The sequence below is a fragment of the Pedococcus sp. 2YAF34 genome, assembly GCF_052114585.1.
Taxonomy (GTDB): Bacteria; Actinomycetota; Actinomycetes; order Actinomycetales; family Dermatophilaceae; genus Pedococcus.
In genome coordinates, this window is sequence record NZ_JBFRFA010000017.1 from 1 (window position 1) to 55323 (window position 55323).

Genomic DNA, 55323 nt, shown 5'->3' on the forward strand with positions numbered 1-55323 from the left:
CTCCCCCGGCACCGCCCGCGGGTCGGCAGCCGCGTCCGCCCAAGCCGCCGCGGGCGCCTCGTCCGCCACGGCGACGCTCGGGAGGCTTCGGCGCGACGCTGCTCATCAGCGGCCTCGCCGTCGCCGCCTACGGGCTGACCACGTGGGCCCACCAGGCCAACGACTGGGCCGGCAGCGACCAGACGGTCGCCCTGTGCGCCGCCCTCGCCGTCGTCGGGCTCGGCGTCCTGGCCCTCGGGTTCGCCGGGCGGCGCACCGGGCTCACCGGCTTCGTCGCCGTCGTCCTGGTCATCGTCACCTGGACCGCGTCGGTCGTCCCGGACGTGACGTTCGGGGGCGGTGTCGGCGAGCGCGTCTGGCGCCCGTCGGTCACCGACACGACGAAGTCCTACCGGCTCAGCATCGGGTCGGCAGAGCTCGACCTCACCGCGCTGCCCGACAACCCGGGCACGGCCCGCGACGTCGAGGCGCGGGTGGGCGTCGGCGAGCTGCGCATCCGGGTCCCCGACAACCTGACCGTCGAGGTCCGCAGCTCGGTCGGGGCCGGCCAGATCACCAAGGCCGCCCCCGGCACCCTCGACTCGGTCGACACGAGCGGCAACGGTGACGGCCGCAACATCAGCACCGTCGAGACGTTCGGGACCGGAACCCCCGACGTCGTCGTCGACGCCCACGTGGGCCTCGGCCAGATCCTGATCGGCAAGGAGTGAACGCCATGACCAGCCCCCACGACGAGACCCGGAACGACCCGCAGGAGGAGCGCCCGGACGCCACGCAGGAACTGTGGGGCGACACCACCGCCGAGCACGCGACGGCCGAGCAGGCCACACCCGAGTTCGCGACGGCCGAGCAGCGGTCCGCCACCGACCCCACCCAGCAGCTCCCGGTCGACGACCACCGCGCCGCCACCGAGGCCACGCCGGCCGGACAACCGGTCCCCACCACGGCTCCGGCCGCCTGGGCGCCACCTGTGCCGCCGCGACCGACCGGGCCGCACATCCCGGCGGTCCTGCTGGGTCTGGTCTGCCTCGCGGTCGGGGGGATCGTGCTGGCCCAGGAGCTGGGCAACCTCACCATCGACTGGGGCGACGTGGGCCCGCTCGGGTTCGTCGCCATGGGCGCGGTCCTGGTGGTGCTGGGCATCGTCGGCCTGGCCGGCTCCAACCGGCGCAACGCCCGCTCCTGACCGCGGGGCCGAGCGTCACAGCCACAGGGCCTCAGGGCCTCAGGACCGGCCGAGCCACCGCGACATGTGGGGGCCGAACGACCGGCCGAGGTGGTAGCGGCCCAGCTCCTCGACCCGCACCCAGCGCACCGACTCCGTCGACCCACCGATGTCGTGGACGACGGGGTCGGTGGGCTGTGGGCACCACGCGGCATACACGATGCGCACGGCGTGGAAGTCCTCGAGCCGGCCGCTCGGCGCCCGGCCCACCCAGTGGGAGGTGTGCGCCTCGAGCAGGCGCACGCCCTGGACCTGCTGGCCGCTCTCCTCCCAGACCTCCCGGTGCAGCGCCGCGACCGGCTCCTCGCCGGGGTCGAGGCCGCCGCCGGGCAGGGTCCACCGCCCGGGCGCCGACGTCAGGGCGGAGAGCTCGGTGAGCAGGACGCCGCGCTCGCTGGTGACGACGCCGTAGGCCGCGGTGCGCTGGTGCACCTCCGGCACCTCCCCGGGCTCGAGCACCAGGCCGGGGTCCGTGGGCACCTGCGCGGAGGGCACCTCGACGGGCTCGACCGGTTGGACGGCGTAGTCGAGCGTGAGCGAGCCGTCGCCGTGGCGCAGCGCGTCCAGCAGGCGCGCGCCGCCCCACCCGCGACGGCCCAGCTCGCGGACCGGGTCGGCGCCGTGCTCGAGGACGAACGCGACCACCTCCCGGCCGTCGTGCCCGCGGCCGCGTACCTGCAGGGACGTCGCGGGGACGGGGGTCACGACGCACCCGCCCGGCGGTACTCGGACTCGGCGAGGTCGACGACGGCGGGCCACGCCTGCGCCGGCGGCACCTCCCGGTTGTGGGTGGCGATGCGCGTGCGGACCGCGTCGTCGCACACGAGGTCGACCAGGGCGCGGACCATCGCCTGGTCGTCGGAGCCGAGCAGGCCGTCCTCGCCGTCGGTGACGAAGTCGCCCACCCCGGTGTCGGCGCGGGCGACCACGGGCAGACCGGCCGTGCGGGCCTCGAGTGCCGCGATGCCGAACGCCTCGAGCCGGGCCGGCGTGAGGTAGACGTCGCTGCGCCAGTAGCTCCTGCGCAGCTCGTCCCGGTCGACGCGGCCGGGCAGCCGCACCCAGTCGCCCATCTGGTGGGCGGCGACGAACCGCTCGAGCCGCCCCCGCTCCGGCCCCTCCCCGAAGAGCGTCAGCCGCATGGCCCGGTCGGCGGGCAGGAGCCGTCGGGCAGCCTCGGCCACCTCGAGCGCGGCCATCGGGCGCTTGCGCGCGGCCAGGCGCATGGACGCCACGACCTCCACGGGGGCGCCCGGGTCGCGCACCGGCGTCGAGGGTGGCGCCCAGAGACCCACGTCGATGCCGTTGGGGAGGACACGGACCTCGCTGCCCTCCCCCACCACCGCCTGGACCGAGGCCGCGGCGACGCCCGACACGGCCGAGAGCGCGGCCCCACGCCCGCCCCACCGCCGGGCGTGCCCCAGCGCCCGGAACAGCGGTCGCGAGCGCTCCATCAGGCAGTGCCAGGTGGCGGCGGTCGGCAGGCCCAGCCCGAGGGCGACACGCGCGAGGTCGGTCGCGAACGGGCTGACCACGCCCATGTGCACGTGCGCCACGTCGAAGCCGCCGCCCTGCAGGCGGCGGCGCACCTCCGGCGGCGCGAACGGGTTGACCGGGAGCTCCCACGGGAGCCGGATCGCCATGCGGTGCACCGGGATCCCGTCGACGAGCTCGACGACCCCGTGGCGCTCGCCGCGTGCCCCGGGCGTGGCCGTGAAGACCTCCACCTCGTGCCCGCGGGCGACCAGCTGGGCCGCGAGGTCGTGCGTCTGGACCTCGATCCCACCCAGCCTGGGCAGGTAACAGTCCGTCAGCAGCGCCACCTTCACGGGCTAGAGCCTGCCATGCGACAGGATGGCTCGTGATGACCCGCACCCTGGTGGCGTTCCACGCGCACCCCGACGACGAGGCGCTCCTCACGTCGGGGACGATGGCGCGCGCCGCAGCGGAGGGCCACCGGGTGGTCACGGTCGTGGCGACCGACGGCGACCTCGGCCTCGCCTCGGACGAGTACGCCGCCGACGGCCGGCTCGGCGACCGTCGCCTGGACGAGCTGCGCCGGAGCGCGCAGGCGCTGGGCGTCGCACGCGTCGAGTGGCTCGGCTACGCCGACAGCGGGATGGTGGACGGCGCCCACCCCGACCCCCCGGGGCGCGAGCGCTTCGTCCGGGTCGACATCGACGAGGCGGCCCAGCGGCTGGCAGCGATCCTGCGCGAGGAGCAGGCCGACGTGCTGCTCACCTACGACCGCAACGGGGGCTACGGCCACCGCGACCACGTCAAGGTGCACGTCGTCGGCGCCAGGGCGGCCGAGCTCGCCGGGACACCCCGGGTGCTCGAGGCCACCGTGCCGCGGGACGCCATCAACCGGGGGCTCGACCTCGCCGCGAAGTTCCACCACTTCCCGCCGGAGTTCGACCGCGACAGCTTCCGCCGGGCCTTCAGCGCGCGGTCCGAGATCACCCACCGCATCTCCGTGCGCCGGTATGCCGCCGCGAAGCGCGCCTCCATGCGCGCCCACGCGTCGCAGGCGAGCGCGGAGGGGGGCGCCGACCGCACGCTGGCGGCGTTCCTGCGCATCCCCCGTCCCCTCTACGACCTCGTCTTCGGGCGCGAGTGGTTCATCGACCCTGCGAGCCCCCCGGGCCACCGGGTGGCGACCGACATCTTCGAGGGCCTGCCGTGAGCGCCGGGACCGCAACCACCGAGGGACCGGCCCAGCGCCCGGCACGCTCGCGCGGTCGCACCGTCCTGCAGGGAGTTCTGGGCCTCGGACTGGCGGCGGTCCTGCTGGTGTGGGGACTCCCCCGCGTCTCCCACGTCTCCTGGGGCGAGGTCTGGCAGGTGCTGGACCGCGTGCCGGTGGCCACCGCCCTGGTGCTGCTCGGGGGAGTCGTGGTCGGCCTCTACTGCTACACCTTCACGCTCACCGGGTCGCTGCACGGGCTGCGGCACTGGCAGGCCCTGATCGTCAACGTCGCCGGGTCGTCCGTGGGCAACCTGCTGCCCGGTGGCGGCGCGGCCGGCCTGGCCGCGACCTACACGATCTGCCGCTCGTGGGGGTTCTCCCGCCGTGACATCTCCACGTCGGCCATCGTCACCGGCGTGTGGAACGTGCTGGCCCGCATCGCCCTGCCCCTCGTTGCGATCGTCGCCCTGCTCGCCGGGGCGGACGCCGACGTCCCGAAGAAGCTGCAGGACGCCGCGATCGGCGGTGCGTTCAGCGGCGCGCTCCTCCTCGGCGCGTTCGTGGCGGTCCTCGTCTCCGAACGGGCCGCGGTGGCCATCGGCCAGGGCATCGACAAGGTGCTCGGCCGGCTGTGGCGCCGCCGCAGCATGAGCGTCAGGGACCTCGTCGTCGACCTCCGGGCGCGCATCAACGACGTGGTCCGGACCGGCTGGCTCAGCATGACCCTGGGCCTCGTCGGCTTCTTCGGCGTCTACTACCTGCTCTTCCTGGTGTGCATGGATGCCACGGGCGTGCACCTCTACTACGGGCAGCTCTTCGCGGCATACGCGATCGGGCGCCTGGCCACGGCGGTCGGGGTCACCCCCGGCGGGCTGGGGGTGACCGAGGCGGTCACCACGTCGGCGCTCATCGCCTGGGGTGCCGGGCCGGCGGAGGCGTTCGCCGGCGCCATCCTTTTCTCCGTCTACACCCACCTCATGGAGATCCCGCTGGGTGCCCTCGGGTGGCTCGCGTGGTCGTTCAGCCCCAAGAAGGAACCGGTCGAGGAGCACGCGCATGGGTGAGGACGAGGAGGAGCGCCGTCGCCGAGCCGCGGAGCGCGCAGAGGCCGCCGACTACCACGTGGCCGCCGACCAGCGGCGCCGTGAGCGGGAGTCGGTGCGGGCCCAGGTGCTCGTCGACGAGTTCGTCACCCGCGCGACCGAGGCCGGCTTCCCCACCGAGGAGCTCACGGCGCGCCCCTGGTCGGGCCGTGGCCGCTACCGCACGGGTGTCCGGGGCTGGTACCTGCGCCGCGACGAGTCGATCGGGATCGGGACCGACGGCTCCTACTACGTGCTCGTCGTGCCGCCGGAGCGGTTCGGCCGGTGGCGCACCGTCGCCATCGCGCCGACGCCCCCGCCGCTGCAGGTCGGCGCGGGCGGCCGCGACGGCGAGTCGGCGACGCTGGCCGCGCTCATCGCGCTGCGGCTGGACTGGGGCAGCGACCCCGACGCCTGAGGACCTGCCGCAGAAGCCCTAGAGGGCTCGTAGCCGGGCGGGGTCGACGGCCCGCGCCAGGTCGGGCGTCAGGAGGCTACCCGGCACCTCGCTGAGGAGCCGGAACAGCGCGGCCCGCAGCAGCACCGGACGCCGGACGGGGTCCTGCCACTGCACCAGTACCGCTGGGTCCGCACCGTGCCACAGGACGGCGTCGAGGACGCACACCGCCTCGGCCCACGACGGCGGCCACCAGTACGGCGCGAGGTCGATGACCACCGGGGTGCCCGTCGCGTCGAGCAGGACGTTGCCCGCGAGGTCACCGTGGACCAGCTGCGCCTGCCCGGGCCCCGTCGCTCCTCCCCCGGCCGCGTCGTCGAGCTCGCCCACCCACTGGTCGGCGAGGTCGGACCCGTATCGCGCGACCGCGTCACGCAGTGCGGCGCCGCCACCATGGACGAGGCGGTCGGCCTGCGCCCAGCAGTCGGTCCGCGCGTCGAGCCCGGCAGGGCGCTCGGGCACCGCGACGGCCAGGCGGGCGTGCAGCACCCGGCCGGTCGCCACGAGGACGTCGAGGTCGGTGCAGGCGGTCGTGTCGGGCTCGAACCGGCTCGCGGCCCAGCCGTCGACCACCCAGGAGCCGTCCCGGGCAGGGATCGGCATGGCGATCCGGACGGTCCCCGGCCGCTCCAGGTCGAGGGCCACCGCGAGGCGGGCCAGGACCGGGCTCAACCAGTCCTGGGTCGCCGCGTCCCGCCCCGGCGACAGCACCAGGTCGCCGGCGACGACACTGCCACCGCCGCCCCCGGGCAGGGGCCGGACGTCGTCCGGGGCGGCGAACAGGTCCAGGACTTTCGGGGGGACCCGTGCGGGCACGGGCGTGGAACGGTCGGTCAGGTGCTGCTGCGGCTGCATACCGGGCAGTGGTCAGCGCTTGACGAGCCGGCGCACCTGACGCGTGCGGGCCTCGTCGGCGAAACCGTCGTCCTGCGGGGCCGGCTCGAACGGCCGTCCGGTGGCGCGCTCGGCGGCAAGGGCGATGAGCGCGTCGGCGAGCGCCGGGTTGGCCGGGAGGATGGGGCCGTGCAGGTAGGAGCCGATGACGTTGGCCGTGCGGGCACCCTCGGTGCGGTCGGTGCCGTTGTTTCCGAACCCGGCGCGCACCGTCCCGAACGGCGCCTGGCCGTCTCCGAGCGTCGTCGAGCCGGAGTGGTTCTCGTAGCCGACGACGTCGCCGAACTCCGTGCTGAGGACGACCGGGCCGATCATGCGCTTGGCGTTGCCCTGGGTCGTGACGTCGAGGATGCCGAGGCCCGGGAGCCGCTTGCCCTCGACGGTGATGAAGGCGTTGCCGAACAGCTGGTACATCCCGCAGATCATGAGCATCGGCGTCCCGTCGCTGGCGAGCCTGCGCAGCCGGTCGGAGATCTGCTCGAGGTCGGCCTCGACCCGCACCTGCCCGGAGTCCTGGCCGCCGCCGCCGACCACGAGGTGCACGGTCTCGGGGAACGCGCTGCCCGGGTGGTGCTGGTGCACGACGGGGCTGTAGCCGTGCCGGCGGATGCGGGCGGCGAGCGCGCGGGTGTTGCCGAGGTCGCCGTAGATGCTCATCTCGCGCGGGTAGAGGTGCACCAGGTGGATGGCGCCCTTGCCCTCGCGCTCGGCGTCGGGGACGACCGCGGAGTCCTGCGGCTCCCCCGGGATGAACACGTCCTGGGGGTGGGCCGCCGTGGCACCGTGCTGGGCGGGCTCGGACTGCGCGGGGTTCGCGTGGGCTGGTGGCTGGATGGTCATGACGCCTCCTCGCCGATGTCGGGCAGGTCGTATCTGGCGGCGAGCACCCGGCGCAGCGCCATCATCGCGGTGTAGGTGCAGAAGATCCGCTTGGGCTCGTCGCGGTGCGCGGCAAGGAACGCGTCGAGCGCCGCCTCGAGGTCGGGCTCGACCCGCTCGACGGGCACGTCGTCGTACTGCAGGCGCAACGCCATGTCGTAGCCGCGGACGCCGCTGGTCACGGCGACGCCGCGCTGCCGCAGGCTCTCGAAGCTCACGTCGTAGAGCCAGGAGACGTCGCGGCCGTCGGCGTAGTTGTCGTTGATGGCGACCATCGTCGCGACCGGCGTGGAGCCGTAGGTGCCCAGGGCGACCGTGAACCCGGCCGGGTTCTTCACCAGGACCAGCTCGAGCGGCTGGCCGTCGACCATGACGACCTCGCCCCGGCCGAACGGCGGGGTCACCGCGCGCAGGGCCTCGGCGGCCCTGGCCGGGTCGAAGACGTCGCCGAGGAGCAGGCGCGCCGTGGCGGTGGCGGCCGTGGCGTTGATCATCGCGGCGAGGCCGCGCTGCTGGAGCTCGAGCGGGCCGACCGTGCCAGAGCCGGCGGAGCCGTCGCCGAACAGCACCTCGAACGACCGCTCATCGCTCGGCTTGAGCAGGCCGTCGTCGGGACCGGCGACCGGCGGCACGAAGTCGTCCTCGAACCGCACGTCCTGCTCCTGCAGCTCGGGCAGGCGGTCGGCGATGGAGGCGTCGACACCGAAGTAGCGGACCTGGACGCCGTCGGCGACGCGGTCGCGGATGCGGGAGACGAAGGAGTCGTCGAGGTTGAGCACGACGCCGGTGGTCGTCTGCTCGGCGAGGCTGGCCAGGAGCTGGGCGGTGTGGTCGATCTCAGCGAACCGGTCGAGCTGGTCGCGGGCGACGTTGAGCAGCAGCGCGTGGGTGGGCTTGACGGCCGCGGCGAACTTGAGGGCGTGCGCCTCGTCGAGCTCGAGCACCGCGAGGTCCGCGGCCAGGCGGCCGCTCACCGGCAGCTCGCCGAGCATCGAGGAGATGACGCCGCGGGTGAAGTTGCTGCCCGTGGGGTTGGTGAAGACGGTGCGGCCATGGGCTCGCAGCACGGCGACGAGCATCTTGGTGGTGGTCGTCTTGCCGTTGGTGCCGCTGACCACCACGATGCCGCCGCGGACGTCGGCGAGCGCGTGGGTGAGGAACCCCGGGTCTACCTTCTCGGCCACCAGCCCCGGCAGGGCGGAGCCACCGCCGCGGAGACGGGACGCCGCGCGCGCGGCCTTGCCTGCGACCACAGCCGCCGTCGTCCTCAGCACCCTGCAAACCCTAACGGTCGCGCCGGGCGCCGCTCGCACCTGCTCGGGCGCGGAGGCCCAGGACGACCGACGCGCCCCACAGGAGGAACAACGGGTCCCACAGCCAGGCGTGGCCGACCATCCCTGGGCGGTCGAAGCCCGAGGACGGGTGGATCGCGCCCACGAGCACGAGTTGGCCACCACCGTGTTGAGACCACCCCACAGGACCAGGACCGCCGCACCGAGCCAGCACGCGGACCGCGCGACCTGCCCGGCCGGCCAGCCGTTCGAGGCCAGGAGGAGGGGCGCCAGCGCTGCGACGAGCTTCAGTGCACCGATCGGAGCGAGCACCCATTCCCTCCCCCGGAACGTCGCCACGAGGTCGCTGCCCAGCGACCAGACGAGCGCCGTGCCGCCCACCGCCCAGTAGAGGCTGAAGGCAGCGTGGACGCAGCCCAGCAGACCGGCCACCACAAACGCTCGGGGCACGGTCCGTGCAGGTGCAGCGACACCGGTGCTCATCGGTTCAGGCGCGGGCGGCGACCAGGTGACGGCGCCCGGTGAGCAGCGCCAGCCCGTAGAGCAGGGCGACCACGATGAGCAGGGCGTTGAAGCCGAGGATGAGCGCGAGGTACTCCAGCGCGCCACCCACCATGGCGCCGAGCAGGTTGGCGCCGAACGCCACCGTGCTCGACCCCGACCCCTTGAACCGCACGGCGAAGAGCAGGTTGGCGACGAAGATCGGCAGGAACGCGATCGTCACGCCGGCGAGGAAGCGTGGGACGACGGAGAGGTCCAGCAGGCTGTCCTGGGGCGCGAGCCAGGCGAGCGCGAGCGCGGCGAGCAGCACCGGGTACAGCAGGACCGGTCGCCTGATGGTGACCCGGCGGGCGACCTCGATCGCCGCGAGGACGCTGAGCAGCACCCCGGCGAAGACCGCCGCGTTCACGGCCCAGGTCGTGCCGAAGAGCAGCGCGAACTGGACGACGTTCTTGGTCTCCAGCAGCAGGAAGGCGCCGCCCATGAAGAACAGGTCGGCATACGGGCGCATGGTGCGCAGCGGGCCCGCGACCGTGCGGACGGCCACGACGGAGGCGAGCAGGACCAGGCCGAGCATCCACAGGTAGAACGACGGTATGGAGCGGGAGCCGAGGTAGGGGAACGGCCGGTCGTCGACGGAGGGCTCGAGGGCGGCGGCGCGCAGTGTCCAGGTGTTGGTGCACCCACCCGTGCTGGCGTCCTTGCGCAGCGTGAGCACAGCCTGCTGGCGGGGGCCGTAGCTCGGGCCGAGCTGCACGCACGGCGCGGTGCCGTAGACGGTGCGGACGGTGTTGGCGTAGCGGTCCAGCAGCCACGGCTCGTAGTAGTTGTACATGGCGAACGTGCCGCCGGGCTTGAGCAGCGAGCGAGCCTTGGTGAGCGCCTGGGTGGTGAACAGGTAGTTCTCCAGCCGCAGCGCCGACTGGCCGGTGACGATGGTCGCGGAGTCGGGCAGCGCCAGCAGGATCAGGTCGTAGCGGCGGTCGGTGCGCTCCATGAACGCGCGGCCGTCGTCGACGTGGGTGGTGACCCGCGGGTCGGAGTACGGCCGGTCGGGGTGTCGGTCGCGGCCGAGCTGCAGCAGCGCCGGGTCGATCTCGACGGCGTCGACCCGCTTGGCTCCCTGGTCCAGGGCCACCGCGACGTCGTTGCCGGTGCCGGCGCCGACGACCAGCACGTCGTCGTGCGGGCCGGCGTAGGTGTAGGGGTAGAGGTAGAACTGCGAGCTCTGCTTGATCACCGACACCGGCAGGGCGGTCTGCAGCGGCGTGTTGTTGACCTCGACGCGCACGAGGCCGCCGGCCACGTCGGCGGTGTGGATCTTGTAGTAGGGCGACCACTGGAAGCTGCCCAGGAAGGACTCTGCGCCGAGCATGAGGACGAGGGTGGCGAGGGCAACGGCCGGCAGGCGCCCGGCCCGGGCGGCGCGGCGGCCGAGCAGGACGACGAACGCGGCGGCAGCCACCAGGCCCCAGCCGAGCGGCGGCAGCCGCAGGAACGACAGCGCCGCGAAGGCGACGATGCCGGTCAGGCTGCCGACGACGTCGAGCCGGTAGGCCTCGAGCGGGGCGAAGGTGGCGAAGGTCCGGCCCACCTCCTGGGCGAGCGCCATCAGGGTCGCGACGGTGAGCACGAAGACGACGGCCAGGCTCAGCGGACGCGGCAGCGGCGGCAGGTCGAACAGGCCCACGAGCTGCCACTGTCCACCGCGCCCCGTACCGGTGCGCACGGGGAACACCAGGACGAACGCGATGAGCGCCGCGAGCAGGACCGGCGCCAGTGGGAAGAGGTCGCGCTCTGCCTTGGCCCGCAGGAACCCCAGCCCGATGCCGAGGAAGCTCGCCAGCAGGACGAAGTTGGTGAGGTGGACGAGGTAGAGGTTGTTGGACGACGTCCACCGGATCAGCGCCAGCTCGACGAACAGCATCAGCGCACTGGCCAGCACCAGCCGGGTACGGCGCCGCGGCTCCGGGAGGCGGGCACGGCGCCGGGGCTCGCTCCTGACGGTCGCGTCCTCGTGCTCCTGCTGCATCGTCTCCCCTTCGCGCGCCGGCCGCCCCCGCCAGCGGAACCGTAGCAACCAGCGCGGCCGTGGTGGGGGCCCCGCGTCATACGATCCGGGCATGCTTCCTGTGGCTCCCGACCTCGACACCCTCGCCTCCGAACGCGCCCGGCTCTGGGAGTTCGCCCGCCGGTCCGTGCACCCGACGGGCGGGTTCGCCTGGCTCGACGACACGGGGCAGCCGGTGCTCGACCGCCCCGTCGAGGCCTGGGTCACCTGCCGGATGACGCACGTCGCAGCGCTCGAGGTGCTCGGGGGCAACGGGGACGCCCGGCGCGAGCTCGACCACGGCGTCGCCGCCCTGCGGACGACCCTGTATGACGCCGAGCACGGTGGGTGGTTCGCCGCGGTCGACGTCGCCACCGGGCAGCCGACCGTGCCCGAGAAGCGTTGCTACGAGCACGCTTTCGTGCTGCTGGCCGCGGCAAGCGCGACCGCGGCCGGGCACCCCGATGGCGAGGCGCTGCTGGCCGACGCGGTGGGCGTGTTCGAGGACCGGTTCTGGCGCGAGGACGAGGGCATGGCCGCCGAGTCGTGGGACCGCGCGTGGACCACGCTGGAGGACTACCGCGGCGCCAACGCCAACATGCACACCGTCGAGGCGCTACTGGCCGTCCACGACGTCACCGGTGAAGCGGTCTGGCTGCAGCGTGCCGAGCGGATCGTGCGCCGCGTCGTCCACGAGGTCGCCCGCCCGGCCGAGTGGCGGCTGCCCGAGCACTTCACCTCCGCGTGGGTGGCTGCGCCCGACTACAACCGCGACTCCCCCGCCGACCCGTTCCGCCCGTACGGCGTGACGATCGGGCACCTGCTGGAGTGGTCGCGGCTGGCCCTGCACGTGCGGTCCGCGCACCTCGTCCGCGGCCAGGACGCGCCGCAGTGGCTGCTGGAGGACGCCGAGGGGCTGTTCGACGCGGCGGTGCGCGACGGCTGGCACGTCGACGGCGAGGACGGGTTCGTCTACACGGTCGACTTCGACGGCACCCCCGTCGTCCGGACCCGGCTGCACTGGGTGCTAGCCGAGGGCATCGCGGCAGCCTGGGCACTGGGCGCGGCGACCGGCGAGCAGGGCTACCTCGACTGGTACGCCGTGTGGTGGGACCAGGCGGAGCGCCGGTTCATCGACCGGGTCGACGGGTCGTGGCGGCACGAGCTCGACGAGCACCACCAGCCGTCGACGACGGTCTGGACGGGCAAGCCGGACGTCTACCACGCCTACCAGGCCGCGCTGCTGCCTGCGCTGCGGCCGGCGGGGTCGTTCGCCGGCTCGTTCCTCGGCCCCGCGAGCTGACGGACATTCCGGTCACGGTCGGTCCTCCTCGCATCCCCCGATCGGCTGGTGCTTGGGCGGAACGACGCACTGCGGCGCTCCGCGCGTCCTAGCGTGACCGCCGACCGGCTGGGGGCGGCCCGTGCCCTGCTGCGCCGGCGGAGGAGGACACCGTGCTGGAGTACCGCGCCACACCCTGGCTGATCGAGTACGCCCACCACCCCGAGCTGGCCTCGGAGCTGGAGGACCTCGGGCTCGTGCCGGCCGGCTGCCTCGTGCTGGACAACGGCCACGACCTGTCGTTGGAGTGGTCTGCGGCCTACGAGCAGGACATCCAGCGCTACTTCCTCGAGAACGCCGAACGACCCGAGCCGATCCTCGTGACCCCCGACGGCACGGTCTCGGCGGAGGTCGGCGACTGGTACGGCGGCGCGAGCCTGCGGGTGCGCACCCTCCTGGCCGACGGTGCCCTGGTCGAGACGAAGCTGCGCTGGCCGGTCTTCCCGCCGTGGCCCAAGCGGATGCAGCATGGCCGGCGCCTCACCGACCTCGAGACCGAGATGACCCGCCACTGCGCCCGCGGCCGTTCGATCGTGGTGGCGGACGGCTCCCCTGCCCAGGTCCTGGCTCGGCACCGGGACCACGTGAGCGAGGCCGAGCGGGAGCGCACCACCGTCGCGGTGCCGCTGCGCTCGATGGACGATGTCGAGAACATCGCCAACGCGGCGTTCGCCCACGCCCAGCAGGTGGAGACCGCGGGACTGCTGCTCGTCGGTGTCCTCCACGTCGTGGGTGGCCTGCTGGCGGTGGCGGCCCTGCTGCTCGGATGGCTGGTCGGGCCGTGGTGGCTCTGCCTCTTCGCCGTGCCGGTCGTCGCGCTCGCGTGGTGGGCCAGCGTCCCTGTGCTGGTGATCGCCCGCCGGTGGAAGCGGTGGCGTCCGCCGTTCCCGTGGGTCGTGCAGCGCCGGTCCCGCATCCTCACCCCCGGCGCCTGACGCCCCCTGACCCGGGTGTGGACCCGGACCTGGGGTGGATGGTCTCCCCTTGCGCGAGCATGGCGACGAGCTGCTCGATGCGTCGGCTCCGGGTATCGGCCCGCTTGGCGGTCTCGATGCGGTAAAGCACGGAGTACCGGTTCCGGCTGTCGAGGCCCTGGAACGCCGCGCGCGCGGCAGGGTCGGCGTCGAGCGCTGCGGCGAGGTCGGCCGGCACCTCGATGCTCGCCGGCCCGGCGTACGCGGCGTCCCAGCGGCCGTCGGCCTTGGCGCGCTCGACCGCCGCGAGTCCCGGCGCCTGCATGCGCCCCTCCGCGATGAGTCGCTCGACGATGGCGACGTTGCGCTGGGACCAGCCGCTGCGCGGGGTACGGGGCGTGAAGCGTTGCCGGTAGCTGCGGTCGTCGCCGCTGCGGACCTGCCCGTCGATCCACCCCTCGCAGAGCGCCTCCTCGAGCGCCTCGGCATACGTGAGGCTCGTCGGCGCGGCGGCGCCCTTCTTCGCCAGGGTCAGCCACACCCCGCGGGATCCGGCGTGGTGCTCGCGGAGCCAGGCTCGCCAAGCGGCGCGGTCCTCGACGGTCAGGGCGGGCAGCTCCTCACTCACGACGCCCACCTTCGCACGCCGGCCGGGTTGAGGTCGTCCGTCAGTCCTGCGGACGCGGCCGTCCGAGACCGGCGTCGCGGGCGCGCATCGCCGCCTGGGTGCGGTCGGCGACCTGCAGCTTGGCGAGGATGTTGGAGACGTGGTTGCTCACCGTCTTCGAGCTGAGCCCCAGGCGGCGGGCGATCGCGCCCGTCGGCAGCGCTGACGCGAGCAGGTCGAGCACCTCGAGCTCGCGGGCCGTGAGGTCCGCGAACGCCGCCGTCCGTGCGTCCGCGGTCGCTGGGGCGGTCAGCTGGTTCAGGACCCGGGTCGCGATCCCGGGGCCGAAGACCACCTCACCCGCCGCGACGGCGCGCACCGCCCCGGCAATGTCCTCCTGCTCCGATCCCTTGAGCAGGTAGCCGTGCGCACCGGCACGCATCGCGCTGAAGAGCGAGTCGTCGTCGTCGTACATCGTCAGGACGCAGATGCGCACCGCGGGCGCCACCCGCCCCAGCTCGCGGATGGCCGTGAAGCCGTCGCCGTCGGGCATCTTCAGGTCCATCAGCGCCACGTCGGGACGGTGGATCACCGCCTCGCGGACGGCTGCGCGGCCGTCCGCGACCACCGCGACCACCTGGAAACCCTCCAGGGTGGACAGCACGCCGACGAGCCCCGACCGCACGACAGGGTGGTCGTCGGCGACGAGGACCCGGATCATGCGAGTGCCGTGGGCACGCGGACCCGTACGTGGCCGCCGCCCGGACCGGGGCCGACCTCGCAGGCACCGCCGAGCTCGGTGACCCGTTCCTGCATCCCGACGATCCCGACGCCCGGCCGCCAGTCCTCGGTGGAGGCGCCGTTGTCCAGCACCTCGCAGTGCAGCTCGGCCCCGTCGTGGCCCAGCCGGACGACGACGGAGTCCGCGCGGGAGTGCCTCACGACGTTGGTGAGGGCCTCGGTGGCGATGCGGTACACCGCCTGCTCGACGGCTGGTGGCAGCGCCGGCAGCTCGGCGGCCTCGAGGGTGGTGTGCAGGGGTTGCCCGTCCGCCCGGCGCTGCAGCTGCCCGGCGCGGATACGGAGCGCCGCGACCAGCCCCTGCTCGTCGAGCGCCGGCGATCCCAGGTCGTCGACGATCCGGCGGACCTCCGCAAGCGCCGATCTGGCTCCGGTGCGGACCTCCGAAAGACGTTGCTGCACAGCGTCTTCGGGGCCACCGCCGGCGAGGTTGGCTGCGGTGTCGGCGGAGAGCGCGACGCCGGTCAGCAGCGGCCCGAGCCCGTCATGGAGCTCGCGGCGCAGCCGGCGACGCTCGTGCTCGCGGGTGGACACGAGCCGCTCGCGCGAGCGCTGCAGCTCCTCCAGGAGGACCGTCGCGTGCACCGCGGTCGAGAGCGGGCCCGAAAGCAGCCTGAGGATGCGCTCGTCGGCGGGCGCGAGTCGTGTCTCGCCTCGTCGCAGGCCGACGAGGAGCTCGCCGCCGTCCAGTGGCAGGCTCACCGACGGTCCTTCGAGCGTGCCCCCGGCAGCGAGGCCCTGGCCGTCGCCGGAGACCCCGACATAGGGCAGTCGCAGCGTCGTCCGGATCTCCTCGAGGGTCGCCTGCAGGCTGATGCCGAGCGAGCGCCCGACCCGCGACGCGACGCGCAGCGGGTCACCGCGGTCGCCGTAGAGGAGCCGGTCCACCGCGGCCTGGAGCCGGGTGCGCAGGGGAAGCGCGAGCAGCGCGACGACCAGCGCGGAGGCGACGTCGGTGAGGACGAACACCAGGGCCGCATACATGGCCAGCACGAGGCCCGAGAGCAACGCGTAGGTGACCCCGCGGGCGACCACCAGCCGGATGTCGAGCAGCTGGTGGCGCAGGACGGCCGCGGCGACGGCGGCCGGGAGCAGTGGGATCGTGAACAGCACGGCGAGCGGCGTGCCGGCGACGAGCGCCCATGGGGTCACCGCGATCCCGATGACTGCAGCCGCTGCGACCAGCCAGAACAGCTGCCGGCGCACGACCTCGGGGCCCGCCCGGTAGCGCACCACGAGGCACGCGATCCCGACGAGCACCGACAGGACCCACCGCGCCTCGCTGACCGTCCACAACCAGCTGAGCGACTCGTAGGTGCGCGCGCCGAGGGTGCCGTACGGGCTGGGGCTGCCGGACGGCTGCCCGGGGTCGAGGCCCACCTCGAGGACGAAGAGCGGGCAGGTCGCGGCGATGGTGGCTGCCACCGGGCGCCAGCGTCGCGAGGCGAGCCGGCCGTCCGGGAGCAGGAGCAGCGAGAGCGGGACCAGCGTGATGTTGACCGGCCAGGCCCACTGGAAGACGGCGCCATCAAGGCGCAGCAGCCACGTGGGCACCCCCGCGTCGCCGAGCACCTCCTGCAGGGGCGCGGCGAGGGCGGACAGGGTCTGGCAGAGGCCGCCCGCGGCATACATCCAGCCGAGCGCCGAGCCCGGCCGGTGCCAGGCGATGAGCACCCCGCACAGGCCGAAGCTGACGCCGATCAGGGTGTTGCTGACGACGAAGGCCTGCACCGCGTCGTCGAACGACCAGCCCGCGGCGAGCGTGGCCCCCACCGCGCCGACGGCCAGCAGGACGGTCATGAGGCCGATCGCGCTGGCGAGCCCCTTCGTGCGCATCGACCACCTCCTGCGTCCTGCTCGAAGATACCGCCGCGGACGAGGCGTGCACCCGGGAATCTTTCCCGGCCGGGTCGGGCGGACCGCCGGGCGTGGCAGGAAGCGGCCCCTGCCACTCGGGTGGGCCTGGCATCGACGGTTGAGGTCCATCCAACCCAAAGGAATCCTCATGGATACCAACACCATCCGCCGCGCGGGCCTCCTCGCCCTGGCGGTGCCGTCGCTCGCGGACGTCCTCACCCTGCCGCTGGCCGACGGCGAGCACCCTCCCTACCCGATGGCGGTCCTCGCGACCCTGCTGGGCATCGTCTCCCTCGGGCTCGTCGTCCGCGCCCTGCGCGACCCGTCGCGGCCGCTGCGCCCGCTGGTCGCCCTCCGCGTGCTCTCGGCGGTCACCGCCCTGCCCGCGCTCGTCGTCGACGGCGTCCCCTCTGCCGCCCAGGCAGTCGGCGGCGTCATCGTGGTCCTCACCGCGGTCGGCGTCCTGCTGGTCTCTCGAGGCAACACCGCGGTGGTGGCGTCATGACCACGGTCGTCGCCCCCACCCGAACGCGCTCGGCCACCCCGTCCCTGGTGGCTGTCGCCGCGCTGCTCCCCGTCGGCCCCGCCGCGGTTGCGGTCCTGCGCCTCGCCCTCCCCTACTACACCGCCGACGGCAACGCGGCGTCGCTCGCCGCCGTGGAGGCCCACCCCGGCCGGCAGAGCGCGGTGGTCTGGCTGACCTACGTGGCCGTCCTCACCCTGGTGCCGGGTCTCTTCGCTGCGGCCCGGGTGTGCCGCGGCGCGGCACCGCGCCTGACGGCCTGGGCCCTGGCGCTGTCGGTGCCGGGGTACCTCTCGCTCGGCGTGCTCGCCGGCTACGACCAGCTGCTGTGGAGCGTCGCCACCTCGGACGTCAGCGCCACCGACGGTGCGGCCGTGCTCGACGCGGCGCACCCCACGATCGACATCTCGATCGGCGTGTTCGTCCTCGGGCACGTGGTCGGCACGGTCCTGCTCGGGCTGGCGCTGCTGCGGTCGGGACGGGTGCCCGCGTGGGCGGCCTGGGCGGTCACCGTCTCCCAGCCCCTGCACTTCGTGGCGACCGTGGTCCTCGGCAGCCCGCAGGTCGACTTCGTCGCGTGGAGCCTGACGGCGGTCGGTATGGCGATGGTGGCACGGGCCCTCCTCGCGAAGGCACCCCGGTGAACGCGGAGCGGGCCGAGCGCGGCCCGAGCGACCGGGAGCAGTTCCTCCGGTGGGTCGAGGGCACCCTCCACGCCGCAGAGCTCGCCCTGCACGACGGCGACGCCGAGCCACGTCGGGCACTCTGGTCGCGGCAGGAGCCGGTCAGCGTCGTCGGCGCGTGGCGCACCGCGATCGGCCAGGCGGAGGTGGGCGTGCTCTTCACCGACCTCGGCCGCAGCTTCTCCGGGTGCACGTCCTACTCGTTCGAGCTGCAGGCCTACGACGCGGTCGGGGACATGGCCTACACGGCCGGCCTCGAACACACCTCGACTTCGGTCGACGGCCGACCGCGCACCTACACGCTGCGGGTCACGCAGGTCTACCGCCGCGAGGACGGTGCCTGGCGGGTGGTCCACCGGCACGGCGACACGGTCGCCGTCGAACCGGTGGCGACACCCGTCAGCCCGCCCGAGTTGGCCGCGACGACGACAGGAGGCGGATCGGCATGAGGCTCTACATCTGCTGGAGCACCAACGGCAGCAGCCACCACGACTGCCACAAGGCGCACCAGGCCCTGGTCGAGGCGGGCCACGACCCGCAGACCGTGAAGGCCAAGGGCCAGGAGCACCTGCCCGCGTTCCTGCAGTTCAAGGTGAGGCGGGAGGTCCACGCCCTGACGGGATCGTTCTTCGTCCCGGTCCTGGTGCTCGACGACGGCACCGCCATCAACAGGCCGGACGAGATCGTGGCGTGGGCACGATCCCACCCCGCCACACCACAGACGGCCTGACCGAGGTGGCGGCGCGGACCGCCCACCGGTGGGTCAGGATGGGCGTCATGGACCCCCATCCCACCCCCACCGACCCTGCGCAGCCGCAGCGTTCCCTCTCCGTGCACGGGCAGCAGCGCCGCGCGCCGACCCGTCGCCTGCGCGACTTCCAGGCGCGTGTCGAAGACGGCGACCTCGACACCTACGGCCGGGGCGGCGCCGTGGCGCGGCTGGAGGAGCGCGTGGCCGACCTGCTCGGCAAGGAGGCGGCGGTGTTCATGCCGACGGGGGCGATGGCCACGCAGGTCGCGCTGCGAGTGCACGCCGACGCCCGCACCTGCCGCACCATCGGGTTTCATCCCAGGGCGCACATCGAGGTGCACGAGCGCAAGGGCTACGAGGTCGTCCACCAGCTGCACGGGATGCTGCTCGGCGACCACGACCGACTCGTCACGCTCGAGGACCTCGAGGCCGTTCGCGAGCCCATGGCTGCGGTGCTCCTCGAGCTGCCGCAGCGCGACCTGGGCGGCCGCCTCCCATCGTGGGAGGAGCTGGTCGCGCAGACGTCCTGGACGCGCGACCGAGGCGTAGCGGCGCACCTCGACGGCGCGCGGTTGTGGGAGGCACAGCCGTTCTACGGTCGCCCGCACGCCGAGATCGCCGCCCTCTTCGACACGGTCTACGTCTCCCTCTACAAGGGTCTCGAAGGTCTTGCCGGGGCGGTCCTCGCGGGGCCGTCCGACCTCGTCGACCAGGCTCGTGAGTGGCTCGCGCGGCTGGGCGGGCAGCTGCACCACGCCTGGCCGCTGGCGGTCTCGGCGGAGATCGGGCTCGACACGCTCGTCCCCCGGATGCCGGCGTTCTGGCAGCGGGCAAAGGAGCTCGCGGCGGTCCTCCAGGACCTCCCGGGCGTCGAGGTCGTCCCCGATCCCCCGCAGACGCCCCTGTTCCACGTCATCGTCCCCGTGCCGCCCGAGGCGCTGGCGGCAGCGCACTCCCGGTTCGTCGAGCGCCGGGGACTCGAGCTGTTCCTCTACCCGCGTCCCACGACGTCGCCGCGAAGCAGCCGGTTCGAGGTCACGGTCGGCGAGAACGCCATGGCCGTCGATCCCCAGGAGGTGCGGCAGGCGCTGGAGGAGGTCATCCGCGACGCGGTCGGCTAGCGGCTGCACTCAGTCTGGCAGCCCGCTCGGACCCGCTCTCAGATGGGAGGGTTCCCGGTGACAGGAGCCGGGGGACGGCGTCCGAGGGTGTGCAAGGTCCATGCGGTCAGGGCGAACCAGACCGGCAGGAGAAGGCCGTAGAGCAGGTAGCCGTCCCCGATCACGGGACGGAGAGCCTCGGCCACGATGCCCACCGCTCCGGTCAGGATGCCGAATGCCGCCACGCGTGCGGGCACGGGGCCGCGCCATGCCACCAAGGAGAGCACCAGGATCCCGGCTGCGGTCAGGACCCCGGCCCAGGGCATCGCGTTGGTCGTGGCGATGACCGCGTCTGCGGCGCTGGCCAGGCCGGCGCGCTGGTCGGCCGTGGACGCCGACTCGTAGGCGGTGCTCAACGTGAGCAGGCCGCCGTTGAGCGACTGCGGACTGCTGCCGACTGCCAGGGCGGTGACCTCGGAGGCGATCCCGAAGAGCCCACCCACGAGCGCCAGCGACTTGTCCACGTGCTTGAGCGCCATGGCCCAGGCGCTGAACACGACCAGGGCCGGGACGCTGAGCCCGACGAAGCACACGAGCTCCACGAGGTAGACCACGCGGTGGGTGCCGATGTACTCCAACAGCGCGGCGCCAGACGACGGAGGGATGGGGACGGTGGCGAGCAGAACCAGCGGAATGAGGACCATGACCACGTACGCTGCGGCTGCCCAGGCGCCGAGCCGGTACAGAAGCCGCCAAGTCGGGTCGGGTGACGCGCGGTGCGCCTGCGACTGGGTGCCCGAGGGGCGTCGGGTCATGGCACGCCGCCAACGGCATTGTGGGCGTTGCGTCGAAGCAGGACGACGGTGGCGACCGCCAACCAGAGCAGCCACGCCCCAATCCCGATCCGCTCCAACAGGCCCATGTATGGGGTGGGGTCCCCTGCTTCCAGGCGGTCGACCTGGGCGCTGAGCCTTCCGAAGACCAGTGCGACGGCAAGTGTGAGGACCGAGTAGGCGCGGAAGCGCCAGCCGAAGGCGACCGCGAAGACCGCCACGTACGACGCCACGAAGATGCCGGTTCCGGCAGCCAGGACCAGGTGCATGGTGTCAGCCGACGTGGAGCCCCCGGCGGCGATCACCTCGCGGCGGGACATGGGTGCGAGGACCCAGAAGAAGCTCATGACGCCGTGTCCCAGCATCAGGGCACCGGCGATCCGGATCGCCCGCGCGCCGTGCGCGGACTGCCACATCCCGACCCCGAACCCCAACTGCAACACGCTGAAGACCGGGCCCATCGCCGTGAGGAAGGCCCTCGGCGGTGCCCCGGTGGCGGACAGCTCACTGACCGCCTGCGACATGCGGCTGTACCCGCCGTAGACCGTCGCCGCGATCGCATCGTTCACCAGCGGGTAGAGGACCGCGTAGGCGATGCCGCAGGCCACCAGAGCTCGCCGCACCCTGACGGACGCGGCCTTCCGACCGACACGGTGCCGCGCCGCGGGTGACGCCTCGCGGATGCTGCCTGACATGGCGGCCACCTCCCGACCCGGCCTTTCGCCGCCTACTCACCGTCCTCCTCCGGCGACTCCCTCAGGCAGAGCCAATCGTCCCGAGGGCGTTGCGGCGCGAGAAGGGTCGGATCAGGCGGACTAGGCGAAATGAGGGAAGTGTCGGTCTGGTCGGGCCTGTAAGGATGGACGAAGTGATCGGTGTGGATGGGTCTGCACGAGCAGGAGCGGGGCCCACGCACTGGGCGCCATGCGGGCCGTCCTGCAGGTGAGCACTGGCGGCATGCCGCCCGCGGTGCGCGGTTGGCGGCGGAGCCGGCTGCATGGCAAGGACGGGGTGGACTCCGCCGGGACGGGGAGCCATGCCGAGAAAGGTGTGACCATGGGGGTTTTGGGCTTCTTCAGAGCAGCCAGGCCGCTGCTTGCATTGGTCATCGTGCTACCCCTTCTGGCGATGTCGGCCACGGTGGGGCTGTTGCTGCCCCAGCCGGTCGAGTACACGGCGACGGCGGTGGTCGACCCGTCAGCCCTCGTCGGCGGGTTGGACACCCAGTACGCGGGCGCGCAGGGGGTCACCCAGTTCGTCTCTGCTTTCGAGGCCACCGCTTCCGGCCCGGTGGTGCGCAGTGCGGTGGTGGCCAGGACGAAGGTCTCCCCGGACGACCTCGCTGCAGGACTCGTCGTCACGCAGCGCGGGTCGAGCGCCAGCGTCGCCGTCGCGTACACCAGCATGGACGAGGACACCGTCGTCCCGATCCTCGAGGACGTGACCGTCCAGACGCTGCACACCCTCTTCGAGAGCCAGGTGCAGTCCGCTCAGGCCGCAGTCGACGGAGCGCAGCGGGCCGTGGCAGCGGCCACCGCCGCCATCAGCCAGTTCACCGCCAGGAACGCCGTGGCCGACCCGCAGAACGCGTATGAGGCGCAGCTCGCCCGGGTCGACGGGCTCGTGCAGCAGCAGGCGTTCGCCCGCGCTGCCGGCAACGCCGTGGGAGCGGCTGCCATGGCGACCTCCATCGCCGCTGCTGAGGCCGAGCTGACCCGCTTCGCGCCACTGATGACCGGGTACCGGACGCTGACGACCGCTCGGACCGTCGCCGTGCAGGCTCTCGACGCAGCGAACGCCAAGCTCGCCGCCGCGTCGATGCAGCTGGCCAACGCCGACCCCACCAAGATCGTCTACGTCGGCAGTCCGCAGGCGGTCGACCGCTCTCGGCGCATCGTGCTGGCCACGGTGTCCGTGGGCACGGCCGCGTTCCTGCTCGGGCTCGTCCTCGTTCTCGTTCTCGTCCTGACGGCTGCGGCTCACGACGCACCCGGGACAGCCTGACGTCGCAGCGTGGGCGGCCCCTCGCCGCAGGACCTGTGCCTCTGCCGAGAGGTGGAGCGGGCCGAAATGCTTGGACCAGCGGGACAGTCCCGCCTTGTCGGGCGCCCAAGCCCGAACGGCCCTTGGGAGGCAACCGTGACCGCCAGGAACCATTACCAGGACCCTTGGATCAGCCCAAGAACCAAGATCTCCGCGCTGTGGACGTCCATGCTGTTCGTCTTTGCGTACGTGGACCTGTTCAGCTCATTCCGAGCCGACGTACGGGCGGACATCGCAGCCGGCAAGATGTTCGCCTTCACCATCGGACAGGGCTTCCTGCTGGGCGTGACGATCTACGTCCTGGTCCCCAGCCTGATGGTGTTCCTGAGCCTCGTCCTGCCGGTGAGGGCCACGCGGATGGCCAACCTCGTCGCGGCCGTCCTCTACGCAGTCACGATCGCGGGGGGCGCCATCGGCGAGTGGAGCTACTACATCGTCGGCAGCCTCGCCGAGGTCGCTCTGCTGGGCGGTGTCGTCTACTACGCATGGACCTGGTCGAAGACGACTGACGCTGTCGGCTCCCCGGCAGAACAGTCCCGGGACGGCGTACGAGTGCACTCTGCACCCCACGTGCGCGGATAGGTCCTGCCGGCGGACTGCACCTGTGTCACCCGTGGGACGAGAGGCGGGCGGCCAGGTACGTCGCGGTGGCGCTGGCCTCGGCCCGGGCGACCTCTTCTGGTGTGCCCGTGGCCACCACCCGACCGCCCTCGTCCCCGCCGCGTGGACCCAGGTCGATGACCCAGTCGGCGCTGATGACCGTGTCGAGGTCGTGCTCGACCAGCACCACGGTGTTGCCCGCGTCCACCAACCGGTGCAGCTGGCGCAACAGCAGGGCGATGTCGGCGGGGTGCAACCCTGCCGTCGGCTCGTCGAGCAGGTAGAGCGCGTGCCCTCGACGCGCGCGCTGCAGCTCGGTTGCCAGCTTGATCCGTTGGGCCTCCCCGCCGCTGAGCTCGGTGGCGGGTTGCCCCAGGCGCAGGTAACCCAGCCCGACCTCACCCAGCGTCATCAGGCTGCGCGCGGCCGCCGGCACGTCGGCGAGGAACTCGGAAGCCTCGTCCACCGACATGGCGAGCACCTCCGCGACGTTCTTGCCCCGGTACTCGATCTCCAGGGTCTCGGGGTTGTAGCGCGCCCCGTGGCAGGCCGGGCACGGCGCATAGGTGCCGGGCAGGAAGAGCAGCTCGACCGTGACGAAGCCCTCCCCCTGGCAGGTCTCGCACCGCCCCTCGGCCACGTTGAACGAGAAGCGACCCGCGCCGTACCCGCGCTCACGGGCTGCGGGCGTCGCGGCATACACCTTGCGCACGGCGTCGAACAGACCCGTGTAGGTCGCCAGGTTGGAGCGCGGGGTGCGGCCGATCGGGCGCTGGTCCACGCGCACGAGCCGGTCGAAGGACTCCAGCCCGGTGGCCTCGTCGACGTCGATCTCGAGCTCGGTGTCCTCGGCGTCGTCGGGGGCCTGCCCGAGGTGACGGCGCACCAGCTCGGCCAGCACCTGGGTGACCAGGGTCGACTTGCCCGAGCCGGAGACCCCCGTCACCGCCGTCATGACGCACAGCGGCACGTCGACCGAGAGGTCCTCGAGGTTGTGCCGGCTGATGCCCCGCAGGTGCAGCCACCCCTGGGGGACGCGCTGGGGGCGGGGCGGCGCCTCCACCCGGCCGAAGAGGTGTGCTCCGGTCACGGAGTCCGCCACCTGCTCGAGGCCCGCGACCGGCCCGGAGTACAGGACCTGCCCACCGTTCTCGCCTGCGCCCGGGCCGATGTCGACGACCCAGTCGGCTCGACGCACGATGTCGAGGTCGTGCTCGACGACGAAGAGCGAGTTGCCCGAACCCTTGAGCGTCTCGAGGACGTCGAGCAGCGGCGCCGCGTCGGCCGGGTGCAGCCCTGCCGAGGGCTCGTCGAGGACGTACACCACGCCGAACAGCCCCGACCGCAGCTGGGTGGCGATGCGCAGGCGTTGCACCTCGCCCGGTGACAGCGTCGTGGAGCTGCGCCCCAACGAGAGGTAGCCCAGCCCGAGGTCGAGCAGCACCCGGACCCGCGCGACGAGGTCGGCACACAGCCGCACCGCCACCTCGGTCGCCTCACCGGAGTCGGCTGCCGACGTCGCCGCGGCGGCCTCGGACAGCCCGGCCACCGGCTGCAGGAGGGCGACCAGCTCGGTGAAAGACAGCGCGTTCACCTCGGCGATGCTCAGGCCCCGGAACGTCACCCTCAGCGCCTCCGGACGCAGCCCGCTGCCCCCGCAGTCCGGGCAGGGGACGCTGCGCATGAAGCGCATCGCCTTGTCCCGCATCATCTGGCTCTTGGAGGTGGCCAGGACGTGGTGGACGTGCGCGCGGGCGCTCCAGAACAGGCCGTGGTAGCCGTGGTCGACGCGGTCACGTTCGGGCTTGATGAAGACCTTCGGCTGCTCGTCGGTGAACAGCAGCCACTGCCGGTCCTTCGCCTTCAGGGACCGCCAGGGCTTGTCGACGTCGATGCCGAGGCCGGTCACGATGCTGCGCAGGTTGGCGCCCTGCCAGGCGCCGGGCCACGCGGCGATCGCGCCCTCGCGGATGGTCAGGGAGGTGTCCGGCACCATCAGCTTCTCGCTGACGTCGTGCTCCTCCCCGAGGCCGTGGCACCTAGGGCAGGCGCCGGCCACGGTGTTGGGCGAGAACGCCTCTGCCGCTAGGCGATCCGTGCCGGCGGGGTAGGTGCCAGCGCGTGAGTAGAGCATTCGGAGGAGGTTGGACAAGGTCGTGAGCGTGCCGACGCTGGAGCGTGAGCTCGGGGCGCCGCGGCGCTGCTGCAACGCCACCGCCGGCGGCAGCCCCGTGATCTCCTGCACGTGGGGGGCGCCCATCTGCTGCACCAACCGGCGGGCGTAGGGAGCGACCGACTCGAAGTAGCGACGCTGCGCCTCCGCGTAGAGCGTGCCGAAGGCCAGCGACGACTTGCCCGACCCCGAGACCCCGGTGAAGGCCACCATCGCGTCACGTGGCAGGTCGACATCGACGTTCTTGAGGTTGTGCTCGCTGGCTCCGCGGACGTGGACGAAGTGGTCGTTCGGGTCGTGGGGCACGTCCCCTGTCTAGCCGCTGCACGACCGCTGCGCACCACCGGCCCACCGTCCCACCGGCGGCGAAAGACGCGCGGCCCGGGCCAGATGCCGCTGCGTGATGGCGCAGATGAGGGATGGCGGAGATGAGGGATGGCGCCGACAGTGGTTCCAGGACGGTCTGGTGAAGGCGGGCCGCGCACTTCACATGGAGACCACCGACATGAGACCACTCCGCTACTCGATCAACGTCACACTCGACGGTTGCTGCCACCACGAGGCAGGGCTCGCCCCCGACCAGGAGTCGATGCGTTACTGGACCGCTGAGATGGAAGGCGCCGACGCCCTGCTCTTCGGCCGGGTGACGTACGAGATGATGGAGTCGGCATGGCGCAAGCCGGACACGGGCGCGTGGCCGGACTGGATGGGTGAGTGGCAGGTCCCCTTCGCCGAGGCCATCGACCGGACGAAGAAGTACGTCGTGTCGAGCACGCTGGACGGTGTCGACTGGAATGCCGAGCTGGTGCGAGGCGACTTGGCGCAGATGGTCCAGCGGCTCAAGCAGGAGCCGGGCGAGGGCCTGTTCGTGGGTGGCGTGACGCTCCCCCTGGCGTTGGCAGATCTGGGGCTGATCGACGAGTACGTGTTCCTGGTGCAGCCGGTCCTTGCCGGACACGGGCCGACGTTGCTCTCCGGGCTGCGCGAACGCATCCAGCTCCAGCTCATGGATCGCCGGCAGCTCCAGTCGGGGGTGGTCGCCCTGCGATACCAGCCAACGCGAGCCACGGCTTGACGGACTCTCTCTCCGGGCAGCAGCACGGGCTCGAAACCGACACCTCGTTGCGTCCCGGCAGGGGTCCGAGGAGTATCAGGAGTCGGCTTCCCCATCTCCTTCAGGTGGTACGGAGCGCGGCGCGCGTGGGGAGCCGTGCGGTGGGTGCCGGGATCGGAGGTTCGGTGTGGGTCGCAACCTGGTGGTCTGCCTGGACGGCACCGCGAACGAGCCGGAGACCGGTTCCACGAACGTCGCCCGGATCTACGACCTGTGCGTGAAGAACGACGATCAGCTGGTGTACTACGACCCGGGTGTGGGGACGATGGGAGCCCGGAGCGCGACGACCCGGGCGGGACAGGCGGCCACGCGGGCGGCGGGTCTGGTCGTCGGCTACGGCATCCGGGACAACATCGCCGAGGCGTACACGTGGCTGATGAACCACTACCGGCCAGGTGACCGGGTGATGGTGTTCGGGTTCAGCCGTGGCGCGTACACGTCGTTGGCGCTGACGGGGATGCTCCGCACGGTGGGGCTGCTGCGCCCGGGGGCCGAGAACCTGGTGCCGTATGCGTTGAAGCTGTACGCGAGGAACACCGCGCCGGACCCGAGCGAGGCGCAGGAGAGGCGCTTCTGGGCCCAGCGGCAGGACTTCGGTGAGAGCTTCGGCAACCCGAGTTCAACCGCTTCGCCCGCAACGTGGCCTTCCTCGGCGTGTGGGACACGGTGAAGTTCGTCGGCTGGCTCAACCTCAAGGCCCAGTTCGAGCAGGCCCACTGGCCGTTCACCCGCAAGGTCTCCAACGTCGCGGTCGGCCGGCACGCGATGGCCCTGGACGAGAACCGCGGCCCGTACGCGGTCTACCGGTTCGACCCCGAGCAGCTCGCCCAGCGCGGAGGCGCGCTGGCAGAGGCCTGGTTCCCGGGGGTGCACAGCGACGTCGGCGGCCTGTACCCGGACCATCGGCTCGCCGACATCACGTTGGCGTGGATGACCGGTGAGGCCGTCACGGCTGGGCTGCAGCTGGACGCTGCGCGGCACGAGAAGATGCTGGGCGCAGGAGTCGGCGAGCCCCTGCCGGAGGCGTACGCCGTCGAGGGCGCCATCCATCCACACCCATGGCCCTGGGCGCTTGCCGGACCCGGGTGGCGGGCCCGCGACCCACGACCGGGCGACACCTTCCACAGCTCGGTGCGCCTTCGCGTGGACGGGACCACGGGCACCGCACACCCGTACCGCCCGAAGGGCCTGTGACGTGGGGACCCAGGCGACCCGTACGCACATCGACCTGCGGGTGATCGCCCAGGACCCGTCGGTGACCGGGGACGACGGTTCCATTCTGACCGCCACCGTGCGGGTGCCGTGGGACCGGGTGGAGGACGGCCCGCGGGGGCCGCGGTTCCACGTCGTCGACTTCGACGCCTCCTCCGGCCAGTACCGGTTGCACCCCGCGATCACGGGCAAGGACCCCTACGCGGACGCGTCCGACACCGAGCTGGTGAGGAGCTTCGCCTTCCACGCCCAGCAGGTGTACACGGTCGCGACCCGCACCCTGGCGACGTTCGAGTCGGCGCTCGGGCGCCGGCTCCCCTGGGGGTTCCCCGGCCACCACCTGCACCTGGTCCCGCACGCCTTCGCCGAGGCCAACGCGTACTACTCCTACGAGGACCGGTCGCTGCTGTTCGGGTACGTCCCGGCCGTCGGGCGGTCCGGCCCCGTGTACACGTGCCTGAGCTACGACGTCGTCGTGCACGAGACCACCCACGCGGTCCTCGACGGGCTGCGACGCCGGTACCTCGAGCCCGGCCTGCCCGACCAGGCCGCCCTGCACGAAGGACTCGCCGACATGGTCGCCCTGCTGTCGGTCTTCTCGATGCGGCCGGTCGTCGAGCAGGCCCTCGGCCCCGCAGACAAGAACGGCAGGATCAGCGGGCGGCAGGTCACCCTGGAGCGGCTTCGCCGCGGCGTCCTCACCGGGGTCGCCGAGCAGATAGGGCACGTGCTGAGCCACGGTCGCGGCGCACTGCGCCACTCCGCCCTCGACCCGCCACCGGCGAACTGGGCCGACCTGCCTGAGTTCGCAGAGCCGCACCGCCGCGGCGAGGTCCTCGTCGCCGTGGTCCTCGACGTGCTCCTGGACATCTGGCTCAAGCGGCTCGTCGCGCTCTTCCCGCCAGGGGAGGACCACGCCAGGGCCAGCCTGGACCGGGCCCGCGCCGCGGAGGAGGGCGCCAAGGCTGCCACCCAGCTGCTCACCATGCTCATCCGCGGCCTGGACTACCTGCCTCCCGTGGAGTTCGAGCTGCCCGACCTGCTCTACGCCGTCCTCCTTGCCGACGTCGCGGTCGCCCCCGACGACGACCTGGACTACCGGGGCATGTTGGTCGACCGTTTCACCCGAGCCGGGGTCACCGTCCCCGACGACTGGGAGGACAAGGCACTCGACGTCGAGGCGCCGCCGAGCTACCTGAGCATCAACTTCGCGGCCCTGCGCTCGGGCAGGGACGAGGTCTACCGCTTCCTGTGGCGGAACGCTCGCCGGCTCGGGTTGGACCCCCAGTACTACACGCTGGTCGACACCGTCCTGCCCAGCCAGCGGATCGGCCCCGACGGGCTCATCGTCTCCGAGAGCGTCGCCACCTACGTGCAGATGCTCGAGCTCCGTGCTGGGGAGCTCGAGCGCATCTCTGGGCTCAACGTCCCCGAGGGCATCGACCCCGACACCCCCATCCAGCTGTTGGGTGGCGGCACCCTGGTGTTCGACCAGTTCGGCCACCTCAAGCTGCACCTGCACAAGGACCTGGACGACTGGTGGCGGCAGCTGCGCCGGCTGGAGTACCTCCAGCGCACCGGGCGACAGGACACCAGGCACCGGTTGGGCTTCTCCGACGGCGCCGCACGCGGGCAGGCCTTCGCCGAGCTGCACAACACCGAGACGATGTCCGGGGAGGCCTGGTGAGCACCCCCGTCACCGTCCGGGTGCGGATGTACCAGGTCGGGTTCGGCGACTGCTTCCTCGTCACGGTCGAGTACGACGAGCCCCTCCCGGACGGGCGCGCCGAGCGGCACCTCCTCATCGACTACGGCTCCTCCCGCTCGGCCCGCGAGGGTCGCGCCAAGGGGCGGATGCGTGACGTTGCCGCACTCATCGAGGAGCACACCCACGGCGTCCTGGACGTCCTCGCCCTCACCCACAGGCACAAGGACCACCTCTCCGGGTTCGGCGACAGCACCGGGGAGGCCACCCTTCGCCGGCTCTCCCCCGCGCGGGTGCTCCGTCCGTGGACCGAGGACCCAACCCTCCAGGCCGACGCCACCGGACCGGCACACACCGACGGCAACCCCGCGCTCGGCGCCGGGTCCCGGTCCTTCGCCGCCGGCCTCGCCGGCGTCCAGGCCGCCGCAGAGCACCTGGCCGGCACCGCCGGACTGCACGAGGACGTGCGCCTGGCTGCCGAGCAGCAGCTCAAGAACGCAGACGCGGTCCGACTCCTCGACACCCTCTCCGACACGGGCCGCGGCCGCTACCTGCACGCCGGCAGCGACCCCGAAACCGCCGACCTCATCCCCGGTCTGACCGTCACCGTGCTCGGGCCGCCCACCGTCGAGCAGTCGCCGGCCGTGACCGGCCAGCGCGAGGACGACAAGGACGAGTTCTGGATGCTGCGCCTGCGCGCCTCGCTGGCGTCGGTCGCCGGCCCCACCGGGGGCCGCGGGTCCACCGGCGCCACCGGGTCCACGGGGTCGACGGGGTCCACGGGGTCCACGGGGTCCACCGGAGCACTCTCCGACGTCGACCTCGGCCCGGGGCCAGTCCGCTGGCTCGTCGAACGGCTGGCAGGGCAGCGCTCTGACTCGGCCGCCCGCCTCGTCCACCGGCTCGACGACGTCCTGAACAACACCAGTCTCATCCTCCTGCTGCACGTCGGGAACCTGAGCCTGCTCTTCCCCGGTGACGCGCAGATCGAGAACTGGCAGTACACCCTCGACAAGCTGGCCGCCCACCCCGACCTCCGGGCGACGCTGCGTGACGTCGACCTCTACAAGGTCGGCCACCACGGCAGCCGCAACGCCACCCCGCGCAGCCTCTACGCGCTGTGGCAGGAGCGTCCCCCGACCGTTCCACCCCTGACCAGCCTGATGTCCACCCGCCCCGGGGTCCACGGCGAGAGCGAGGCCACCGCCGTCCCCCGCCAGACCCTCGTCGACGCCCTCAGGGCCATCGGCTCCCTGCACTCCACCGACGACCTCGACCAGAAGCAGCCCTACCTCGAAGTCAAGGCGGCAGCCACCGGCGGCCCGTTCCTGCTCGTCCACGACGAGCGGTGAGGCTGGGCCTTTACCGGGTCGGCCACCGCGGAGGAGTATCGATGGTGACTCCGAAAGGATCTGGGAGATGGCAGACGCCGGCGATGGTCTGGTCGTCCAGGTGCGACCGGTCGACGGGGACGAGGACGGGGACCTGCTCGACCAGGCGGCTCTCCTGCGCCGAGAGCTCCTCGACCTCGACGTCGAGGACGTGCGCACGCTGACCCCGGGCGAGTCCCCGGTGGGCGCCAAGGGCGTCGTCGACCTGGCCGGCTGGCTGGCCGTCCAGGTGGGCTCCGTCGAGACGGTGCGGGCCGTCATCGAGCTGCTCCGCGGCTGGGCCGGGCGGCGCAGCAGGGACGTCGAGGTCACCATGGGCGGGGACACCCTGAAGCTCAACGGCATCACCGCCGCCGAGCAGGAGCACATCATCGATGCCTGGCTCGCCCGACACGCAACCAGCTCCTGACCTGCCCGACGAGCAGCGAGTCGCCCTCGTCGTTGCGACGCAGGCGTACCAGGACCCTGCGCTGAGCCGTCTGCGGTCACCGGCCCACGACGCCGACAACTTCGGCCGCGTCCTGGCGGACCCCGCCATCGGTGGCTTCAGCGTCACCTCCATGGTCGACGCCACGGCCCAGTCGGTGCGGATCGCCGTCGCCGACTTCCTCGCCGAGCGCCGACCCGACGACCTCGTTCTCGTGTACTTCTCCTGCCACGGCCTCATGGACCTCCGGCGTCGGCTGTACTTCGCCACGAGCGACACCAGGAAGGACCGGCTGGCCGCCACGGGCCTCGAGGCGCAGTGGTTGCTCGACCAGCTCGAGGAGTGCCGCGCGAAGCGCCAGGTCCTGATCCTCGACTGCTGCTTCAGCGGGGCGTTCGCGGCTGGCGCCAAGGGGGGAGACGAGCTCGGCCTGGGAGAACGCTTCCTCGGACCGGGGCGTGGTCGGGTCGTGTTGACCGCGTCCCGAGGGAGTGAGTACTCCTTCGAGGGCCAGCCCGTGCCCGGACACGACATGCCTGGTTCGGTGTTCACCCACGCACTGGTCGAGGGAATCCGCTCAGGCTCGGCCGACCTGGACGGCGACGGGTACGTGTCGGTCGAGGACGCCTACGGCTACGCGTACGAGAAGGTCCGCTCCTCCGATGCTGCCCAGACACCTCAACGCTGGCTGTACGGCGCCGAGGGAACCATCGTGCTGGCCCGCAACCCGCGCGGCGTCACCGTGACCCCGGCCGAGCTGCCGGCGGGTATCTCGTCGTCGCTGGAGAGCTCCTACCTCCCCGTCCGGTCCGGCGCCGTCGACGCGCTCGCCGAGTGGTTGTCCGATCCGGACCCGGCGCGCGTCCTCGCCGCGCGACAGGCCCTCGACCACGTGGCGCGCAGTGACCGGCCCGAGGTGGCGGAACGGGCCAGGAACCACCTGCGAGCCCACGATGCTCCACCACAGTCGTCTGCCAGCGGTCGGCCTTCCGCCGGAGCGCCACCGGCGCAAGTAGAGGCGGGGCCTTCGGAGGCTGCGTCGCGGTGGCGGCAGTGGACGTCCTCACCACGCGTCCGCTACGGCGCGCTGGCCGGGGTGGTCGTCCTCGCCGCCGTTGTCGGGGGCCTGGCCTGGAACAGCCAACGAGAAAGTGGCAGCCACTCGGGAGGCAGCAGCTACACGGCGACCGGCCCCTGGCGGTTCGAGGTCCACGACCGGATCTCCGGGCAGGACAACGGGTGCGCGGTCACCCTCGCGAGGAACGGATCCGACAACTCGTGGTCGTGGGACGGCCTGTACGGCACCCACTCCTACCAGATCCCGTACGCGGGCTCCTTCACCTGGACCGTGAACGACACCGCCTGCCAGGTCGTCACCCGGGCCACGCCTGGAGAAGCCCGACTCCCCGCTGTCTTCTCTGCCTACCGTGGTGACACCGACGCCTTCGCCGCGACCGGCCCGGTCACGGTGGAGGTGCAGAACTGGCCCAGTGGCAACACCGAGTGCGAGCTGACCCTCAAAGACCCCGCAGAGACGAGCCAGTCGAGCTCCTTGGACATCCGCACCGCCAGCAAGGACCAACCCCCCGTCAGGCTCGACCCCAGCGGTCGCAGCCTCGTCTACCTCGCCGACCTCTCCTGCGACGTGCGCGTCAGCGAGTAGCCCTCTCCTGCGGGTCGCCGAACCACTCCGGGACGGATCCTTCTGTGGCAGGTTGTCGTATCGGCGTGAGCCCGCTCGTGGAGAGGGTGGAGGCGGTCGCCCGGACCGCCCCAGAGACGAGGAGTACCGAGATGACGCACTACCTGCTTTCCGTTCACGGCCCCGCCGAGCGCAACGAGTTCGGCGAGTACGGCTCCAAGGAGGCGATGGAGGAGGCGTTCGCCGCGACCGGCGCCTTCAACGACAAGCTCAAGGCCGACGGCTACTGGGTGTTCGCCGGGGGGCTCGAGCAGGCGACGACCGCAACCGTCGTCGACGGCCAGGGCGACACCCCCGTGGTGACCGACGGGCCCTACCTGGAGGCCAAGGAGTACATCGGCGGCTTCTGGGTGATCGACGCCCCGGACCTCGACGTGGCGATCAAGCTCGCCGCCGAGGGCTCCAAGGCCTGCCGCGGCAAGGTCGAGGTCCGGCCGTTCGAGGGGCTGGCCTGAGCCGGGACGGTCGCGACGTGTCGGCTCACGACCCGGGCCCGCAGGGGCCCGGACGCCAGGGGGCGGTGGCTGTCGAGCGGGTCTTCCGCGCCGAGTACGGCCGCCTGATCGCCTCGCTGGTCCGCCGGTTCGGTGACATCGACGTCGCCGAGGAGGCGGCGAGCGAGGCCCTCGTCGTGGCGTTGGAGAAGTGGCCGGAGACCGGCGTGCCGCCCAACCCCGGCGGTTGGCTCACCACCACTGCCGCCAACCGTGCGATCGACCGGATCCGCCGCGAGAGCAAGCGCGACGCCAAGCACCAGGCGGCACTGATGACGTACGACGGCACCGCCCACGAGCCCACCGGTCCGGTCGAGGACGACCGGCTGCGGCTCATCTTCACTTGCTGCCACCCAGCCCTGGCGCCGGAGGCTCGGATCGCCCTGACCCTGCGGCTGCTCGGTGGACTGACGGTCGCCGAGGTCGCGCAGGCGTTCCTGGTGCCCGAGACCACGATGGCGCAGCGGATCACGCGGGCCAAGAAGAAGATCGCGGCGGCGAACGTGCCCTACCGCGCGCCCGAGGCCGCCGACCTGCCGGAGCGGCTCGGCACCGTGTTGGCGGTGCTGTTCCTCGTGTTCAACGAGGGCTACCTCGCCAGCGGTGACGGCGACCCGGTGCGGGCCGAGCTCACGCGTGAGGCCATCAGGCTCACCCGGGTCCTGCGCGGACTCCTCCCCGACGAGCCGGAGGTGACGGGCCTGCTCGCGATGATGCTGCTCATCGAGGCGCGTCGCGAGGCCCGCGTGCGGAACGGCCAGCTCGTCCCGCTCCACGAGCAGGACCGCGCAGGCTGGGACCCGGCGCTCGTCGCCAAGGGTCATGCCCTCGTGCGCGAGTGCCTGGCCATCAACCGGCCCGGCCGCTACCAGCTGCTCGCAGCTGTCAACGCCGTCCACACCGACGCCCCCACGGCGGCGGACACCGACTGGTCGCAGGTGGTCGCGCTGTACGACCAGCTGGTCCGGCTCGATCCCTCACCCATCGTCGCTCTCAACCGCGCGGTCGCCGTCGCCGAGCTCGACGGCCCCTCAGTCGCCCTGGCGCTGGTGGACCGCCTCCCGCTCCAGAGCTACCACCCGTGGCACGTCGTGCGAGCCGACCTGCTCCGCCGGCTCGGCCGCAGCACCGAGGCCCGGGACGCGTATGGCGCTGCCCTCGCTGGGACCCAGAACTCCGCTGAGCGTGCGTACCTGTCCAGGAAGCGCGGCGAGCTCGTCTGACCGTTCGCACCACTCGCGGCGGTGAGACGCAAAGTACAAATTGCTTTCGCCTCCTCCGGGCGAGAGTGCAGAGTGAACAGTGACAAGCGTTGAGCGCGATGGCTCACGAGGGGGCGGTATGCAGATCGATCCTCGAACACTCGACGAAGCAGTCGACGCTGAAGGGTTCACCGGCGTGGTGACGGTGGATGTCGGCGACCAACGCGTCCTGGAGCGATGTGAAGGGTTCGTCCACCGCGCCCTGCAGGCGCCGATGACGCCCGGGGCTCGGCTCGCGATCGCGAGCGGCAGCAAGGGGTTCACTGCGCTGGCGGTCATGCGGCTCGTCGAGGAAGGAGTGCTGCGGCTGGATGACCCGGCGCGCCACCTGCTCGGCAACGACCTGCCCCTGGTGGACGACGACGTCACGATCGAGCACCTGCTGACCCACACCTCCGGCATCGGCGACTACCTCGACGAGGACAGCGATCTGGAGATCTCCGACTACGTCCTCTCGGTCCCTGTGCACCAGCTGACCACTGCTGAGGCGTTCCTGCCGATGCTCGAGGGGCATCCGCAGAAGTTCCCGCCGGGCGAGCGGTTCGCCTACTGCAACGGCGGTTTCATGGTGCTCGCGATCCTGCTCGAGCGCGCCACGGGGGGCACGTACCACGACGCGGTGCGGCGGCTGGTGATGGAGCCGGCAGGTCTGCGGCGCACCGGTTTCCTCCCGCTCAACGACCTACCAGCCGACGCTGCGCTGGGCTACGTGTTCAACGAGGGGAACCTGGCGAACACCCTGCACCTGCCGGTCCTCGGGAACGGCGACGGAGGCGCGTTCACCACCGCGGAGGCCGTACATCAGTTCTGGCTGGCCATGCTCGATGGGCGCATCGTCACTCGGGAGAGCGTGGAGGAGATGACCCGCCCACGGAACGACGTGCCACAGGAGAACAAGCGCTACGGAATGGGGTTCTGGATCCACCGTACGCACCCGGCGCTCATCCTGGAGGGGTTCGACGCCGGGGTGTCGTTCCGGTCCACGCACCTCGTCGAGGCGCGAACGACGGTGACTGTGCTCGGGAACAGCTCGCACGGGGCGTGGCCGGTCGTCGCTGAGCTCGCTCGGGCGATCGACGCCGAGCTCGGGGCGAGCTGACACGGGTTTCCGCGCTTCGCACCGGCCACGAGGCTAGCTGGGGAGGAGCAGCTCGAACTCGAGCTCGTGGTCGATCGCGACTCCGGTGGCACCACGAAGTGGGATCGTCGGCTTGAGGCTCCTGGACACGCGTACCGCATGCCGGTGCAGTGCCTGCAGGTCCATGCCCACGTGCTGGTAGAACGCGATGGCGGCGATGTTGTTGTTCGTCGTCACGAGCCACACGCGCCGGCACGCTGTCGCGCGCGCCTCAGCGAAACACCGCTCCATCAGCGCCCGCCCGATGCCACGCCGCTGCGCAGTGGTGCTGATGGCCACGACCTCGTACTCCCGGTCCCGTACGTCGACCAGTACCAACCCGACAGGCCGGCCACCCAACCTGGCCACGTAGCCCGGCAGACCAGCCGCCTCGACGAGCTCGCCCCGTCGCGCCACGGCCGTCGAGGTCCACTCCTGCACGAGTATGTTGGCGACCCACTCCCGGTCATCCGGGCCAATCGGTGTGACCAGCGGTTGCGACTCGGACGGCATACCAACATCATCCGCCGGCTCACGAGGACCCGGCTACCCACCAGCATCAGGGGCGTCCGCAGTGGCTAGCCGGCTGTTGTTCAGCCGGTGGGTCGTCGCCAACGTCCCGGCCAGAGCCCTGGTTGGGCGCATGATGGTCGAATGCTGACCTCGAAGGACGTCCTGAACAAGACGCTCACCTCGACGCAGTTCCGGGACGGGTATGACGAGCGCGAGGTCGATGACATGTTCGACAGGGTCGTGGCGGCCTTGCGCTACTACGAGCAGGGCGGTCGACCGGGGCCGCAGGCGCCGCCCTCGCCGGCCCGAGGTCACCGTTTCAGGTCAACGAAGCTTCGTCGCGGGTACGACGAGCGGGAGGTCGACGACTTCCTCGACCAGGTGATCGAGACCTTGCGTCACTACGAGCAGGGCGGTCGGCCCGATCTGCAGGCCATTGCGCCCGCGGTTGGTCCAGAGCCGGAAGCGCTCGGTCAGCGGGCCCTTCGCTGGCTGCGTGGAGACGCGAGGTCCTAGTCCGGCGTGCACGAGCCTGTCATCGTCGAGCCCACTGCTCCCTCGTGATCTCGAACCGGAAGCCACCACGCTCCGAGCCCTCGACGCCCAGCATGTCGTCGGGAGTGGGGATCGACTCGACGACAGACATGCCCACCTTCTCCATCACCCGCTGGGAGGAGACGTTGAGCGCCATGGTCTCGCCCCAGACAGTGTTGACACCGAGCTCCGAGAAGCCCTTGTCCACCAGGGCACTCGAGCCCTCGGTCGCATACCCCTTCCCCCAGGCGTCCCGACGGAGCCGGTAGCCGAGCTCGACCTCGTCCAGCGGCCCCGACCGCTCCGGGCGCAGGCAGAACCAGCCGATGAAGGCGCCCGTCTCCTTCTCGTGGGCCGCGAACAGTCCGAACCGACCGGTCCACCGGTCATAGGCGGCGAGGAGGCCCGGGATGACCTGGTCCCGCACGACATCGTCGGACATCGACGGCTCGCCACCGGTGAGGAACCGCATCACTGCGGGGTCACTGTCCAGCTCGATCAGCAGGTCCGCGTCCTGGGCTGTGAACTGGCGCAGGACCAGGCGCTCGCTCTCGAGGTAGTCGCTCATGGTGGAAGCATGACGACATCGACTCACATCGCCAAACGACTTTCGGCGGGGTCAGACCGAAGGCGTCAGAGCTGCAAGATCCTCAGGACGTTCTCGTAGGCCAGGGCAACCCCGGTCGGGTCGTGCACGCCTTCGGGCTTGTCGGTGGCGGCGTAGAACCGGGTCAACAGCGCGGTCGTCACATCCGCCTCTGCAAGGGCCACGCACAGCTCTGAGATGACGATGTCGGCGTCGTGGTCATCCAGGTGGTCGAGGGCAAGTCCGTTGTGCAGCATGGTCGCCGCTTCGTCGAAGATGTCCTGGACCATCGCCGGGTCCACCTGGGGACGCTCCTTGGTCACGGCGACGGCGGTCTCGCCGAAGCGGTGGAAGAGCTTGTCGGCGATGCTGCTGGACATCTCGCGAGCGTGACATGGCCACAGTTGACGGGCAACCGAATTCGCGCCCCGTGTCCTCCACGGGCCATGTGGACGTCGGCCATGGGCACGCCGCGATCCGGGACATCGTGGCCGCGTGACGCCTGAGGGAGGGCTGGAAGTCGCACCCCCAGTCGCCACGGAGGGGCCGATCGGGGCGGCCCGTCACGAGGACCATCCGAGGGCCACCAGATCTACGCAAGGGCAGGCTTCGTCCTGACCTCGGCACCGCGTATCAAGCTCGTCTCATGACGTGGAGCGCCAACCTGCACTGAACCCGTGACGACAGTGGCAGCGCATGTGAATCTCGGCGGGCGAGATCGCGTCCAGCCGGAGGCTTTGGTCAGCTGCCTTGCTTGCTTGCCAGAGCCTCAAAGTTCTCGTAGAGCTCCGGCACACCGTGCTTTTCGCGAAGCTTGATGGCCGCCGGGCCGACGCGGGACCACATTCCCGCGACCCAGATCCAGTCCAACACGAGGTCCGCGTCCAAGATCTCGTTCTTGGTCAGCGTCCCGATGGTCTCGCCCCAGACGAGGACCCGCGACACCAGCACATCGTCGACGGAGGCCGTTTCCGGGTCGAACTCGTCCGCCCACACCGCCTGCTGGGCCTCCTCGAGACCCATGGCGGCGCCCCACTGCGCCAGCTGCACGAGCAGCGCGGCATCTTCGCGACTCGCCATGTCACCCTCTCCTCTGCCTGTCCCGATTCGGTCACGGTTCCCACAGCTAGCGCCTTGCACCCTGAAGGCGTTCTCCCGAAGGCCTGTGGTGCGCAAAAGGTCTCACCCCAAGGAGGGGCCGCAGAAGCCGCATTCGCACTACGACAGACGGGTGTGGCGGGCCGCGCGCCCTAAGCCGCCATGTCCGTCACCGGCTGACACTCAGCGCGAAGTCCCGGATGAGCAGGTTCAGCTTCACCGGGTCCCGCGCGATGGGAAGGTGGCCAGCGCCCTCCAGGACGATGAGGTCGCCGCCGGTCAGCTCCGCGAGGCGTCGCCCGCGGGAAATTGGGCTGATGAGGTCGTGGTCGCCGTGGATCGCCAGCGAGGGACTCGCCACGGTGCGGCACCAGTCCTCGATGGCCTCCTTGGTCGGACGCGCAGCGTCGGCCTCCGCGACGAGTACCTCGGGAGTGGTGTCGAGACCCCATCGGATGCAGTCCTCGATCTGCTTGGTCGAGTGGGGTTCGGGGAAGCACATGCCGAAGAAGAACCAGAGGAAGTCCTCGTAGTGGTTGCGCCAGTAGGCCGGGTCGTACTTGCCCCAGTGCTGCGGCGGGTCGCACTCGAGGGCTGGCACACGCGAGGGTGGTAGGTCTGCCGGCCGCAATGTGGCGGCGCGGGCGGGGTGCCCCTCGGTGATGGCGAGGGAGGCGGCGATGAAGATGGCACCCAAGGTGCGGTCGCGGTGTTGTGCGGCGAGCTGCAGTGCCCAAGCGGCCCCCTGGGAGAGGCCGATGAGCACGGCGCTGTCGGTGCCCGTGGCATCGAGGACGGCCAGTGCGTGGCGGACCTGCACGTCGTGGTGATAGGCGGCGCCCTCCGCAGGGCGGTCGGAGAGTCCGTTGCCGGGTCCGTCGTACGACACGACGCGGAAGTGTCGCGAGAGGTAAGGCACCTGCGCCTTCCACATGCGCTTGTGCACGATGGTCCAGGTCGGAAGCAGGAGGATGGTGGCGGACGCGTTACCGCTCACCTCGTAGTGGATCCGCACGCCCTCGCTGTCGACGAACCCTGAGATGTCGGGCGCCAGGGGCTTCATTCCGGCAGCGCTTGGTCAGGGTCGGTGAACTGCCAGAACGCGTTGACGATCTCCCATCGCCCGTCGGCGGTCCGCAGCAGGTGCAGGTACTCGCGGTACTGCGCCGAGCGCACTACCGCTGCCGCGATGTCGTGGTGGATGTCGACCACGGCGACCTCGATCGGGTCCTGCGTCTTGTCCTCGGCTCCGCCACCTCCGCGGACGAGCTCGAGGAGGCGCTCCTTCGTGGTCACGCCTGGGTCGTGGCCGCTCACACGGGCTGCGTGACGTTTGGCGAGCTGAGGGTGTAGTGCGCGGTCCACGCGTGCGAGGTCTGCGTCGTACCAGCCCTCGAAGTAGTCCAGCGCGGTGGCCACGATCGCATCCGAGTCGTTCACAGCAGCTCCTCCAACATGGTGGCCACGCGCTGGGCGCCGCCGGACTCCACCGGTAATGAGGTGACCTCACTACCGATCTTTTCGACGATCGCCTCGGCCAGCCACTGCGGGCTGCTGACGTCGTCGTAGTCCGCGCGTCGACCAGCGCGGTAGTTCTGCAGTCGGTGGTGGACGTGGATGCTCTGCTCGAAGTGGTGACGCAGGGGTACGTAGATGAACGGCACCCGTGCCGCAGCGAGCTCCATCGTGGTGGTGAGACCACCTTGGACGACCGCGACATCTGCGGCGGCCATGCGGAGGTACAGGTCCGGCACGTAACCCCGCAGGGTGGCGCCGTCCACCGACGGCAGGGACGTTGGTTCCATCCGTGGTCCGGTGACGATCAGGAACTGCAGGTTCGGGACCTGGGCCCGAGCGAGGGGCACAGCGTCGAGCACGCGCCGTACCAAGGCTTCCCCGACCCCCGAACCGCCTACGGCGACGATACAGAGGACGTCTTCGACGGCGTACCCCAGCTCACGGCGTGACCGCGCGATCTCGTGGTCGGTGGGCGGTTCGAAGCCCGTGACGTATCCGGCGAACTCGTAGTTCTCGGCGGTCCACCGCCGGATGTTGGGCAGGCCAGGACCGAAGGGCAGGTCGACCACATCCTCGGGGTTGCCGACGAAGATCTGCCGGTCCCGCACCCGGCGATGGCGAGCCCGCTGCTCCAACATCTCCGCGTTGTAGTCCGCCGTCAGCAGCGACTCGCGCTCCCCCCGGTCCGGCATCGGCAGCCATCCCACGAAGTCGGTCAGCCACACGTAGGAAAAGCGCTTCAGCTCCGGGTTCTCGTGCAGGAAGTAGTCCACGTCCCACGACTCGTCACCCACCACCAGGTCGTACGGCGTCTGCTCCACCACATCGTTGAACACCATGAAGTTGTTGACCAGGACCTCGTCCATCTCGCGGATCGCCTGGAAGACGTGCAGGTCGTGTTCGCCGGACGCAGCCTCGATGTGTGCGGACTCGCTGGCGAGCCAGGTGCAGGCGGGGTGAACCCGCTCACCGGCGTCCTGCAGGACCCGGGTGACCGGGTGTTGCGTCAGCCAGTCCAACTGCACATCAGGTCGCAGCACCCTGAGCTGTTGGGCGATGGCCAGGTCCCGCCGGGCATGTCCCAGACCGATCGGCGAGGACAGGTAGAGCACCCGTGGCCGTCGACCGGCCGCCCTCGCCCACTTCACGGTCATGGTCCATGCTCCCTCCCGGCGGGTCCGGCAGTCATCGTCCAGAGGCGTCAGACGGTGGCGGGGGCGCCGGCCGCCAGGGCGCGCACGTCAGCAGTGGTCAGGGGGTTGCCGGCGATGCCCCAGTCCCCGCTGGCCACCTCACGGACGACACACCAGGTGACCGGGCGCATGTTCTCGCCCTCGACCTCGACCATGGCGTCGGTGAGTCGGGTGATGATCTGCCGCTTCTGTTCCGGCGTGAACACGTTCTCGATGACATTGACCTCGATCAGCGGCATGGCGTCCTCCTTGTGTGCTCCTACCTTGATTCGGTCGATCGACCGAATCAAGGTAGGCTAGCATTCGGTCGACCGACCGACAAGACCTTGGAGGAGCCGTCCATGGCCGCCGACACCCGCGACAAGCTCATCGCCGCGGCAAGGGAATGCCTGCTCGCCGACGGACACGCCAACCTCTCCACGCGAAGGGTCGCCGAGCGGGCGGGCGTGCCGTTGAGCCAGATCCATTACCACTTTGGCGGTCGGCAAGGCCTGATCCTTGCCCTGCTCGCCCAGGAGAACGCTCAGCTGCTTCAACGCCAGCAGACGATGTACGGCGCGGACGTCCCGCTGCACCTGCGATATGTGCAGGCCTGCGACTTCCTCAGGGACGACCTCGCCTCCGGCTACGTGCGGATGCTGCAGGAGATGATCGCGGCCGGCTGGAGCGACAAAGCGATCGGCGCCAAGGTCACCCGGTTGCTCCGCTCCTGGTTCGAGCTCCTCGAGCAGGTGGTCATCGAAGCAGCCGACGAGCTCGGGGACCTCGGCCCGTTCACGCCACGCACCGTCGCGACACTGATCGGCCTGGGCTTCATGGGTGGAGAGTCGATGCTGCTACTGGAGGACTCCTGGTCCGACGACGTCTTCGCGGCCCTCGGCAGCATCGGCGACGCGCTCGAGCTTCGACATCGGGACGCTTGAGCGGTTCACTGCCCGCGCCCGCGTCGCGACCGACGCGGAGCGCGACACCCTGTGGCCGATGATGGCGCGCATCTTCCCGCTGTATGACGACTACGCGCGCAAGACAGACCGCCAGATCCCCTTGGTCCTGCTAACCCCAGGCGACTGAACCGTCCACTTCGGGCGCTACCAAGCCGTGCCCAGTCCGCACCAAACACCTCAAGGAGAAACCATGCCCATCAAGTTCGAGAACGTCGGCATCGCTGTGCGCGATCTCGACGAGACCATCGCCTTCTTCACCGACCTGGGCTTGAGCGTCCTCGGCCGCGACACCGTCAGTGGCGAGTGCGCCGACACCGCCGTCGGGCTGGACGGCAACCACGCGAAGATCGCTGTGCTCCAGACGCCGGACGGCAACAACTGCCTTGAGCTCTTCGAGTACATCCACCCCGACGCCATCCCGACGGAACCCACCCGACCCCACGAGATCGGGATGCACCGCGTCGCGTTCACGGTGGACGACGTCGACGAGGCGGTGGCGATCGCCGCGCGGCACGGTTGCCACCCGCTCCGTGGGGTCGCGACTTACGAGGACGTCTACAAGCTCACCTATCTCCGCGGACCCAGCGGCATCTTGGTGATGTTCGCCCAACAACTCGACAACAGCTGAGTCCGGGGCTGGAGCGGGGGGACATCAGCGCCTGCACGCTCTCCGACACCTCGACGCCGGAGCCGTCCTGTTGAGCATCGCTGCGTCCCCGCAATCGGTCCCGGAAGCCCGGCTCATGAGATGGCCGCTGCGCGACCCCAAGGGGACGATGCCGGAGCGGTCGATACGCCGGTCGATGCGCGAACCGGCGTGGTGGGCTGGCCACTCCGGAAGACGGAGACGGGTGGGCTCAGGCCGTCCCTATTCGAGGTCCTGAAGACTCGTTGATCGGCTCGCGGCTAAGTGACGCACCTCTTGCGGGGGCGCTGATGAGGTGTTTGGCGAAGTGCGCTCTCCCCTCGGAAGAGGCTTTGACTTCAAGTACTTGAAGTTCCTAGCGTGGTTGACATGAGTTCTCTGGTCGCCCGGCGCGAGTACACGATCAAGGAGGCCGCGGCCCTGACGGGGCTGCCGGCCAGCACGCTGCGCTACTACGAGTCCATCGGCGTCATCGCCCCGGTGGGTCGGGGCGCGACCAGCGGTCACCGCGTCTACGACGAGGAGGACCTCGACCAGATCATGTGGGTCGCCTGCCTCGCTGCGACTGGCATGTCCGTGAGCGACATGCGCCAGTACGTCGAGAACGGCCGTGTCGGCCCGGCCGCCGCCGGTGAGCAGGTTGAGCTGCTCACCCACCAGCAGCGCCGCCTCGTTTGCGAGGCGGAGCAACTGGTCCTGCGACAGCGGTATGTCGCGCTGAAGATCGACTACTGGAGCGCCGTCGCCGCAGGTGACGACGCCCGCGCCGAGCTCATCTCTGGTGAGGCCCGGACGCTCGCCGACGAGCTCAAGCGGACAGGTAAGCCCTAGCCGCACCCGGGCGCCGACCGGCGCCCGCGCTGTACCCATCCATGCACTACCCAGGACGAGGTCCGGGCTGCGCGAGCATGCCTTCGACCATTCGTCGCACCACGAAGGAGCCCACCATGAAGTTCACGAAGAGCGGTGGCCAGAGCGCCACCGGCCCCGCGGACTGGTTCACCGGCACCGTCTTCATCGACGGCATACGCAACCCCGACGAGCAGTCGACCGTGGGCTGCGCGCACGTCCGGTTCACGCCGGGCGCGCGGACCGCGTGGCACAGCCACCCGAAGGGGCAGACCCTCTATGTCACCGACGGCATCGGGTACGTCGCGCGACGCGGCGGCGAGCCGCAGGAGATCCGTCCCGGCGACGTCGTCTACATCGAGCCGAACGAGGAGCACTGGCACGGTGCCACCGCCGACCGGTTCATGGCGCACGTCGCCATCCAGGAGGCCGACGACCAGGGCCAGGTCGTGACCTGGCTCGACCACGTCACCGACGCCGAGTACGGCGCCTGAGCCCCACCCTCCCTCCCTTTCACCCGTACCACTCTTCACAAAGGAAACCCCTTGCGCGTCAACGCCTATGCAGCACCGTCCGCCGGCCAGCCCCTGGCCCCCACCACCATCGAGCGCCGTGAGGTCGGCGCGAACGACGTCCTCATCCAGATCGAGTACGCCGGCATCTGCCACTCCGACATCCACACCGTCAACGGAGACTGGGGCCCGCAGCCCTTCCCCGTCGTGCCGGGCCACGAGGTCGTCGGCCTCGTCACCGAGGTCGGCGCCGACGTCACCCGCCACCAGGTCGGCGACCGCGTCGGTGTCGGCTGCATGGTCAACTCGTGCGGCGAGTGCGCCAGCTGCACGCGCGGCGACGAGCAGTACTGCCTCGAGGGCATGGTCGGCACGTACGCCGCGACCGATCGGGACGGGACCACCACCCAGGGCGGGTACTCGACCCACGTCGTCGTCGACGCCGACTTCGTCCTGAGCGTGCCCGAGGGCCTCGACCCGGCTGCCGCCGCTCCGCTGCTGTGCGCCGGCATCACCACCTACGCCCCGCTGCGTCACTGGAAGGCCGGCCCCGGGACAAAGGTGGCGATCGTGGGCCTCGGCGGCCTGGGCCACATGGGCGTGAAGATCGCCCACGCCCTCGGCGCGGAGGTCACGGTGCTCTCGCAGTCGCTGAAGAAGCAGGAGGACGGGCTGCGCCTCGGCGCGGACCACTACTTCGCCACCTCCGACCGGTCGACCTTCGAGCAGCTGGCCGGCCAGTTCGACCTCATCGTCAACACGGTCAGCGCATCCATCGACCTCGACGCCTACCTCGGCCTTCTCGCCGTCGACGGCACGCTGGTCAACGTCGGTGCGCCCGCAGACCCGTTGAGCGTCAACGTGTTCTCGCTCATCGGCGGGCGTCGCTCGTTCGCCGGCTCGATGATCGGCGGCATCGCCCTGACCCAGGAGATGCTCGACTTCTGCGCCGAGCACCGGATCGGGGCGGAGATCGAGGTCATCGCTGCCGACGAGATCAACGAGGCGTATGAGCGCGTGCTCGCCTCCGACGTGCGCTACCGGTTCGTCATTGACACCGCGACGCTCTGACCACCCTTCTCCCACAACTGACAGGAGCCTGACCATGGAGCTGCACGAGTTCCTCGAGCACGTCAACAGCGGCGCGCTCATCGAGGGCGGCTCGGCTGCCCACCGGTTCATGCACGCCGCCTCCCAGGACGCGCTGCGCATCCTGGCCGAGCTGAATGGCGCCTACCGCACCCCGGACGAGGTCCGGCTCCTGTTGGCAGAGCTCACCGGCAAGCCGGTGGACGAGTCGGTGACCGTGTTCCCGCCGTTCTACAGCGAGTTCGGAAAGAACCTCACCCTCGGCAAGGACGTCTTCATCAACATGGGCTGCCGCTTTCAGGACACTGGCGGCATCACGATCGGCGACGGCAGCCTCATCGGCCACGGCAGCACGCTCACGACGCTGAACCACAGCGTCGACCCGGGCCAGCGCGCCGACATGACGCCAGCTCCCATCGTCATCGGCCGTCGGGTCTGGCTCGGCGCCGCAGTGACAGTCGTGCCGGGCGTGACCATCGGCGACGGTGCCATCGTCGGCGCCGGGGCCGTCGTCACCAAGGATGTCGCGGCCGGAGCGATCGTCGGCGGTGTACCGGCCAAGCTGATCCGCATGACCGGCTTCGGACCCGAGACTAAGTAGTCGGCACGACTGGTTCCGAAGCCGACAGTTCGTCCAGCCAACAGCCGTCGCCCTCAGGCGGCTACTAGACGATTCCCTAGGGCCGGTGTCTGGCCAGACTCGGTCCAGGTGATCGGCGGGAAGCTCTTCATGCGGCTGCCCACCGGCTGGACTGGTGTGGCTCACTATCGGTTTGCGGCCCGCCGGTCACCGTGACGAGGCGTGGCTCAAGAAGGGACTGCCCTGCTCGTAGTAGCAATGCCCACCTCGCCGTCCACCACGGGAACGCGCACAGGCGGGAGCAGCACTTGCAACACACGGAGCACGTGATCATCGGGGTCGATCCCCACAAGCTGTCGGCCACCATCGAGGTCGTCGACCACCACGAACGGCTACTGGGTTCGGGGCGGTTCACCACCGACCGGGCCGGCTACGACGCGATGCGCACATACGTCGCCGGCTGGCCTGATCGGGTGTGGGCGGTGGAGGGCAGCAACGGTGCCGGCCGACCGCTGGCGCAACGACTGCTCGAAGACGGCGAACAGGTCGTCGATGTCCCCGCCAAGCTCGCCGCCCGGGTCCGGTTGTTCGACACCGGCCACAACCGCAAGACCGACGCCCGTGACGCTCACTCGATCGCGGCCGTCGCGGTCCGCACGAAGACGTTGAGAGTGCTGGCGCTCGACGGGGAGCTCGAGGCGCTGCGGATGCTGGTCGACCGCCGCGAATCGCTGACCCGGCGCCGGGTCCAGACCGTCGACCGACTGCAGGCGTTGTTGGCCGAACTCCTTCCAGGACAGGCGAAGAAGGACATCACCACCGGCCAGGCCAAGACGATGCTCGCCTCGGTCCGACCGCGTGACATCGCCGGGAAGACTCGACGCCGGATCGCCGCGGAGGAGCTGGCCGAGCTAGTCGCGGTCGAGACCAAGATCAAGAAATCGACCGCCGAACTGAAGGCGATCGTTCTCGCCCGCGGCTCACACCTGATGGACCTGCCCGGCGTCGGCCCGGTCGTGGCCGCCCGGGTCCTGGCCGACGTCGGCGACGTCACCCGGTTCGCTGACCGCAACCGGTTCGCGTCCTGGACCGGCACCGCGCCACTGGACGCGTCTTCCGGTGAGCAGAACCGGCACCGCCTATCCCGGGCCGGGAACCGGCGGATGAACCACATGATCCACATCGCCGCGATCAGCCAGATCCGCCTCGACACCGACGGCCGCGCGTACTACCGACGCAAACGAGCCGAGGGCAAGAAGCCCCTCGAAGCGATCCGGTGCCTCAAGCGAAGGATCTCCCTATCTATCGACAGCTACTCGCCGACGCCCAGCCAACGGCTTGCACGGGTCCGGGAGGGCACTGCGGGGCGACTCAAGAATCCAGCGCGGTCGACCTACCCCCGCTCGTCGACACTTCGGATCAGCCACTTCCCGGACCCGCACCGACGACGCTACGCCGCACCGTCAGCGCACGGAAGAGACAACTCGACCCGACCAGTTGACAACAGAAGGGAGCCGATGTGACGCACTCGATCTGCCACGACGTGCGTCCTGCAGGGAATGCGTAACGGGGGATTCAGCCCCTTGATGCCTACTCTGGCGAGGTGACGGTGAGCAGAACTCGCAAGGCTCGGGCGGCCCGTAGGCGGACGCGCCGCATGAGCCTTGTCAGCCACGATCTGACCGAGGCCCAGTGGACGATGCTGCAGGCTCAGTGGGGAGGATGCGCCTACTGCGGCGCCACCGGTGAGCCGCTTCAGCGTGACTGCGTCCTGCCGATATCTCGTGGTGGTCGGTACACGCTCGACAACGTGGTGCCGGCCTGTCGCTCGTGCAACGCGAGCAAGTGCAACACCGAGGTCACCAGCTGGCTTCGAAGGAAGCGGATGGACGAGCGGGCCTTCCTGGCGCGCCACGTGGAGATCCGAACCGAGCTCGCACCTCGGTTTGCGGTGCCCTCGTGCGAGGCCCCCAATACCAACGTGGGATGAGCCGGAGTCGATGCAGCCATCCTCCTGCGCCCTCACTGGGCCCTTTGACCCTGATAAGCGCGGCGAACCTCGGGTCAGATGGATAGTGAACCGGACTTAGCGAATGGGATGAAGGGTCAACGATGGTCGCAGTGCGGATCGTTGCGGGAATCCTGCTCCTGGCCCACGGCTTGGTGCACACGCTGTATCTGGTCCCAGATGTGTCTGAGTTCTCGACGCAGGGGTCGTGGTTGGTACCCGAGGCGGCGCGCCAACCTGTCGCGAGGGTGCTCATTGCGGCCACGATCGTGGCGTCCGCAGCGCTGGCTCTGGCCGTGTGGGGCGCACCGGGGCTGGCAACAGCGTGGCCGGTGCTGGCTGTCCTCGCGGGAGCCATCTCGCTTGTCCTGATCGTCGCGTACTGGGACGCGCGGTTGATGCTGGGGCTGGCGATCGACTGCGCACTCATCACGCTTGCCGTCGTCCAACCGGCGTGGCTCAAGGACTTCATGACATAGCCTGCAGCGAGCCCGCCGGCACCGGGGACCACGGCTTTGGCAGCTGGGCCGACCGATGATCACCGCGAACACTTCTCGGTCGCGATGTGGGAGTGTCCTCAGCACGAGGCGGCGGGTGCCACCCGCCCGGCTCGCGACAGAATGACGCACCCGACAAGCCGCCGCCGAAGCGGGTCTCCTGTGCCCTCCCTTTCTCATAGACCTGAGGTCTCGACCCTCAATCTGAGCGGCCTGCAAACCTCAGGGCCCTTCTTGGAAGCCAGCACCAGCGCCCGAGCGGCCATACCAGGCGTGGCCCTGTTGCCGTGGCGCAAGTGTTCGGCAATAGGACTCCTGGCCCAATCACCCGACGCCGGGTCGATCTGCGTCCGGGCGCCGGTCAGCGATTTCTATTCTGGTTCCGCTCGTGCCGTGGCCCCGATCCCACAACCAAGCGCCAATCACAAGCAAGACCACGAAGATGCCCGCGATGATCCCGAACCACATAGCGATGGTCCTTCCGGCCGCGCATGCAACCACTCTCCCCGTATCGTCCCATCGGGTCGCCGGGATGCCAAGGGTCATCATGTTGCGACGCAGGACCTACACGACGTCCCAGATAGTTCGTCGCCCTGAGGCCAGATCTAACGCTTCCCGCCGTGCGCCAGCAGGGCGGATCGGCCGACCACTCGTGGCTCCCTCCTGTGTCAAGACGCGGCGGGCGAGGCGGTTATGGGCCGTGATGGCGGAGCTACCATCCTTCGTTCTTGGGCGTTGGCGGGTCATTCGTGTGATCGGGCAGCCTGTCACGATCGAGGGTGTGTCGCCGATCCCAGAGCGCGGCCCAAGTCAGTAGGACCACGAGTAGCGCTCCTGCGATGATCCAGAACCAAATCCACATGGGGCGCTACCTTCCGGGCGGGCCGGGGCGCGGGCCCGTTCACCGCCAGTATCCCCCTGCAGTGAGTGACATGAGGTGTCAGCAATGACGGTGTGCAGGTCTGATCGCGCTTCCGTGCACCGCCAAGGATCGTTCGCCGCTCTATTGTTGTCCTACCTGCTGCGGCCGCGCGGCGGGTTACCCGCCGCCGCCGTCCGGGCCCGGGCCGCCGCCTCCGGGGGTATTCATTCCGCTGGAGTCGGCGCGCTGTCGGTTGAGGATCCACCGACCGCTGAGGGCCCATTGGAGCGTCTCGCCGGCAGGGGCTGGGTTTGAGAAGGATCTCGGAGTGCGCCAGTCCCGTATACCGGGCCTGCAACGCCTGGCTCTTGCAGGCGGCCAAGCCTTGATCGCCTCCTCGCCCCCCGGCCGCGGTGTTCCCATTACGCCATTGGACGGAGGCCCGTCGGCGCGGCTCGGAGGACAGTCGAAGTGCTTGATGGTTCTGAGATTGAGGGGTGAAGACTGGATGGGCCGCCCGGGGGCGCTGCCCGGACGGACAGGAAGAGCGGCGGCGCGGTTGCGCTCGCTGTAGCGGAAGATGGCCACGACGGCTGGTACGAGATGCATAACGAAGAGCGCGACATGGCCCCGAACCTTCGGACGCCTTGGCGCCCACGCCAGTGCCTGAGAGTGGTGTGCCCGAGCTACCCCGTGTCCGGGCGACCCGCTCATGAGGTCCCGGCATGAGGTCATGGGGTCGCGCCGGCGCGGTCGTCGGGCTGTCATGGCTGCTGATGGCCTGCTCCCCGGGGCATGGCGCTGGCAGCGTCACGGGCACCCCTACCACCTCAACGGCGGCGACCGGCGCGGTCTGGTCGCAGCTTCCGACATCGGCGCTCCCGGCTGACCGGATCACCAAGTTGCAACACGAGATCAACCGGTGGGTGGCGACGGGGCTGCTGAAAGGGGTGACTGCCGCAGTTGCCACCCCTCAAGGGGTGTGGGGCGGTGCGGCAGGGGTCGATGCGCGTGGGGTCGCGCTGGTACCTGGATCCGGACTCGCGCTGGGCAACATCACCAAGACGTTCACGGCGGCCGAGGTAATGCTGCTCGCCGAGCGGGGCAAGATCGATCTGGACCGATCCGCCTCGGCGTACATCGACCTCCCCCAGGTGTCGAACGGTGTCACGGTCCGACAGTTGCTGGCACAGCGCAGCGGTGTCGCAGCATCCGTGGATGCGCCACTGGGTGACCGCGACGCCCGGTGGACGACCCAGAAGTACCTGAAGTACGTCCCGGCGGCGAAGGATCCTCCGGGCAAGACCTTCGCCGACGACAACACGAACTACATCCTCTTGGGCCTCATCATCGAAAAGGCGAGCGGTCGAACGCTCGCCGACGCGTTCAAGACTGACCTGTGGGGGCCGCTGGGCCTGGACCGCCTCGCCTACCAGGACGCGCACAGTCTTCCTCCACCACTTGCCGCTGCAGCGCCGGACCCAGCAGCGAGCAGCGACATCAAGAGCTGCGCAACCGCGGGACCATGGCTTCCCTGCCGCGCCCTGGCCACCGTCGTTGGCGCGGCTGGGGCTGTAGCCGGAGATGCGGAGGCGGTCGCACATTGGGGATACGACTTGTACGGTTCCCGCGTCCTGCGCAGGAAATCCGTTGAACAGATGACCGACTTTCCCGACGACGCGCCATACGGCCTCGGCACCATTGACTTCAGCGCCGGGTATTTCGCCAGATGGAACATAGACGCAGTGGGCCACATCGGCTCGATGCTCGGATACCAAACGGTCATGGCTGTCTTCCGGGATGCGCACGTCTCAGTAGCCATCCTGACGCCCTCCGGAACCGAACCGCTTCCGTACGTGCAGTACCTCGTCAAGGCCGGGGGTCTCACCCAGCCATAGGGCGGCGTCGACCAGATGCTCGGTCTGCTCGACCTTGCTCTGCCTCGACAGCACGGGAACGTCCCCACTGCCCGGGGCAGAGCGACGCCTCCCCCCGCAGGAAAGGCAGAGGCGTCGCTGCCCCTGTGCGTCGGGCCCTGCGCGACCGACCTCACGCAGGACCCCCAGGTGCTCAACCGCTGACGCGCCACATATCGGGGTGAAGCAACTGGGGCGGCCTACGCCCATCGGCGCGACGAGACGACTCCGGTAAAGGTGCAAAGGCCTTCAGCGCCGTGCGAGCCGCGGCCGGTAGGTCACCGGCCGCCGGGGGGATGCCGGCGTTGCCGAGTGCGCCGAGGACGCCGATGACGCTGGTCAGGTTGGCGAACCCCTTCGGTAGGACCGCACGGTCTTCAACGTGTCGGGCGAGTTGAGTCTCGGCTGTCCGCGCACGCAACTGCAGCCGTCCCCCAGCGCGTCATTCACCTCCTGCGTGCTCCCTGCGCGATCGTTGGTGTGCGGCGCAAGCCCGTTGACAAGCAGAAGCAAAGAGAAGCGCGACGGCCCTCGTGAGGAAGTTTCCAGGCTGTCAGCGTGCCTGGGCAGCGCTCGAAACTGGCGGACTGGAAAGACATGTATAGGTCAGCTGGTCGCAGATGGTAGGGCGAATTCAGCCTGCAGCGCTTGGCTTAGGCACGTCGCTATCTAGTGGTGGGCAGGGGTCGGGCTGAGCGGGTAGAGGTCCCGACCGCTCGAAAGATCGTGACGGCGAGCCGTTGCAGGTCTCCTGCGCTCAGATCGGATGTGTATGTGGTCAGGTCGACACGGCTCGAGATGACGACCACGAGGCGGCGTTGGGGGATGACTTGGATCATCTGACCGCCCAGAGCCTTGGCGTCGAAGGCGGGTGTTCCGTCGGTGAGGCGGACGGACCATAAGTAGCCGTACCCCGTGGGGGCGGCAGAACCCTGGACCATGGTGGCCTGATGGATCCACTCTGCGGGAACGATCTGCTTGCCGCGCCATTGCCCTTGTTGCAGATACAACTGTCCGAGCTTGGCCATGTCGCGGGGGGTGATCTTCAGGTGGGTGAAGCCCAACGTGAACCCTTGCGGGTCCGTTGGCCAGGCGAAGCGGGCACGATTGAACTCACCCACGTACCGGCCGGTCGCGACGGGCTGGACGGCGGGCCTACTTGGTATGCCCAAGGGGTCGAACAGATGCGATCGGGCGTACTCCAGCACGCGCTGGCCGGTGGCCTGCTCCAGGATCGGTGACAGCAGGTGCGCGGCAAAGTCGGAGTAGATGAACTCTTTGCCGGGCACCCCGTCCTGATGGGCGAGGATGAACCGGATCCAGTCCTTCGAGCGGACCATCTGTGCGTATGCGCTCACATCGTTGGTGATGGGGAAGCCGCCGGTCATCGTCAACAGCTGGCGTAGGGTCACGCCGGCCACCCGTGGTGTCATCTGGGTGGCGTACTTGGGCAGCAGGTCCGACAGCCGATCCTCTAGGTGCAGGCGGCCTTCGCCTATCGCTTGACCGATCAGGGTGCCCATAACGCAAGAAGTGATCCCGAAGACGCTTCGCGACTCCTCGGCCGTTGTGTCGTAGTAGCGCTCGAAGAGTGGGCGGCCGTCGACCGTCACGACGATGGCGCTGATCTCGTTGTCGCCGACGTACCTGCTGAAGTCGGCTTCGACCGCCGCGGCAACCCGAGCGGAAGCCGAGATCGATGAGGTTGCCTGACCCGATCGCCGATGCTGGTCACAACCAGGCATCGCTAGAGCCAGAACGGCCACCAACACGACCCACCGACGGCCCCTACGGCCACCCGACCACCCCCAACGAGGACGGCCTCGCACCGAAATCACTTATCAACTGTCCTCCCCGGCGTGAACGAGGCACAAGGGGCTTGGGGGCCGGTGCTGCCCAGAGCAGCTCACTGAAGGACCAAGTACTGACGTCGTCATGGTGAGAGGACCAAATGTGGTTCTTGCGGCGGTGTGGGCGCACCCGCACGGGCCGGATGTAGCTCGACTCGGCTAGTCCTGCTGCGTCGACTCGAGCGCGGCCTTGACGTCTGAGGCGTACAACCCCGACCGCTCCTGTCCCGACAACTCCGCGATGGCGTCCATGGTCGCGTCCGTGACCGCCCGGAGCAGCGCTGCCTTCTGGTAGCGGACAGCCAGCCCAGCCACATCAACCGGCCGACCGAACCGCACCGTCACCTTGCCCGGACGGAACCCGTTCGACCCCGCGGGCTGCACCTTGTCCGTACCCGTGACCGCACACGGGAGGAGCGTGGCGCCGGTGTTCAGAGCCATACGGGCGACGCCGGTCCGGCCGCGGTGGAGGCGACCGTCGGGCGAGCGGGTGCCTTCGGGGTAGACCCCGAACCCCTCCCCGCTCCGCAGCACCTCCTCGGCGAGCTCCAGCGAGGCGGCAGCAGCACGCGGGTCGGACCGGTCCACCGGGATCGTGCCGGCGGTCGAGTGGAACCAGCGCACGGCGGCCCCGCGGAGACCGCTGCCCTGGAAGTACTCGGCCTTGCCGAGGAAGTGCACCTGCCGCCTGGCGGCAAGCGGGATGACGATCGAGTCGATGAACGACAGGTGGTTGGAGGCGACGATCAGCGCCCCTTCTCGGGGGACGTTCGACCGTCCCTCGACGTGCAGCCCGGTGAACAGCTTGAGGGGCGGCCCGATCAGGACGTGCCGCATGACCGCACGGCTCGCCTTGTCCTCCAGCGCCGCGAGGGCGTCACCCCTCAGGCGCACGCCGTCGTCACTCCCACTCGATGGTGCCCGGGGGCTTGCTCGTCACGTCGAGCACGACGCGGTTGACCTCGCGCACCTCGTTGGTGATGCGCGTGGAGATCTTGGCGAGCACGTCGTACGGGACGCGGGTCCAGTCAGCGGTCATGGCGTCCTCGGACGACACCGGGCGCAGGACCACGGGGTGGCCGTAGGTGCGGCCGTCGCCCTGGACGCCCACCGAGCGCACGTCGGCGAGCAGCACCACAGGGCACTGCCAGATGTCGCGGTCGAGACCGGCTGCCGACAGCTCGTGGCGGGCGATCGCGTCGGCGGCCCGCAGGATCTCGAGCCGTTCGGCAGTCACCGACCCCACGATCCGGATGCCGAGGCCGGGACCCGGGAACGGCTGGCGCCACACGATGGCCTCGGGCACCCCGAGCTCGAGCCCGACCTGGCGGACCTCGTCCTTGAAGAGCGACCGCAGCGGCTCGACGAGCTTGAACTGCAGGTCGTCGGGGAGGCCGCCGACGTTGTGGTGGCTCTTGATGTTGGCCGCGCCGGTGCCGCCACCGGACTCCACCACGTCGGGGTAGAGCGTGCCCTGGACGAGGAACTCCACCGGGTGGTCGGAGTCCCCGCGTGAGCCGACGACATCACGGGCAGCCTGCTCGAAGACGCGGATGAACTCGCGCCCGATGATCTTGCGCTTCTCCTCGGGGTCGGACACCCCGGCGAGCGCGCCCAGGAACTGCTCGCGAGCGTCCACGACGACGAGGTCGACGCCGGTCGCCGCGACGAACTCCTTCTCCACCTGCTCGGCCTCACCACTGCGCAGCAGGCCGTGGTCGACGAAGACACAGGTGAGCTGGTCGCCGACGGCCTTCTGCACCAGGGCCGCCGCGACCGAGGAGTCGACGCCGCCGGACAGGGCGCACAGCACGCGGGAGTCGCCGACCTTGGCGCGGATCGCGTCGACGAGCTCGTCGACGACGTTCGCCGCGGTCCAGTCGCCGGAGAGGCCGGCGCCCTTGTAGAGGAAGTTCTCGAGCACCCGCTGGCCGAACGTCGAGTGCATGACCTCGGGGTGCCACTGCACGCCGTACAGGTGGCGCTCGTCGTCCTCGAACGCAGCCACGGGCGCGCCCGCGGTGGAGGCCGTGACCCGCATTCCGGACGGCGCCTCGGTGACCGAGTCACCGTGGCTCATCCACACCGACTGGTCGCCCGGCTGGCCGTTGAAGAGCGTGGACACCGTGTCGGTGACGGAGGCCGGCGTCGAGCCGTACTCGCCGAGCCCGGTGTGGGCCACGGTGCCGCCGAGCGCCTGGGCCATGGCCTGGAAGCCGTAGCACATGCCGAACACGGGAACGCCCGCCTCAAGCACCGCCGGGTCGAGCGACGGGGCACCCTCGGCGTAGACCGACGAGGGGCCGCCGGAGAGCACGATCGCGGCCGGCTCCTTGGCGAGCATCTCGTCGACGGCCATGGTGTGCGGGACGACCTCGCTGTAGATGTTGGCCTCGCGCACGCGGCGG

Annotated in this window: 57 protein-coding genes and 2 pseudogenes (1 of these 59 only partly in view); 36 read left to right on the forward strand and 23 right to left on the reverse strand. The window is 70.6% G+C overall.

Annotation, left to right across the window (positions count from 1 at the left end):
* Window positions 1–710, forward strand: a pseudogene (locus AB4Z02_RS10735) (hypothetical protein); the annotation flags it as partial.
* Between the two features lie 5 nt (window positions 711–715).
* A complete protein-coding gene (locus tag AB4Z02_RS10740) occupies window positions 716–1186 on the forward strand; it encodes a hypothetical protein (protein WP_441970887.1) in 471 nt (156 codons plus the stop codon).
* A 39-nt stretch (window positions 1187–1225) separates the two neighbouring features.
* On the opposite strand, the gene AB4Z02_RS10745 is transcribed toward AB4Z02_RS10740, so the two are convergent.
* Together AB4Z02_RS10745 and AB4Z02_RS10750 are read right to left on the reverse strand one after the other, a co-directional pair.
* Window positions 1226–1930, reverse strand: a complete 705-nt coding sequence (locus AB4Z02_RS10745; RefSeq protein WP_441970889.1) for an NUDIX hydrolase — start codon at window positions 1928–1930, stop codon at window positions 1226–1228.
* Window positions 1927–3048 carry a glycosyltransferase gene (locus tag AB4Z02_RS10750; RefSeq protein WP_441970891.1) on the reverse strand — a complete coding sequence of 374 codons (1122 nt, stop codon included), beginning with the start codon at window positions 3046–3048 and terminating at the stop codon, window positions 1927–1929. Before AB4Z02_RS10750 ends, AB4Z02_RS10745 begins: the two co-directional genes overlap by 4 nt.
* A gap of 41 nt (window positions 3049–3089) precedes the next feature.
* Here AB4Z02_RS10750 and AB4Z02_RS10755 point away from each other — a divergent pair, with 41 nt between their 5' ends.
* From AB4Z02_RS10755 to AB4Z02_RS10765, 3 genes are read left to right on the forward strand one after another with little or no spacing between them, the layout of a single operon-like run.
* Window positions 3090–3911, forward strand: coding sequence for a PIG-L deacetylase family protein (locus AB4Z02_RS10755; protein ID WP_441970893.1), 822 nt, complete (start codon window positions 3090–3092; stop codon window positions 3909–3911).
* Window positions 3908–4978: a lysylphosphatidylglycerol synthase transmembrane domain-containing protein gene (locus AB4Z02_RS10760; protein WP_441970895.1), complete on the forward strand. Its 1071-nt coding sequence runs from the start codon at window positions 3908–3910 to the stop codon at window positions 4976–4978. Before AB4Z02_RS10755 ends, AB4Z02_RS10760 begins: the two co-directional genes overlap by 4 nt.
* A complete protein-coding gene (locus AB4Z02_RS10765; protein ID WP_441970897.1) occupies window positions 4971–5414 on the forward strand; it encodes a hypothetical protein in 444 nt (147 codons plus the stop codon). Before AB4Z02_RS10760 ends, AB4Z02_RS10765 begins: the two co-directional genes overlap by 8 nt.
* A gap of 18 nt (window positions 5415–5432) precedes the next feature.
* Here AB4Z02_RS10765 and AB4Z02_RS10770 read toward each other — a convergent pair whose 3' ends face one another.
* The 4 genes from AB4Z02_RS10770 to AB4Z02_RS10785 form a co-directional block, all read right to left on the reverse strand.
* Window positions 5433–6308 carry an aminoglycoside phosphotransferase gene (locus AB4Z02_RS10770; protein ID WP_441970898.1) on the reverse strand — a complete coding sequence of 292 codons (876 nt, stop codon included), beginning with the start codon at window positions 6306–6308 and terminating at the stop codon, window positions 5433–5435.
* A gap of 12 nt (window positions 6309–6320) precedes the next feature.
* A complete protein-coding gene (locus AB4Z02_RS10775) occupies window positions 6321–7187 on the reverse strand; it encodes a type 1 glutamine amidotransferase (RefSeq protein ID WP_441970900.1) in 867 nt (288 codons plus the stop codon).
* Window positions 7184–8500, reverse strand: coding sequence for a MurT ligase domain-containing protein (locus AB4Z02_RS10780; protein ID WP_441970902.1), 1317 nt, complete (start codon window positions 8498–8500; stop codon window positions 7184–7186). The genes AB4Z02_RS10775 and AB4Z02_RS10780 overlap by 4 nt, the downstream gene beginning before the upstream one ends.
* A 505-nt stretch (window positions 8501–9005) precedes the next feature.
* Complete coding sequence (locus AB4Z02_RS10785; RefSeq protein WP_441970904.1) at window positions 9006–11051, reverse strand: hypothetical protein; 2046 nt, start codon at window positions 11049–11051, stop codon at window positions 9006–9008.
* Between the two features lie 91 nt (window positions 11052–11142).
* On the opposite strand from AB4Z02_RS10785, the gene AB4Z02_RS10790 reads away from it, so the two are divergent.
* Together AB4Z02_RS10790 and AB4Z02_RS10795 are read left to right on the forward strand one after the other, a co-directional pair.
* Entirely contained in the window at window positions 11143–12372 is a 1230-nt protein-coding gene (locus AB4Z02_RS10790) for an AGE family epimerase/isomerase (protein ID WP_441970906.1), read from the forward strand.
* 152 nt (window positions 12373–12524) lie between these two features.
* Window positions 12525–13346, forward strand: coding sequence for a hypothetical protein (locus AB4Z02_RS10795; RefSeq protein ID WP_441970908.1), 822 nt, complete (start codon window positions 12525–12527; stop codon window positions 13344–13346).
* On the opposite strand, the gene AB4Z02_RS10800 is transcribed toward AB4Z02_RS10795, so the two are convergent.
* Genes AB4Z02_RS10800 through AB4Z02_RS10810 form a run of 3 tightly spaced genes read right to left on the reverse strand, consistent with a single transcriptional unit; the run spans window position 13330 to window position 16569 of the window.
* Window positions 13330–13953 carry a YdeI/OmpD-associated family protein gene (locus tag AB4Z02_RS10800; RefSeq protein WP_441970909.1) on the reverse strand — a complete coding sequence of 208 codons (624 nt, stop codon included), beginning with the start codon at window positions 13951–13953 and terminating at the stop codon, window positions 13330–13332. The two genes, AB4Z02_RS10795 and AB4Z02_RS10800, sit on opposite strands and share 17 nt — an antisense overlap.
* 40 nt (window positions 13954–13993) lie before the next feature.
* Entirely contained in the window at window positions 13994–14653 is a 660-nt protein-coding gene (locus AB4Z02_RS10805) for a response regulator (RefSeq protein WP_056882389.1), read from the reverse strand.
* Window positions 14650–16569 carry a sensor histidine kinase gene (locus tag AB4Z02_RS10810; RefSeq protein WP_056882388.1) on the reverse strand — a complete coding sequence of 640 codons (1920 nt, stop codon included), beginning with the start codon at window positions 16567–16569 and terminating at the stop codon, window positions 14650–14652. The genes AB4Z02_RS10805 and AB4Z02_RS10810 overlap by 4 nt, the downstream gene beginning before the upstream one ends.
* A 169-nt stretch (window positions 16570–16738) precedes the next feature.
* On the opposite strand from AB4Z02_RS10810, the gene AB4Z02_RS10815 reads away from it, so the two are divergent.
* From AB4Z02_RS10815 to AB4Z02_RS10835, 5 genes are read left to right on the forward strand one after another with little or no spacing between them, the layout of a single operon-like run.
* The gene (locus AB4Z02_RS10815) at window positions 16739–17095 is read left to right on the forward strand and encodes a hypothetical protein (RefSeq protein WP_441970912.1); all 357 of its coding nucleotides are present in this window, start codon (window positions 16739–16741) and stop codon (window positions 17093–17095) included.
* Window positions 17092–17757, forward strand: coding sequence for a hypothetical protein (locus AB4Z02_RS10820; protein WP_441970914.1), 666 nt, complete (start codon window positions 17092–17094; stop codon window positions 17755–17757). Before AB4Z02_RS10815 ends, AB4Z02_RS10820 begins: the two co-directional genes overlap by 4 nt.
* Window positions 17754–18245 carry a YybH family protein gene (locus AB4Z02_RS10825; protein WP_441970916.1) on the forward strand — a complete coding sequence of 164 codons (492 nt, stop codon included), beginning with the start codon at window positions 17754–17756 and terminating at the stop codon, window positions 18243–18245. Before AB4Z02_RS10820 ends, AB4Z02_RS10825 begins: the two co-directional genes overlap by 4 nt.
* Window positions 18242–18526, forward strand: a complete 285-nt coding sequence (locus AB4Z02_RS10830) for a hypothetical protein (RefSeq protein WP_441970918.1) — start codon at window positions 18242–18244, stop codon at window positions 18524–18526. The genes AB4Z02_RS10825 and AB4Z02_RS10830 overlap by 4 nt, the downstream gene beginning before the upstream one ends.
* Window positions 18527–18573: 47 nt before the next feature.
* Window positions 18574–19668, forward strand: a complete 1095-nt coding sequence (locus tag AB4Z02_RS10835; protein WP_441970920.1) for a threonine aldolase family protein — start codon at window positions 18574–18576, stop codon at window positions 19666–19668.
* Between the two features lie 38 nt (window positions 19669–19706).
* Here the strand turns inward: AB4Z02_RS10835 and AB4Z02_RS10840 are convergent, their stop codons facing one another.
* Together AB4Z02_RS10840 and AB4Z02_RS10845 are read right to left on the reverse strand one after the other, a co-directional pair.
* On the reverse strand, window positions 19707–20462 hold the full coding sequence (locus tag AB4Z02_RS10840; protein WP_441970921.1) for a hypothetical protein: 756 nt from the start codon (window positions 20460–20462) through the stop codon (window positions 19707–19709).
* Complete coding sequence (locus AB4Z02_RS10845; protein ID WP_441970923.1) at window positions 20459–21175, reverse strand: DUF998 domain-containing protein; 717 nt, start codon at window positions 21173–21175, stop codon at window positions 20459–20461. The genes AB4Z02_RS10840 and AB4Z02_RS10845 overlap by 4 nt, the downstream gene beginning before the upstream one ends.
* A 415-nt stretch (window positions 21176–21590) precedes the next feature.
* Here AB4Z02_RS10845 and AB4Z02_RS10850 point away from each other — a divergent pair, with 415 nt between their 5' ends.
* Together AB4Z02_RS10850 and AB4Z02_RS10855 are read left to right on the forward strand one after the other, a co-directional pair.
* Complete coding sequence (locus AB4Z02_RS10850; protein ID WP_441970924.1) at window positions 21591–22484, forward strand: hypothetical protein; 894 nt, start codon at window positions 21591–21593, stop codon at window positions 22482–22484.
* A gap of 135 nt (window positions 22485–22619) precedes the next feature.
* Window positions 22620–23105 (forward strand): DUF6326 family protein, encoded by a 486-nt coding sequence (locus AB4Z02_RS10855; protein WP_156399793.1) that lies wholly within the window; start codon window positions 22620–22622, stop codon window positions 23103–23105.
* Between the two features lie 25 nt (window positions 23106–23130).
* Here AB4Z02_RS10855 and uvrA read toward each other — a convergent pair whose 3' ends face one another.
* Window positions 23131–25602 (reverse strand): excinuclease ABC subunit UvrA, encoded by a 2472-nt coding sequence (gene uvrA, locus AB4Z02_RS10860; protein ID WP_441970925.1) that lies wholly within the window; start codon window positions 25600–25602, stop codon window positions 23131–23133.
* Window positions 25603–25801: 199 nt separating this feature from the next.
* On the opposite strand from uvrA, the gene AB4Z02_RS10865 reads away from it, so the two are divergent.
* From AB4Z02_RS10865 to AB4Z02_RS10910, 10 genes are all read left to right on the forward strand, one after another.
* Window positions 25802–26371, forward strand: a complete 570-nt coding sequence (locus AB4Z02_RS10865; RefSeq protein WP_441970926.1) for a dihydrofolate reductase family protein — start codon at window positions 25802–25804, stop codon at window positions 26369–26371.
* Window positions 26372–26537: 166 nt separating this feature from the next.
* Window positions 26538–27080 (forward strand): phospholipase effector Tle1 domain-containing protein, encoded by a 543-nt coding sequence (locus AB4Z02_RS10870; RefSeq protein ID WP_441970928.1) that lies wholly within the window; start codon window positions 26538–26540, stop codon window positions 27078–27080.
* A complete protein-coding gene (locus tag AB4Z02_RS10875; protein ID WP_441970930.1) occupies window positions 27050–27604 on the forward strand; it encodes a phospholipase effector Tle1 domain-containing protein in 555 nt (184 codons plus the stop codon). The genes AB4Z02_RS10870 and AB4Z02_RS10875 overlap by 31 nt, the downstream gene beginning before the upstream one ends.
* 1 nt (window position 27605) lies before the next feature.
* A complete protein-coding gene (locus AB4Z02_RS10880; protein ID WP_056882379.1) occupies window positions 27606–29309 on the forward strand; it encodes a hypothetical protein in 1704 nt (567 codons plus the stop codon).
* Entirely contained in the window at window positions 29306–30679 is a 1374-nt protein-coding gene (locus AB4Z02_RS10885) for a hypothetical protein (protein ID WP_441970931.1), read from the forward strand. Before AB4Z02_RS10880 ends, AB4Z02_RS10885 begins: the two co-directional genes overlap by 4 nt.
* Window positions 30680–30746: 67 nt before the next feature.
* Window positions 30747–31127, forward strand: coding sequence for a hypothetical protein (locus AB4Z02_RS10890; RefSeq protein WP_056882377.1), 381 nt, complete (start codon window positions 30747–30749; stop codon window positions 31125–31127).
* Window positions 31093–32808 (forward strand): caspase family protein, encoded by a 1716-nt coding sequence (locus AB4Z02_RS10895; protein ID WP_441970933.1) that lies wholly within the window; start codon window positions 31093–31095, stop codon window positions 32806–32808. Before AB4Z02_RS10890 ends, AB4Z02_RS10895 begins: the two co-directional genes overlap by 35 nt.
* A gap of 131 nt (window positions 32809–32939) precedes the next feature.
* Window positions 32940–33302 (forward strand): YciI family protein, encoded by a 363-nt coding sequence (locus AB4Z02_RS10900; protein WP_441970934.1) that lies wholly within the window; start codon window positions 32940–32942, stop codon window positions 33300–33302.
* A 17-nt stretch (window positions 33303–33319) separates the two neighbouring features.
* Entirely contained in the window at window positions 33320–34564 is a 1245-nt protein-coding gene (locus AB4Z02_RS10905) for an RNA polymerase sigma factor (protein WP_441970936.1), read from the forward strand.
* 118 nt (window positions 34565–34682) lie between these two features.
* Window positions 34683–35702, forward strand: coding sequence for a serine hydrolase domain-containing protein (locus AB4Z02_RS10910; protein WP_441970938.1), 1020 nt, complete (start codon window positions 34683–34685; stop codon window positions 35700–35702).
* A gap of 33 nt (window positions 35703–35735) precedes the next feature.
* On the opposite strand, the gene AB4Z02_RS10915 is transcribed toward AB4Z02_RS10910, so the two are convergent.
* Window positions 35736–36161 (reverse strand): GNAT family N-acetyltransferase, encoded by a 426-nt coding sequence (locus AB4Z02_RS10915; protein ID WP_441970939.1) that lies wholly within the window; start codon window positions 36159–36161, stop codon window positions 35736–35738.
* A gap of 213 nt (window positions 36162–36374) precedes the next feature.
* Between AB4Z02_RS10915 and AB4Z02_RS10920 the strand changes: the two genes are divergently transcribed.
* A complete protein-coding gene (locus tag AB4Z02_RS10920; RefSeq protein WP_441970940.1) occupies window positions 36375–36749 on the forward strand; it encodes a DivIVA domain-containing protein in 375 nt (124 codons plus the stop codon).
* A gap of 19 nt (window positions 36750–36768) precedes the next feature.
* Here AB4Z02_RS10920 and AB4Z02_RS10925 read toward each other — a convergent pair whose 3' ends face one another.
* The 7 genes from AB4Z02_RS10925 to AB4Z02_RS10955 all read right to left on the reverse strand — a co-directional run bounded on the left by AB4Z02_RS10925 (window position 36769) and on the right by AB4Z02_RS10955 (window position 41401).
* Window positions 36769–37335 (reverse strand): GNAT family N-acetyltransferase, encoded by a 567-nt coding sequence (locus tag AB4Z02_RS10925; RefSeq protein ID WP_441970941.1) that lies wholly within the window; start codon window positions 37333–37335, stop codon window positions 36769–36771.
* Window positions 37336–37400: 65 nt separating this feature from the next.
* Window positions 37401–37733 (reverse strand): hypothetical protein, encoded by a 333-nt coding sequence (locus AB4Z02_RS10930; protein WP_441970943.1) that lies wholly within the window; start codon window positions 37731–37733, stop codon window positions 37401–37403.
* A gap of 361 nt (window positions 37734–38094) precedes the next feature.
* Window positions 38095–38433: a DUF4760 domain-containing protein gene (locus AB4Z02_RS10935; RefSeq protein WP_056882368.1), complete on the reverse strand. Its 339-nt coding sequence runs from the start codon at window positions 38431–38433 to the stop codon at window positions 38095–38097.
* Window positions 38434–38620: 187 nt separating this feature from the next.
* Window positions 38621–39514: an alpha/beta fold hydrolase gene (locus AB4Z02_RS10940; protein ID WP_441970945.1), complete on the reverse strand. Its 894-nt coding sequence runs from the start codon at window positions 39512–39514 to the stop codon at window positions 38621–38623.
* Complete coding sequence (locus AB4Z02_RS10945) at window positions 39511–39891, reverse strand: nuclear transport factor 2 family protein (protein ID WP_056882366.1); 381 nt, start codon at window positions 39889–39891, stop codon at window positions 39511–39513. The genes AB4Z02_RS10940 and AB4Z02_RS10945 overlap by 4 nt, the downstream gene beginning before the upstream one ends.
* Window positions 39888–41123, reverse strand: coding sequence for a glycosyltransferase (locus AB4Z02_RS10950; RefSeq protein ID WP_441970946.1), 1236 nt, complete (start codon window positions 41121–41123; stop codon window positions 39888–39890). The genes AB4Z02_RS10945 and AB4Z02_RS10950 overlap by 4 nt, the downstream gene beginning before the upstream one ends.
* 47 nt (window positions 41124–41170) lie before the next feature.
* A complete protein-coding gene (locus AB4Z02_RS10955) occupies window positions 41171–41401 on the reverse strand; it encodes a tautomerase family protein (protein WP_056882364.1) in 231 nt (76 codons plus the stop codon).
* Window positions 41402–41503: 102 nt separating this feature from the next.
* Here AB4Z02_RS10955 and AB4Z02_RS10960 point away from each other — a divergent pair, with 102 nt between their 5' ends.
* The 11 genes and pseudogenes from AB4Z02_RS10960 (at window position 41504) to AB4Z02_RS11010 (ending at window position 51047) form a co-directional block, all read left to right on the forward strand.
* A complete protein-coding gene (locus AB4Z02_RS10960) occupies window positions 41504–42085 on the forward strand; it encodes a TetR/AcrR family transcriptional regulator (RefSeq protein ID WP_441970948.1) in 582 nt (193 codons plus the stop codon).
* A complete protein-coding gene (locus tag AB4Z02_RS10965) occupies window positions 41982–42233 on the forward strand; it encodes a nitroreductase/quinone reductase family protein (RefSeq protein WP_441970950.1) in 252 nt (83 codons plus the stop codon). Before AB4Z02_RS10960 ends, AB4Z02_RS10965 begins: the two co-directional genes overlap by 104 nt.
* A gap of 63 nt (window positions 42234–42296) precedes the next feature.
* Window positions 42297–42734 carry a VOC family protein gene (locus AB4Z02_RS10970; protein ID WP_441970951.1) on the forward strand — a complete coding sequence of 146 codons (438 nt, stop codon included), beginning with the start codon at window positions 42297–42299 and terminating at the stop codon, window positions 42732–42734.
* 387 nt (window positions 42735–43121) lie between these two features.
* Window positions 43122–43583: a MerR family transcriptional regulator gene (locus tag AB4Z02_RS10975; RefSeq protein WP_441970952.1), complete on the forward strand. Its 462-nt coding sequence runs from the start codon at window positions 43122–43124 to the stop codon at window positions 43581–43583.
* A gap of 116 nt (window positions 43584–43699) precedes the next feature.
* The gene (locus tag AB4Z02_RS10980) at window positions 43700–44095 is read left to right on the forward strand and encodes a (R)-mandelonitrile lyase (protein WP_441970954.1); all 396 of its coding nucleotides are present in this window, start codon (window positions 43700–43702) and stop codon (window positions 44093–44095) included.
* A 51-nt stretch (window positions 44096–44146) separates the two neighbouring features.
* Complete coding sequence (locus tag AB4Z02_RS10985) at window positions 44147–45184, forward strand: NAD(P)-dependent alcohol dehydrogenase (protein ID WP_441970956.1); 1038 nt, start codon at window positions 44147–44149, stop codon at window positions 45182–45184.
* A gap of 34 nt (window positions 45185–45218) precedes the next feature.
* Window positions 45219–45803: a DapH/DapD/GlmU-related protein gene (locus AB4Z02_RS10990; protein WP_441970958.1), complete on the forward strand. Its 585-nt coding sequence runs from the start codon at window positions 45219–45221 to the stop codon at window positions 45801–45803.
* 287 nt (window positions 45804–46090) lie between these two features.
* Window positions 46091–47283: pseudogene (locus AB4Z02_RS10995) on the forward strand (IS110 family transposase).
* Window positions 47284–47439: 156 nt separating this feature from the next.
* Window positions 47440–47772 carry an HNH endonuclease gene (locus AB4Z02_RS11000; RefSeq protein WP_441970960.1) on the forward strand — a complete coding sequence of 111 codons (333 nt, stop codon included), beginning with the start codon at window positions 47440–47442 and terminating at the stop codon, window positions 47770–47772.
* Window positions 47773–47894: 122 nt separating this feature from the next.
* Window positions 47895–48269, forward strand: coding sequence for a hypothetical protein (locus AB4Z02_RS11005; protein ID WP_441970962.1), 375 nt, complete (start codon window positions 47895–47897; stop codon window positions 48267–48269).
* Between the two features lie 1605 nt (window positions 48270–49874).
* Window positions 49875–51047 (forward strand): serine hydrolase domain-containing protein, encoded by a 1173-nt coding sequence (locus tag AB4Z02_RS11010; protein ID WP_441970964.1) that lies wholly within the window; start codon window positions 49875–49877, stop codon window positions 51045–51047.
* Window positions 51048–51730: 683 nt separating this feature from the next.
* Here AB4Z02_RS11010 and AB4Z02_RS11015 read toward each other — a convergent pair.
* The 3 genes from AB4Z02_RS11015 to guaA form a co-directional block, all read right to left on the reverse strand.
* A complete protein-coding gene (locus tag AB4Z02_RS11015; protein WP_441970965.1) occupies window positions 51731–52831 on the reverse strand; it encodes a serine hydrolase domain-containing protein in 1101 nt (366 codons plus the stop codon).
* Window positions 52832–53074: 243 nt separating this feature from the next.
* Window positions 53075–53809 (reverse strand): lysophospholipid acyltransferase family protein, encoded by a 735-nt coding sequence (locus tag AB4Z02_RS11020; protein ID WP_441970967.1) that lies wholly within the window; start codon window positions 53807–53809, stop codon window positions 53075–53077.
* Window positions 53810–53816: 7 nt separating this feature from the next.
* On the reverse strand, window positions 53817–55323 hold the 3' portion of the coding sequence (gene guaA / locus AB4Z02_RS11025; RefSeq protein ID WP_304437969.1) for a glutamine-hydrolyzing GMP synthase. It continues 74 nt past the right edge of the window; 1507 of the gene's 1581 nt are visible here — the last part of the coding sequence; the start codon falls outside the window, past its right edge — the gene reads right to left on this strand; it ends in the stop codon at window positions 53817–53819.

Excerpts from the sequence above, each read along its gene's own strand:
- AB4Z02_RS11000 (WP_441970960.1), top strand. The coding sequence starts at position 47,440 with ATGAGCCTTGTCAGCCACGATCTGACCGAGGCCCAGTGGACGATGCTG.
- AB4Z02_RS10840 (WP_441970921.1), bottom strand. The coding sequence starts at position 20,462 with ATGACCCGACGCCCCTCGGGCACCCAGTCGCAGGCGCACCGCGCGTCA.
- AB4Z02_RS11005 (WP_441970962.1), top strand. The coding sequence starts at position 47,895 with ATGGTCGCAGTGCGGATCGTTGCGGGAATCCTGCTCCTGGCCCACGGC.
- AB4Z02_RS10865 (WP_441970926.1), top strand. The coding sequence starts at position 25,802 with ATGAGACCACTCCGCTACTCGATCAACGTCACACTCGACGGTTGCTGC.
- AB4Z02_RS10820 (WP_441970914.1), top strand. The coding sequence starts at position 17,092 with ATGACCACGGTCGTCGCCCCCACCCGAACGCGCTCGGCCACCCCGTCC.
- AB4Z02_RS10990 (WP_441970958.1), top strand. The coding sequence starts at position 45,219 with ATGGAGCTGCACGAGTTCCTCGAGCACGTCAACAGCGGCGCGCTCATC.
- AB4Z02_RS10845 (WP_441970923.1), bottom strand. The coding sequence starts at position 21,175 with ATGTCAGGCAGCATCCGCGAGGCGTCACCCGCGGCGCGGCACCGTGTC.
- AB4Z02_RS10815 (WP_441970912.1), top strand. The coding sequence starts at position 16,739 with ATGGATACCAACACCATCCGCCGCGCGGGCCTCCTCGCCCTGGCGGTG.
- AB4Z02_RS10810 (WP_056882388.1), bottom strand. The coding sequence starts at position 16,569 with ATGCGCACGAAGGGGCTCGCCAGCGCGATCGGCCTCATGACCGTCCTG.
- AB4Z02_RS10790 (WP_441970906.1), top strand. The coding sequence starts at position 11,143 with ATGCTTCCTGTGGCTCCCGACCTCGACACCCTCGCCTCCGAACGCGCC.
- AB4Z02_RS10970 (WP_441970951.1), top strand. The coding sequence starts at position 42,297 with ATGCCCATCAAGTTCGAGAACGTCGGCATCGCTGTGCGCGATCTCGAC.
- AB4Z02_RS10805 (WP_056882389.1), bottom strand. The coding sequence starts at position 14,653 with ATGATCCGGGTCCTCGTCGCCGACGACCACCCTGTCGTGCGGTCGGGG.
- AB4Z02_RS10975 (WP_441970952.1), top strand. The coding sequence starts at position 43,122 with ATGAGTTCTCTGGTCGCCCGGCGCGAGTACACGATCAAGGAGGCCGCG.
- AB4Z02_RS10785 (WP_441970904.1), bottom strand. The coding sequence starts at position 11,051 with ATGCAGCAGGAGCACGAGGACGCGACCGTCAGGAGCGAGCCCCGGCGC.
- AB4Z02_RS10770 (WP_441970898.1), bottom strand. The coding sequence starts at position 6,308 with ATGCAGCCGCAGCAGCACCTGACCGACCGTTCCACGCCCGTGCCCGCA.
- AB4Z02_RS10960 (WP_441970948.1), top strand. The coding sequence starts at position 41,504 with ATGGCCGCCGACACCCGCGACAAGCTCATCGCCGCGGCAAGGGAATGC.
- AB4Z02_RS10940 (WP_441970945.1), bottom strand. The coding sequence starts at position 39,514 with ATGAAGCCCCTGGCGCCCGACATCTCAGGGTTCGTCGACAGCGAGGGC.
- AB4Z02_RS10830 (WP_441970918.1), top strand. The coding sequence starts at position 18,242 with ATGAGGCTCTACATCTGCTGGAGCACCAACGGCAGCAGCCACCACGAC.
- AB4Z02_RS10835 (WP_441970920.1), top strand. The coding sequence starts at position 18,574 with ATGGACCCCCATCCCACCCCCACCGACCCTGCGCAGCCGCAGCGTTCC.
- AB4Z02_RS10910 (WP_441970938.1), top strand. The coding sequence starts at position 34,683 with ATGCAGATCGATCCTCGAACACTCGACGAAGCAGTCGACGCTGAAGGG.
- AB4Z02_RS11010 (WP_441970964.1), top strand. The coding sequence starts at position 49,875 with ATGAGGTCATGGGGTCGCGCCGGCGCGGTCGTCGGGCTGTCATGGCTG.
- AB4Z02_RS10930 (WP_441970943.1), bottom strand. The coding sequence starts at position 37,733 with ATGTCCAGCAGCATCGCCGACAAGCTCTTCCACCGCTTCGGCGAGACC.
- AB4Z02_RS10980 (WP_441970954.1), top strand. The coding sequence starts at position 43,700 with ATGAAGTTCACGAAGAGCGGTGGCCAGAGCGCCACCGGCCCCGCGGAC.
- AB4Z02_RS10925 (WP_441970941.1), bottom strand. The coding sequence starts at position 37,335 with ATGAGCGACTACCTCGAGAGCGAGCGCCTGGTCCTGCGCCAGTTCACA.
- AB4Z02_RS10950 (WP_441970946.1), bottom strand. The coding sequence starts at position 41,123 with ATGACCGTGAAGTGGGCGAGGGCGGCCGGTCGACGGCCACGGGTGCTC.
- AB4Z02_RS10920 (WP_441970940.1), top strand. The coding sequence starts at position 36,375 with ATGCTGACCTCGAAGGACGTCCTGAACAAGACGCTCACCTCGACGCAG.
- AB4Z02_RS10935 (WP_056882368.1), bottom strand. The coding sequence starts at position 38,433 with ATGGCGAGTCGCGAAGATGCCGCGCTGCTCGTGCAGCTGGCGCAGTGG.
- AB4Z02_RS10755 (WP_441970893.1), top strand. The coding sequence starts at position 3,090 with ATGACCCGCACCCTGGTGGCGTTCCACGCGCACCCCGACGACGAGGCG.
- AB4Z02_RS10765 (WP_441970897.1), top strand. The coding sequence starts at position 4,971 with ATGGGTGAGGACGAGGAGGAGCGCCGTCGCCGAGCCGCGGAGCGCGCA.
- AB4Z02_RS10890 (WP_056882377.1), top strand. The coding sequence starts at position 30,747 with ATGGCAGACGCCGGCGATGGTCTGGTCGTCCAGGTGCGACCGGTCGAC.
- AB4Z02_RS10900 (WP_441970934.1), top strand. The coding sequence starts at position 32,940 with ATGACGCACTACCTGCTTTCCGTTCACGGCCCCGCCGAGCGCAACGAG.
- AB4Z02_RS10895 (WP_441970933.1), top strand. The coding sequence starts at position 31,093 with ATGCCTGGCTCGCCCGACACGCAACCAGCTCCTGACCTGCCCGACGAG.
- AB4Z02_RS10740 (WP_441970887.1), top strand. The coding sequence starts at position 716 with ATGACCAGCCCCCACGACGAGACCCGGAACGACCCGCAGGAGGAGCGC.
- AB4Z02_RS10775 (WP_441970900.1), bottom strand. The coding sequence starts at position 7,187 with ATGACCATCCAGCCACCAGCCCACGCGAACCCCGCGCAGTCCGAGCCC.
- AB4Z02_RS10955 (WP_056882364.1), bottom strand. The coding sequence starts at position 41,401 with ATGCCGCTGATCGAGGTCAATGTCATCGAGAACGTGTTCACGCCGGAA.